60 protein-coding genes (2 of these 60 running past the window's edge) are annotated in these 57,671 nt (G+C 33.3%); 4 read left to right on the forward strand and 56 right to left on the reverse strand.

Annotated features, from left to right (window positions below):
• The 19 genes from NSA47_RS03790 to dprA form a co-directional block, all read right to left on the reverse strand.
• On the reverse strand, nucleotides 1-110 hold the start of the coding sequence (locus tag NSA47_RS03790) for a L7Ae/L30e/S12e/Gadd45 family ribosomal protein (RefSeq protein ID WP_306811091.1). Its footprint begins 211 nt before the window's first position; only the first 110 of its 321 coding nucleotides appear in the window; its start codon is at nucleotides 108-110; its stop codon lies off the left edge, out of view.
• Nucleotides 91-357, reverse strand: coding sequence for an RNase P modulator RnpM (gene rnpM / locus NSA47_RS03795; RefSeq protein ID WP_257529695.1), 267 nt, complete (start codon nucleotides 355-357; stop codon nucleotides 91-93). Before rnpM ends, NSA47_RS03790 begins: the two co-directional genes overlap by 20 nt.
• A gap of 18 nt (nucleotides 358-375) precedes the next feature.
• Nucleotides 376-1,440, reverse strand: a complete 1,065-nt coding sequence (gene nusA / locus NSA47_RS03800; protein ID WP_257529564.1) for a transcription termination factor NusA — start codon at nucleotides 1,438-1,440, stop codon at nucleotides 376-378.
• An 18-nt stretch (nucleotides 1,441-1,458) separates the two neighbouring features.
• On the reverse strand, nucleotides 1,459-1,923 hold the full coding sequence (gene rimP / locus NSA47_RS03805; RefSeq protein WP_257529565.1) for a ribosome maturation factor RimP: 465 nt from the start codon (nucleotides 1,921-1,923) through the stop codon (nucleotides 1,459-1,461).
• 194 nt (nucleotides 1,924-2,117) lie between these two features.
• A complete protein-coding gene (locus tag NSA47_RS03810) occupies nucleotides 2,118-6,431 on the reverse strand; it encodes a PolC-type DNA polymerase III (RefSeq protein ID WP_257529566.1) in 4,314 nt (1,437 codons plus the stop codon).
• Nucleotides 6,432-6,447: 16 nt separating this feature from the next.
• On the reverse strand, nucleotides 6,448-7,116 hold the full coding sequence (locus tag NSA47_RS03815; protein ID WP_257529567.1) for an MgtC/SapB family protein: 669 nt from the start codon (nucleotides 7,114-7,116) through the stop codon (nucleotides 6,448-6,450).
• A gap of 17 nt (nucleotides 7,117-7,133) precedes the next feature.
• The gene (locus NSA47_RS03820; RefSeq protein ID WP_257529568.1) at nucleotides 7,134-7,763 is read right to left on the reverse strand and encodes a glycosyltransferase family 2 protein; all 630 of its coding nucleotides are present in this window, start codon (nucleotides 7,761-7,763) and stop codon (nucleotides 7,134-7,136) included.
• A 107-nt stretch (nucleotides 7,764-7,870) separates the two neighbouring features.
• Nucleotides 7,871-8,881 carry an RIP metalloprotease RseP gene (rseP, locus tag NSA47_RS03825; protein ID WP_257529569.1) on the reverse strand — a complete coding sequence of 337 codons (1,011 nt, stop codon included), beginning with the start codon at nucleotides 8,879-8,881 and terminating at the stop codon, nucleotides 7,871-7,873.
• Nucleotides 8,882-9,075: 194 nt separating this feature from the next.
• A complete protein-coding gene (locus tag NSA47_RS03830; protein WP_257529570.1) occupies nucleotides 9,076-10,107 on the reverse strand; it encodes an AI-2E family transporter in 1,032 nt (343 codons plus the stop codon).
• A 14-nt stretch (nucleotides 10,108-10,121) separates the two neighbouring features.
• Nucleotides 10,122-10,916: a phosphatidate cytidylyltransferase gene (locus NSA47_RS03835; protein WP_257529571.1), complete on the reverse strand. Its 795-nt coding sequence runs from the start codon at nucleotides 10,914-10,916 to the stop codon at nucleotides 10,122-10,124.
• A 20-nt stretch (nucleotides 10,917-10,936) separates the two neighbouring features.
• Complete coding sequence (uppS, locus tag NSA47_RS03840; RefSeq protein ID WP_257529572.1) at nucleotides 10,937-11,698, reverse strand: undecaprenyl pyrophosphate synthase; 762 nt, start codon at nucleotides 11,696-11,698, stop codon at nucleotides 10,937-10,939.
• A 55-nt stretch (nucleotides 11,699-11,753) separates the two neighbouring features.
• A complete protein-coding gene (locus NSA47_RS03845; RefSeq protein WP_257529573.1) occupies nucleotides 11,754-11,957 on the reverse strand; it encodes a hypothetical protein in 204 nt (67 codons plus the stop codon).
• A 3-nt stretch (nucleotides 11,958-11,960) separates the two neighbouring features.
• A complete protein-coding gene (gene frr, locus NSA47_RS03850; RefSeq protein ID WP_257529574.1) occupies nucleotides 11,961-12,518 on the reverse strand; it encodes a ribosome recycling factor in 558 nt (185 codons plus the stop codon).
• Nucleotides 12,512-13,234: a UMP kinase gene (gene pyrH, locus NSA47_RS03855; RefSeq protein WP_257529575.1), complete on the reverse strand. Its 723-nt coding sequence runs from the start codon at nucleotides 13,232-13,234 to the stop codon at nucleotides 12,512-12,514. Before pyrH ends, frr begins: the two co-directional genes overlap by 7 nt.
• Before the next feature lie 115 nt (nucleotides 13,235-13,349).
• Nucleotides 13,350-13,994, reverse strand: coding sequence for a translation elongation factor Ts (gene tsf, locus NSA47_RS03860; protein ID WP_257529576.1), 645 nt, complete (start codon nucleotides 13,992-13,994; stop codon nucleotides 13,350-13,352).
• 109 nt (nucleotides 13,995-14,103) lie between these two features.
• Nucleotides 14,104-14,847: a 30S ribosomal protein S2 gene (gene rpsB, locus NSA47_RS03865; RefSeq protein WP_257529577.1), complete on the reverse strand. Its 744-nt coding sequence runs from the start codon at nucleotides 14,845-14,847 to the stop codon at nucleotides 14,104-14,106.
• A gap of 180 nt (nucleotides 14,848-15,027) precedes the next feature.
• Nucleotides 15,028-15,819 carry a GTP-sensing pleiotropic transcriptional regulator CodY gene (gene codY, locus NSA47_RS03870; protein WP_257529578.1) on the reverse strand — a complete coding sequence of 264 codons (792 nt, stop codon included), beginning with the start codon at nucleotides 15,817-15,819 and terminating at the stop codon, nucleotides 15,028-15,030.
• 272 nt (nucleotides 15,820-16,091) lie between these two features.
• On the reverse strand, nucleotides 16,092-18,167 hold the full coding sequence (gene topA, locus NSA47_RS03875; RefSeq protein WP_257529579.1) for a type I DNA topoisomerase: 2,076 nt from the start codon (nucleotides 18,165-18,167) through the stop codon (nucleotides 16,092-16,094).
• Nucleotides 18,168-18,424: 257 nt separating this feature from the next.
• Nucleotides 18,425-19,528 (reverse strand): DNA-processing protein DprA, encoded by a 1,104-nt coding sequence (dprA, locus tag NSA47_RS03880; protein WP_257529580.1) that lies wholly within the window; start codon nucleotides 19,526-19,528, stop codon nucleotides 18,425-18,427.
• Nucleotides 19,529-19,681: 153 nt separating this feature from the next.
• Here dprA and NSA47_RS03885 point away from each other — a divergent pair, with 153 nt between their 5' ends.
• Complete coding sequence (locus tag NSA47_RS03885) at nucleotides 19,682-21,214, forward strand: YifB family Mg chelatase-like AAA ATPase (RefSeq protein ID WP_257529581.1); 1,533 nt, start codon at nucleotides 19,682-19,684, stop codon at nucleotides 21,212-21,214.
• Between the two features lie 47 nt (nucleotides 21,215-21,261).
• Here the strand turns inward: NSA47_RS03885 and NSA47_RS03890 are convergent, their stop codons facing one another.
• The 25 genes from NSA47_RS03890 to NSA47_RS04010 form a co-directional block, all read right to left on the reverse strand.
• Nucleotides 21,262-21,627, reverse strand: a complete 366-nt coding sequence (locus NSA47_RS03890) for a YraN family protein (protein ID WP_257529582.1) — start codon at nucleotides 21,625-21,627, stop codon at nucleotides 21,262-21,264.
• A gap of 14 nt (nucleotides 21,628-21,641) precedes the next feature.
• Nucleotides 21,642-22,415 (reverse strand): ribonuclease HII, encoded by a 774-nt coding sequence (gene rnhB / locus NSA47_RS03895; RefSeq protein ID WP_257529583.1) that lies wholly within the window; start codon nucleotides 22,413-22,415, stop codon nucleotides 21,642-21,644.
• A 46-nt stretch (nucleotides 22,416-22,461) separates the two neighbouring features.
• The gene (gene ylqF, locus NSA47_RS03900) at nucleotides 22,462-23,319 is read right to left on the reverse strand and encodes a ribosome biogenesis GTPase YlqF (protein WP_257529584.1); all 858 of its coding nucleotides are present in this window, start codon (nucleotides 23,317-23,319) and stop codon (nucleotides 22,462-22,464) included.
• A gap of 15 nt (nucleotides 23,320-23,334) precedes the next feature.
• Entirely contained in the window at nucleotides 23,335-23,862 is a 528-nt protein-coding gene (gene lepB / locus NSA47_RS03905) for a signal peptidase I (RefSeq protein WP_257529585.1), read from the reverse strand.
• Between the two features lie 154 nt (nucleotides 23,863-24,016).
• Entirely contained in the window at nucleotides 24,017-24,358 is a 342-nt protein-coding gene (rplS, locus tag NSA47_RS03910) for a 50S ribosomal protein L19 (protein WP_257529586.1), read from the reverse strand.
• A gap of 110 nt (nucleotides 24,359-24,468) precedes the next feature.
• Complete coding sequence (trmD, locus tag NSA47_RS03915; protein ID WP_257529587.1) at nucleotides 24,469-25,194, reverse strand: tRNA (guanosine(37)-N1)-methyltransferase TrmD; 726 nt, start codon at nucleotides 25,192-25,194, stop codon at nucleotides 24,469-24,471.
• A complete protein-coding gene (gene rimM / locus NSA47_RS03920; protein ID WP_257529588.1) occupies nucleotides 25,191-25,700 on the reverse strand; it encodes a ribosome maturation factor RimM in 510 nt (169 codons plus the stop codon). The genes trmD and rimM overlap by 4 nt, the downstream gene beginning before the upstream one ends.
• Before the next feature lie 112 nt (nucleotides 25,701-25,812).
• The gene (locus NSA47_RS03925) at nucleotides 25,813-26,040 is read right to left on the reverse strand and encodes a KH domain-containing protein (RefSeq protein ID WP_257529589.1); all 228 of its coding nucleotides are present in this window, start codon (nucleotides 26,038-26,040) and stop codon (nucleotides 25,813-25,815) included.
• A gap of 29 nt (nucleotides 26,041-26,069) precedes the next feature.
• Nucleotides 26,070-26,318, reverse strand: coding sequence for a 30S ribosomal protein S16 (gene rpsP / locus NSA47_RS03930; RefSeq protein WP_257529590.1), 249 nt, complete (start codon nucleotides 26,316-26,318; stop codon nucleotides 26,070-26,072).
• A 33-nt stretch (nucleotides 26,319-26,351) separates the two neighbouring features.
• Nucleotides 26,352-27,689 carry a signal recognition particle protein gene (gene ffh, locus NSA47_RS03935; protein WP_257529593.1) on the reverse strand — a complete coding sequence of 446 codons (1,338 nt, stop codon included), beginning with the start codon at nucleotides 27,687-27,689 and terminating at the stop codon, nucleotides 26,352-26,354.
• A 14-nt stretch (nucleotides 27,690-27,703) separates the two neighbouring features.
• Nucleotides 27,704-28,066 carry a putative DNA-binding protein gene (locus NSA47_RS03940; RefSeq protein WP_257529594.1) on the reverse strand — a complete coding sequence of 121 codons (363 nt, stop codon included), beginning with the start codon at nucleotides 28,064-28,066 and terminating at the stop codon, nucleotides 27,704-27,706.
• A 128-nt stretch (nucleotides 28,067-28,194) separates the two neighbouring features.
• Nucleotides 28,195-29,115 (reverse strand): signal recognition particle-docking protein FtsY, encoded by a 921-nt coding sequence (gene ftsY / locus NSA47_RS03945; protein ID WP_257529696.1) that lies wholly within the window; start codon nucleotides 29,113-29,115, stop codon nucleotides 28,195-28,197.
• 105 nt (nucleotides 29,116-29,220) lie between these two features.
• Nucleotides 29,221-32,790 (reverse strand): chromosome segregation protein SMC, encoded by a 3,570-nt coding sequence (gene smc / locus NSA47_RS03950; RefSeq protein WP_257529595.1) that lies wholly within the window; start codon nucleotides 32,788-32,790, stop codon nucleotides 29,221-29,223.
• 196 nt (nucleotides 32,791-32,986) lie between these two features.
• Entirely contained in the window at nucleotides 32,987-33,691 is a 705-nt protein-coding gene (rnc, locus tag NSA47_RS03955) for a ribonuclease III (protein ID WP_257529596.1), read from the reverse strand.
• An 89-nt stretch (nucleotides 33,692-33,780) separates the two neighbouring features.
• Complete coding sequence (gene fabF / locus NSA47_RS03960) at nucleotides 33,781-35,013, reverse strand: beta-ketoacyl-ACP synthase II (protein WP_257529598.1); 1,233 nt, start codon at nucleotides 35,011-35,013, stop codon at nucleotides 33,781-33,783.
• Between the two features lie 98 nt (nucleotides 35,014-35,111).
• Nucleotides 35,112-35,339 (reverse strand): acyl carrier protein, encoded by a 228-nt coding sequence (locus NSA47_RS03965; protein ID WP_257529599.1) that lies wholly within the window; start codon nucleotides 35,337-35,339, stop codon nucleotides 35,112-35,114.
• Nucleotides 35,340-35,402: 63 nt separating this feature from the next.
• Nucleotides 35,403-36,146: a 3-oxoacyl-[acyl-carrier-protein] reductase gene (gene fabG, locus NSA47_RS03970; RefSeq protein WP_257529600.1), complete on the reverse strand. Its 744-nt coding sequence runs from the start codon at nucleotides 36,144-36,146 to the stop codon at nucleotides 35,403-35,405.
• Entirely contained in the window at nucleotides 36,130-37,086 is a 957-nt protein-coding gene (gene fabD / locus NSA47_RS03975) for an ACP S-malonyltransferase (protein WP_257529601.1), read from the reverse strand. Before fabD ends, fabG begins: the two co-directional genes overlap by 17 nt.
• Before the next feature lie 22 nt (nucleotides 37,087-37,108).
• Nucleotides 37,109-38,059 carry an enoyl-[acyl-carrier-protein] reductase FabK gene (gene fabK, locus NSA47_RS03980; protein ID WP_257529602.1) on the reverse strand — a complete coding sequence of 317 codons (951 nt, stop codon included), beginning with the start codon at nucleotides 38,057-38,059 and terminating at the stop codon, nucleotides 37,109-37,111.
• Nucleotides 38,060-38,084: 25 nt separating this feature from the next.
• The gene (locus tag NSA47_RS03985) at nucleotides 38,085-39,062 is read right to left on the reverse strand and encodes a beta-ketoacyl-ACP synthase III (RefSeq protein ID WP_257529603.1); all 978 of its coding nucleotides are present in this window, start codon (nucleotides 39,060-39,062) and stop codon (nucleotides 38,085-38,087) included.
• Between the two features lie 4 nt (nucleotides 39,063-39,066).
• Complete coding sequence (gene plsX, locus NSA47_RS03990; RefSeq protein ID WP_257529604.1) at nucleotides 39,067-40,077, reverse strand: phosphate acyltransferase PlsX; 1,011 nt, start codon at nucleotides 40,075-40,077, stop codon at nucleotides 39,067-39,069.
• Nucleotides 40,074-40,649 (reverse strand): transcription factor FapR, encoded by a 576-nt coding sequence (fapR, locus tag NSA47_RS03995; protein WP_257529605.1) that lies wholly within the window; start codon nucleotides 40,647-40,649, stop codon nucleotides 40,074-40,076. The genes plsX and fapR overlap by 4 nt, the downstream gene beginning before the upstream one ends.
• Before the next feature lie 136 nt (nucleotides 40,650-40,785).
• A complete protein-coding gene (gene rpmF / locus NSA47_RS04000; RefSeq protein WP_257529606.1) occupies nucleotides 40,786-40,962 on the reverse strand; it encodes a 50S ribosomal protein L32 in 177 nt (58 codons plus the stop codon).
• 13 nt (nucleotides 40,963-40,975) lie between these two features.
• The gene (locus NSA47_RS04005) at nucleotides 40,976-41,461 is read right to left on the reverse strand and encodes a YceD family protein (protein WP_257529607.1); all 486 of its coding nucleotides are present in this window, start codon (nucleotides 41,459-41,461) and stop codon (nucleotides 40,976-40,978) included.
• Between the two features lie 84 nt (nucleotides 41,462-41,545).
• Complete coding sequence (locus tag NSA47_RS04010; RefSeq protein ID WP_257529608.1) at nucleotides 41,546-42,745, reverse strand: acetate kinase; 1,200 nt, start codon at nucleotides 42,743-42,745, stop codon at nucleotides 41,546-41,548.
• A 164-nt stretch (nucleotides 42,746-42,909) separates the two neighbouring features.
• Here NSA47_RS04010 and NSA47_RS04015 point away from each other — a divergent pair, with 164 nt between their 5' ends.
• Nucleotides 42,910-44,157, forward strand: a complete 1,248-nt coding sequence (locus tag NSA47_RS04015) for a nucleotidyltransferase (RefSeq protein ID WP_257529609.1) — start codon at nucleotides 42,910-42,912, stop codon at nucleotides 44,155-44,157.
• Between the two features lie 85 nt (nucleotides 44,158-44,242).
• Here NSA47_RS04015 and murG read toward each other — a convergent pair whose 3' ends face one another.
• Nucleotides 44,243-45,319 carry an undecaprenyldiphospho-muramoylpentapeptide beta-N-acetylglucosaminyltransferase gene (murG, locus tag NSA47_RS04020; protein ID WP_373370303.1) on the reverse strand — a complete coding sequence of 359 codons (1,077 nt, stop codon included), beginning with the start codon at nucleotides 45,317-45,319 and terminating at the stop codon, nucleotides 44,243-44,245.
• 104 nt (nucleotides 45,320-45,423) lie between these two features.
• Entirely contained in the window at nucleotides 45,424-46,374 is a 951-nt protein-coding gene (locus NSA47_RS04025) for a prenyltransferase (protein ID WP_257529611.1), read from the reverse strand.
• Between the two features lie 211 nt (nucleotides 46,375-46,585).
• Here NSA47_RS04025 and spoVV point away from each other — a divergent pair, with 211 nt between their 5' ends.
• A complete protein-coding gene (gene spoVV, locus NSA47_RS04030) occupies nucleotides 46,586-47,806 on the forward strand; it encodes a dipicolinic acid transporter SpoVV (protein ID WP_257529612.1) in 1,221 nt (406 codons plus the stop codon).
• A 16-nt stretch (nucleotides 47,807-47,822) separates the two neighbouring features.
• Here spoVV and NSA47_RS04035 read toward each other — a convergent pair whose 3' ends face one another.
• The 7 genes from NSA47_RS04035 to NSA47_RS04065 form a co-directional block, all read right to left on the reverse strand.
• Complete coding sequence (locus NSA47_RS04035) at nucleotides 47,823-48,263, reverse strand: ATPase (RefSeq protein ID WP_257529613.1); 441 nt, start codon at nucleotides 48,261-48,263, stop codon at nucleotides 47,823-47,825.
• A 26-nt stretch (nucleotides 48,264-48,289) separates the two neighbouring features.
• A complete protein-coding gene (coaD, locus tag NSA47_RS04040) occupies nucleotides 48,290-48,769 on the reverse strand; it encodes a pantetheine-phosphate adenylyltransferase (protein ID WP_257529614.1) in 480 nt (159 codons plus the stop codon).
• The gene (gene rsmD, locus NSA47_RS04045) at nucleotides 48,766-49,329 is read right to left on the reverse strand and encodes a 16S rRNA (guanine(966)-N(2))-methyltransferase RsmD (RefSeq protein WP_257529615.1); all 564 of its coding nucleotides are present in this window, start codon (nucleotides 49,327-49,329) and stop codon (nucleotides 48,766-48,768) included. The genes coaD and rsmD overlap by 4 nt, the downstream gene beginning before the upstream one ends.
• Before the next feature lie 204 nt (nucleotides 49,330-49,533).
• The gene (locus NSA47_RS04050; RefSeq protein ID WP_257529616.1) at nucleotides 49,534-49,752 is read right to left on the reverse strand and encodes an alpha/beta-type small acid-soluble spore protein; all 219 of its coding nucleotides are present in this window, start codon (nucleotides 49,750-49,752) and stop codon (nucleotides 49,534-49,536) included.
• Between the two features lie 104 nt (nucleotides 49,753-49,856).
• Entirely contained in the window at nucleotides 49,857-51,902 is a 2,046-nt protein-coding gene (recG, locus tag NSA47_RS04055) for an ATP-dependent DNA helicase RecG (protein ID WP_257529617.1), read from the reverse strand.
• Between the two features lie 47 nt (nucleotides 51,903-51,949).
• Nucleotides 51,950-53,581, reverse strand: coding sequence for a DAK2 domain-containing protein (gene fakA / locus NSA47_RS04060; RefSeq protein ID WP_306811095.1), 1,632 nt, complete (start codon nucleotides 53,579-53,581; stop codon nucleotides 51,950-51,952).
• Nucleotides 53,582-53,604: 23 nt separating this feature from the next.
• Entirely contained in the window at nucleotides 53,605-53,955 is a 351-nt protein-coding gene (locus NSA47_RS04065; protein ID WP_257529618.1) for an Asp23/Gls24 family envelope stress response protein, read from the reverse strand.
• 214 nt (nucleotides 53,956-54,169) lie between these two features.
• On the opposite strand from NSA47_RS04065, the gene rpmB reads away from it, so the two are divergent.
• Nucleotides 54,170-54,361: a 50S ribosomal protein L28 gene (gene rpmB, locus NSA47_RS04070; RefSeq protein WP_257529619.1), complete on the forward strand. Its 192-nt coding sequence runs from the start codon at nucleotides 54,170-54,172 to the stop codon at nucleotides 54,359-54,361.
• Between the two features lie 750 nt (nucleotides 54,362-55,111).
• Here the strand turns inward: rpmB and NSA47_RS04075 are convergent.
• The 3 genes in view from NSA47_RS04075 to pknB are tightly spaced (at most 30 nt apart) and all read right to left on the reverse strand, a layout consistent with a single transcriptional unit that may run on beyond the window.
• Nucleotides 55,112-55,753 (reverse strand): thiamine diphosphokinase, encoded by a 642-nt coding sequence (locus tag NSA47_RS04075; protein WP_257529620.1) that lies wholly within the window; start codon nucleotides 55,751-55,753, stop codon nucleotides 55,112-55,114.
• Between the two features lie 30 nt (nucleotides 55,754-55,783).
• Nucleotides 55,784-56,659: a ribosome small subunit-dependent GTPase A gene (gene rsgA, locus NSA47_RS04080; RefSeq protein ID WP_257529621.1), complete on the reverse strand. Its 876-nt coding sequence runs from the start codon at nucleotides 56,657-56,659 to the stop codon at nucleotides 55,784-55,786.
• Nucleotides 56,660-56,674: 15 nt separating this feature from the next.
• Nucleotides 56,675-57,671, reverse strand: the 3' portion of a protein-coding gene (gene pknB / locus NSA47_RS04085) for a Stk1 family PASTA domain-containing Ser/Thr kinase (RefSeq protein ID WP_257529622.1). 938 nt of this gene lie beyond the right edge of the window; only the last 997 of its 1,935 coding nucleotides appear in the window; its start codon lies beyond the right edge, outside the window; its stop codon occupies nucleotides 56,675-56,677.

The following is a 57,671-nucleotide window of genomic DNA, read 5'->3' on the forward strand; positions in this document are numbered from 1 at the left end:
CTTTTTTTCAGATTAGTACTCACGCCGACCTCTCCTGAAACAACTTTCCCGGCTCTTTGACATAATCCTAAAAAAGAATAAATCTTTTGCCTATTCATTAAATATCTCATCTCTTAATCTATTTTTTATAGTTTCGTCTATCCCTTTATTAAAAGCTTTCTCTATTTTCTTGTTTTTTATAGCAGCGTCAAAACAATCAATATTTTTGCAAATATACGCACCCCTACCATTAGCCTTACCTGTGGAGTCATAAAAAACTTCTCCTTCTTTATTTCTTACTATCCGTATTAATTGTTTTTTATCTTTTGCTTCTTGACATCCGATACATATTCTTTGAGGAATCTTTCTTTTCAACACTTTTCCTCCTCTCATATTTTAGGATAAATTACTCTCCTTATTGGTGTCCTCATCCATTGCTGATTTGCTTTTTATATCAATTTTCCATCCAGTCAATTTAGCAGCCAAACGTGCATTTTGGCCTTCTTTCCCTATTGCTAGAGATAATTGATAGTCATCCACTATGACCTTTGCCGATTTTTCCTCTTCGCAAACCTCTACTGATAAAACTTTTGCAGGACTCAATGCACTAGCAATATATTCTTTAGAATCCTCACTCCACTTAATAATATCTATTTTTTCACCCTTTAGTTCATCTACAATCTGTTGTACTCTAGAGCCTTTATGTCCTACACAAGCTCCTACAGCGTCTACATTCTCATTAGAAGAGTATACTGCCATTTTTGTTCTTGATCCCGCTTCCCTTGAAATAGATCGAATTTCCACAACCCCATCATATATCTCAGGTACTTCTAATTCAAACAATCGTTTTACTAGTCCAGGATGTGTTCTTGATACCAATATTTGTGGACCCTTTGTTGTTTTTTTAACCTCTACGATATACAGTTTAATCCTATCTCCATGGTTATAACTTTCTCCCAGCATTTGTTCGCTTGGACTTAAAACAGCTTCTGTTCTTCCCAAGTCAATAAATACATTATTTCTTTCTTTTCGTTGAACCATTCCTGTTATAATTTCATCTTCTCTATTATAATATAAATCATAAATAATTCCCCTCTCTGCCTCTCTTATTCTTTGAACAACTACTTGCTTTGCAGTCTGGGCGGCAATTCTACCAAAGTTTTTGGGCTTTACTAGTTCTTCTACTACGTCTCCTACTTCATAGTTGGGCTCAATAGCTCTTGCCTCTTTCAAACTTATTTCTAACAGTTCGGATTCAACCACGTCCACTACATTTTTCAAAGAAAATACTTTCACTTCCCCCGATTGTCGATCAATGGTTATTTTGATATTTTGAGCTGAACCAAAATTTCTTTTATAAGCCGATGTAATCGCCGCTTCGATGGCATCTAACAATACTTCTTTATTAATCCCTTTTTCTTTTTCAATTTGATCCAATGCCTCTATAAACTCAATATTCATTTTTCACCCTCCAATATATTAAAATTCAACATATAAGCGCACCGATGAGGCTGTTTCTAATGGTATCTCATATTGGCCCTGATTTTCAGTATCTAAAATTATATGATTGTTTTCTAGTCCTATTAAGGTACCAACAAATTTCTTGTTGCCCTTAAAAGGTGCATAAAGCTTAATTTCTATTTTATGATTTTTAAATTTCTCGTAATCTTCGGGCTTTTTTAGTGGACGATCAATACCTGGGGATGAAACTTCTAAATAATAACTCTGCTCAATGGGATCTGTTTCATCTAATAGATCGCTAAGCTGTTCGCTAACCAATTGACAGTCATCTATGGAAATTCCTCCAGGTTTATCAATGTATAGACGTAAATACCAGCTAGGTCCTTCTTTTTTAAATTCAATATCTACCAATTCGAATTTATAATCGCTAAGCATAGGATGTGCTAATTCTTCTACAATATCTTCAACTTTTCTTTTAGACATATTTCTCCTCCTTTGGTCTTATATAGTTATTGTTGCTTTTTTTGTTCTACTTATGTATATAAAGGCCTACAAAAGGAAAGAGCGGGTTTTCCCCACTCTTTTGCCAGTGTTTTATTCAGTATTTAGAATAATTATAACACTTATTTCCTTACGGCGCAAGGTGTTGACTTTTTCACCCTTTTACTCAACTTTTCTTAGAATAATGAGAGTTGATTACTATCAGGCAATCCTTCTAATGAACCATGCTGATCCAATATTTCAATCACTGTTTTACTAATTCTACTTCTTTCCCTAAGATCTTCTTTAGAAATAAATTTCCCTTCTTCTCTTGATTGCATAATACTATAGGCAGCTTTTATTCCTAAGCCCTGTAATGAATTAAAAGGGGCTAATAATGCATCATCATGAAGGATAAACTTGTCTGCATGGGATTTATATAAATCAACAGGCAACACTTTAAAACCTCTACAATACATCTCTAGAGCAATCTCTAAAACAGTTAATAGGCCTCTTTCTTTAACAGTCAAAGCATTTCCCTTGCCTTCTAGTTCTTTAATTTTTTCGTTGATGGTATCCCTTCCCTTTATAATTAAATCGGCATCAAAATCATCTGCCCTTACTGAAAAATAGGTAGCATAAAAAGCAAGGGGAAAATGAACTTTAAAATATGCGATTCTAAATGCCATCATAACATAGGCTGAAGCATGGGCCTTTGGGAACATATATTTGATTTTTTTACAAGATTCAATATACCATTGAGGGACTCCGTTCTTTTCCATTTCTGCTTGATCTTCTTCCCCTAATCCTCTACCTTTTCTAACACTTTCCATAATCTTAAAAGCATATTTGGGCTTTAAACCCTTATAAATTAAATACACCATAATATCATCTCTAGTAGAAATAACCTCTTTAATGGAGCATGTATTATTTCTTACAAGTTCTTGAGCATTATTCAGCCAGACATCTGTACCATGGGATAAACCTGAAATACGAATAAGATCAGCAAAGGCTGTCGGTTTGGTGTCCTCCAACATCTGTCTTACAAACCGCGTACCAAATTCTGGAATCCCAAATGTACCTACTGTACTGCCGATATCTTCATTACTCACATTCAATGCCTCTGGACTGGTAAAAATGCTCATGGTTTTCTCATCATCCAAAGGGATTTTTGTAGCGTCCATCCCTGTTAAATCCTCTAACATACGTATAACAGTCGGATCATCATGACCCAATATATCTAATTTTAATAGACGGCCACTTAAAGAATGATAGTCAAAATGTGTGGTAATAATATCAGTTTCTTGATCATCGGCTGGTCTCTGAATAGGGGAAAAGTCATATATTTCTTTGTCAGCAGGGACTACCATAATCCCCCCAGGGTGCTGCCCTGTTGATCTTTTTATTCCCGTGCAACCTCTTACAAGGCGGTTCATCTCCGCATTATGAAGAACCTTCTCTTTCTCATCTACATAGTTCTTTACAAAGCCGTATGCCGTTTTGTCCGCAATGGTCCCAATTGTCCCTGCTCTAAATACTTGACCTTTTCCGAATAATTCCTCTGTATATCTATGGGCAACAGGTTGGTATTCTCCAGAGAAATTTAAATCGATATCGGGTTCCTTATCCCCTTCAAATCCTAGAAAAACCTCAAAGGGTATATCAAATCCATCTTTTTTATATGGACTATTGCATACAGGACAATTTGCATCTGGTAAATCTGGCCCCACCCCTACAACATTGCTATCAAAAAACTGTGAATGCTTACATTTAGGACATATATAATGCGGGGGCAGAGGATTTACCTCGGTAATGTCCGTAAACGTAGCTACAAGAGATGAACCCACCGAACCCCTTGAACCTACAAGATAACCATCCTGTAGAGATTTTGCAACCAATTTGTGAGCAATTAAATATAAAACGGCATATCCATTGCTAATAATAGAATTCAACTCTTTATCTAATCGTTTTTGTACAACCTCTGGTAAGTCTTCTCCATATATTTTATGGGCTGTTGTCATAGTCATATTATATATATCATCTTCCGCTCCATCTATCTTAGGAGGGAAAGTTTCCTGTGGTATAGGAAGAATCTCTTCAATTTGTTCTGCAATCAAATTTGTATTTTTAATAACAACTTCCTGACATTTTTTCTCTCCTAAGTATTCAAATTCCATTAACATTTCATCGGTGGTGCGAAGGTAAAGTGGAGGTTGGTTGTTGGCGTCACTAAACCCTTGCCCAGTCATTAATATTTCTCTAAAGATTTTATCGTGCTCCTGTAGAAAATGAACATCGCAAGTAGCTACTACAGGTTTATTATATTTCTCTCCCAATTCTACTATTTTTTTATTAATTTCCTTTAGTCCATCACTATTTTCAACAATTCCCTTTTCTATTAAGAACTTATTATTCTCAATAGGCTGTATTTCCAAGTAATCGTAAAAGGATATAAGTTTCTTCAATTCACTTTCTTCAGCTTTTCTCAATAAAGCTCGATACAATTCTCCTGCTTCACATGCGGTACCGATAATCAGTCCCTCTCCTAACTCTGTTAGGAGACTTTTAGGTATGCGTGGTCTTCTGTAAAAATAATCTATATGAGACATTGACACAATCTTATATAAATTTTTCAAGCCAATTTGATTTTTTACTAAGATAATCACGTGAAAAGTATCCATTTTTTTAATAGCGTTCTTATCGGTAAAGATAAAATTTAAATCCTTTAGTTTATTTGCTCCCTTGTCTTTAGCCATATTGATTAAATTCATAAATATTTCAGCCGTTGCTTCGGCATCATCAACAGCTCTATGATGATTAAGAAGTTTAACGTCAAAATATTTTGCTAGATTATTTAGACGATGTCTTTTAAGTTGAGGTAAACTCATTCTTGCTAGAGCAAGAGTATCCAATATGGTATTGTTAACTTGTCTTCCCATTTCAAAGGCTTTGTTTTTTATAAAGGATATATCGAATTTAGCATTATGTGCAACGAGTACTGCATCGTCACAGAACTCTAAAAAGGTAGGCAATACTTCACTGATTTTTGGTTGGTTTTCAACCATCTCATCTGTTATACCTGTTAATTCTGTGATTTTTAGTGGAATTGGACATTCAGGATTTATTAATGTACTAAATCTATCAATCACCTGTTGATTTTTTATTTTTACAGCACCGATTTCAGTAATTTGATTTTTATCTGGTGATAATCCTGTGGTTTCAATGTCAAAGACGATAAAGGTTTGATCTAGCTCCCCCTGATTTTCCCCCCACACTACGGCGTCATCATCATCAACCAAGTAACCTTCTACCCCATAGATCACTTTAATATTATTCTTTTTACCCGCATTCATCGCATCTGGATAAGCTTGTAGTACTCCATGATCTGTTACTGCTATGGCCTGATGTCCCCATCTCGCTGCTTGCTCTATAATACTTTTAATATTAGAAATACCATCCATGGCACTAAACTGTGAATGAACATGCAACTCAACTCTTTTTTCCTCACAGGTATCTATTTTTTCCTGATGATTATAGAGTTGGACATCTTTGGCCATTACCACTATCTCTCTACTATATTTGTCAAATTGCACCTCCCCTTTTACTCTCACATAAGGGTTTTCAGTTAAGTCCTCCTGCATCGACTCTAATGCATCTTTTTTATCAAAGGCTTTGACGGTAATGGAATTAGAATAATCTGTTATATTAAAAGTTATAATTCCTTTATTATTGTTGAACAATCGACATTCCAAATCAAATACATGACCCTGAATAATTATGGTTCCTGACTCTAAGCTAACTTTCTCTATATGAGTAGGAATGCCAGTAATGTTTTTCCCTTTAATTACACGACGGGTAAAGCTTTTTTCTTGCCTATGATTTTCATTATTCGCTGTTTTAACTATGCTATCATCTTGCTGAACTACAGTCTTTTCAATAATCTTCCTAAGCTCTTTTTCCTTTAAATTGTGAAATTCACCCTTGTCTACATTATCCTGTCTGATGATGAATTCCACTTTAAAAGGTTGGATGACTTTTTTTGATAGTTTTTCCCGAATAAATGCAGGTATGTTTCTATTATGAATTGATTCTAATGCAATTTGAGAATCTGCCTTTATTATAAGAATATTATTATCTATCTTCCAATCTTCAAGGGGAATGGAAGATATAATGGAGGGGTAATCTTTTTTTACCCATAAAAATAATTCCTTCCTACCTTCTGTATACCAGTCTTGTATGGAATTATACTTTCTATCCTCCGCAGACAAGGAGGTAATTTCTCTATAGGTAATATGAATATCCTTTACAAAAGGATAGTAAGTTAAACAATAATTTTCTAATTCTTTAATTAAAATATTTTCAATCTTAAAAGGACCTTCTAAAATTATTTCCCAGCTATTCAGGTCCTTGTTTACTTTTACTTTTTTTATTTGACAATTATTTAGAAATGTAAATTGATTGTTCTGAATTATTTTATCGAAAAATTTGTTTTTTTTCTCTATTGAATGCAATATATTTTCCTCCTTGTTAATACAGCAACTTAACAGAAAGAACCTCCTCTAAAGCTGAAATTTCCTGTACGAATTCTTCTCCGCTAACAGAAGAGGGTAACTTTAATAAAAAGTCGAACTTAATGTTGTCTTTCTCTGATGTAATCATCTCAATATTATTTACCTTTATATTTAGGGAGTTTATCTTATCACTAATTTTTTGTAGTTGCCCAGATTCATTTACAGTAATTACCACCACATGCTGAAAGCGTTTTTTTGAAATATAGAGTAATTCAGCCTTATTAAATACGACTAGAGCTAGAAATACAAAAAATGTAGAAAGTAAACTTAAAATATATAGCCCTGCACCAATGGATAATCCTATACACCCGATTGTCCAGATACTAGCGGCTGTTGTTAAACCCTTTACACTATCTCCTTCTCTAATAATGGTTCCAACTCCTAAGAAACCAATTCCGCTAATAACCTGTGCTCCTAAACGTGTTGGATCTAACCTCGGTGATAGCTGATATAATTCGTACATTCTAATGGATATCATCATGACTATAGTAGCTCCTGTGCAAACTAAAATGTGAGTTCTAAAACCCGCGGGTTTATTGGTATACTCTCTTTCATAGCCAATAAGACCACTTAAAAGCAGGGCCAATAATAATCTCTTAAACATCTCCAAATTAGATAACTCCAATGATATCACTCCATAAATTATGAGATTTTAATAATTTTAATAATTTCCCAATACATTTTTAATCTTGCTGAAAAACCCTTAAACAAGCCTAGTTTTTCTTCTTTCATAACATGGGTCATATTTGCCATTGGCACCCCTACGGAGGGAATATTGTTTTTTCTGACATATCTTGTTAAAGCAACTTCCATACCAAAACGTGATATCTCCAAATGTGCCAGTTGTTGAAAAATTTCTCTTTTCACTACTCTTTGCCCAGTTAAAAATGGTGCTACTTTCTGAGCAAAGTCGGTAGCTAACCTACCATCAGAAAATAGTCCATAGGTCATTTGAACATCGGTACCAAGAATAGGTTCAATAAGATCAGTAATATGTTCAGGAGTCAATCCTATCAAGTCGGCGTCAAGTAGAACTAAAGTATCTGCATCGGTGCTATGAACCCCTTTCATAATCGCTCCACCTTTGCCTTGGTTTTTTTCCAAACGGATTGCCTTAATGCCATTTTTAACAGCAACATGATAGGTATTATCTTCAGAACCATCGTCCACTACAATGATCTCATCGATTATTTCAACTTTTTTCACCGCATTTAATACGTTTTCTATTCTACTTTCTTCATTGAAAGCAGGTATAATGGCTGCAATCTTCATGGGTTTCCTCCGTTATTCTATATTTTTTTCGTTTTTTATTCTGAGATTTTTTATCACATTCTGGAAAGCTTTCTTGTGTTTAGGCTACGAATATTTCTACGGTTTTTCTAAAAAAGGTTGGTAAATCTTGTAATATCTCTATATCCAATAAATACAGCTAGTATCATTAATAGTACAAATCCTACAAAATGAAACATTCCCTCTTTTTCTGGCTTTACAGGTTTGCCCCTTATACCCTCAATAGCAAGAAAAAATAATCGGCTACCATCTAAGGCTGGAATTGGCAGCAAATTAAACACGGCTAAGTTTAAACTGATCATGGCTGCCAAATGAATTACAGGTAATAAACCACTCTTAGCTGCTTCATTAACAATAGCCACAACACCAACTGGACCGACTAAACCACTTGTATCACCCTTTCCTATAATCAGCTGTCCTAGATAGTTCAACATTGTCCCAGTAAGAAAAATTATTTGATGTATTGATGAAGTAACTGCATTCATTATGGAACTTTCTGAACGGGGGACAATCCCAATTCTATATCTTGCTAAATCCTTGTCAAATTTAGGATGAATATTTAGCTCTTCAAGGGTACTGTTTCTATTCACAATAACATTTAACTGTCCATCTTTATTCGTGGTTATAATATTCTCAATCTGTGTATAATTTTTGATAGACTGACCATTTATCTCAACGATTTGATCTCCGGGTCTTAGCCCAGCTTCATAAGCCGGATATTCTTTATCCACTTCTTTAATGGTCGTAGTAGGGGTACCTACTGAATAGAAAACTATGGTGAGCAAGATAATTGCTAAAATGATATTCATAAAAGAACCTGCTGCAAATACAGCCGCTCTTCCTAACTTGCTTTGATTACTAAGACTTTTTACATCATGAGAATCTTCATCCTCTCCTAGCATCTTGCAAAAACCACCTAGAGGCAATGCCCTTAAACTATATACTGTTTCCCCTTTTTTAAATCCAAAAATCTTTGGCCCCATACCTACGGCAAACTCTTCCACTTTTACTCCAATCAACTTCGCCACACTATAGTGACCAAATTCATGAAATATAACGAGAATACCAAATATAATTAAAGAAAAAATTATTGTACTCACTCCATCACCGTCCTTAATATTGATTAGGTCTATTTCTAGAATTTATATTATTTTTCTCTAAATAAGAGTATTTTCTTTATTGATATCTACCATATTTTACCCCAAAAATCTCTTTTCAAGCCACAAGTCCTATCTATTTTAAATTTTTCTTTTGTAATCGATAAATCGGGTATAGTATTTTCTCTATTCTTATCCTAGATTTTGCGCTTATTATAATGATATATGAAGTTTTTTAACATAACTAAAATAATAGGACCGATGAATATTCCTGCAATCCCTATTAATTTATATCCTACATAAATAGCAAATATAATAAAAAGAGAATGGATTTCAAACTCTTTATTCACTAATTTCATTTGCAATATTTGCCGATTTATATTAATGATAATAAACAATATTAATAAACCCAAGCTTAAATAATAATTTTTTATAATAAGACAATAAAGAATTCCTGGTAAAAAGACAATACCTGGACCGATTATAGGCAAAATATCCGCTATGCCTGCTAATATCCCAATTGAAAAAGGAAAGGGTATTCCTAGTATATATAGCCCTAATATTATTTGTATAGTGGTTACCAAAATAATTTGTATATATATGAATATCATCTTTTTCCCAAGAGATAAAAGGTCAATAATATATTCTTTAGTAGATATATAGAGGGAAGAGGGAAGTATTTTCTTTAATATTTTTAAGAAATATTTTTTATCCTTTGAAATAAAATAAGCACTGATCATGCTAATAATACAAAATAAAATACTTGAAGAAAAGTTTTCAAAAGCATTAATAAATCCCTGTCTAATGGTATCTAGGTTTTTTGTTATAGTTAGTATGCTATTATAAGCTATATTTTCAAAATTTGCTTCCCATTGTTTTATAATCCCCATTGTACTCAACCATTTATGAAGGTATAGCATGATTTTATTAATAAATGTATAAATCCTTGACCATTGATTAAGCATTATGCCTAATTCATTTAAAATTATTCCTAGAATCAAAAATATTGTGGTTGCAATTAAAAATAAAATAAATACCATACTAATTAAGGTGCCTATATTTCTTTTCATATAAAATGTTTTTTCCATAAATTTTACTATAGGCTCTATTAGTATGGCAATAAATATCCCTAATACAAAAGGTCCTAACACGGAAAAAAATATTGTAGTTAATATTACAATACCTAAACTAATGATAAAATACCCATTTCTTTTTATTTCTTTTTTCAATTCACTCACCCATATTATAATATAAAAATGCTTATATAATAATATACGACAGGTGCAGTGAAAAGTATGCTATCAAATCTATCTAATACGCCTCCATGTCCAGGAAAAATATTTCCAAAATCCTTAATGCCATAAGTTCTTTTAATAGAGGAAGCTGTTAAATCACCAAGTTGAGAGATGACACTGGTAATTCCTCCTAAGACTACAAAATGTACCAAGGACATTGAAATATCATAGGCTTTTAAAATATATAATCCAAATAATAGGCTCACGAATAAGCTCCCTATTATTCCTCCTATGGCTCCTTCTATTGTTTTTTTAGGACTGATGGAGGGGCATAATTTGTTTTTACCCAAAAATATTCCTGTAAAATATGCAAACGTATCGGTTGAAAAAGCAATAAGAAATACTAACCAAATCAAATATTTCCCATAGGGAATATTTGAAAAAAGTAAAATATGTCCAAATAAAAAACTAATATAAAATATTCCACCGAAACTCAATAACGCCATCTTAAAAGAGGGTTCTTTCGTAAATAATTGATACACTAAATGAAAGATAAATAGAAAAACCAGGTATGGAATAATATATTTTGGAAAGCTTGACATAAGAATGAGTAAGCCTATATTGAATATTATCTCAATGATAATATTTATCTTTATATCTTGGCTTTCCATAGCTTTATACAATTCCCAAAGACCTATAGATGTTAAAATAATTGTGCCCACCAATAATGGTAGATTTCCTAGTAATATAACAAGTATTAGTAAGGGGATTCCTAAAATTGCTGTAACTATTCTTTTAAACATCGATATACCCCCATCCTTTATCATATTCCTCCATACCTACGATCTCTTACTTGATAAGATATAATTGCTTCCATTAAATTTTCTTTTTTAAAGTCAGGCCATAATATATCCGTAAAGCAAAATTCTGTATATGCTAATTGCCATAATAAAAAATTACTTATTCTCATTTCTCCTCCAGGTCTTATCAATAAATCTGGATCAGGTAAATTTGCTGTATATAAATAGTTTTCTACAGTGTTCTCATTGATATTTTCTATTTTTAAATTACCTTTTTGCACCGCATTTAACATATCCTTAAATCCATGTATTAGCTCATCTCGTCCCCCATAATTTAGAGCAACGTTTACTATTAATCCTGTATTTTCTCCAGTTAAGGTCATGGCATCTAGAATAGCTTTCTTTGATTTCTCTGGTAAAGTATCAATCTCACCTATGGCATTTATCTTAATATTATTCCTATGTAGTTCATCTACTTCTTTATTCAGGTACTCGACTAGAAGATTCATTAGAGCATCTACTTCATTTTTAGGTCTTTTCCAGTTTTCAGTTGAAAATGCATACAGCGTCAAAACTTCAATTCCAATATCCGAACTTGTTCTTATTACTTCTCTAAGGGTTTCTACTCCAGCACGATGTCCAGCCATACGTGGTAAACCTCTTTTTTTAGCCCATCGTCCATTACCATCCATGATAATCGCAATATGTTTAGGCAGTTTTTCTTTATCTATATTATGCTCTTGACTTTGGATATCTTTTCTCTTTTTGTTCTTTAAAAAAAACATGACGTTAAAAACCTCCTAGTGAAATAAAAACCCCCCTAAGTAAAAGGGGGCTGAACTAAAAAAATGAAATCAATAATTCAATACAATTAATATCTGTTTCCCTTATTCTCAGTATATAGGGATCCTTTAAATGCTCATCAAAGGAAACATTGGAGTTATTGTTTGGAATTGTTTTAAGAACTTTTACTTGTTTTCCCTGTCGCTCAAAAAAATTCTGACCAACCTCTAAAGGTAATCCAAGGAAATCTTGGATATTCATCTACTAAACCTCCATTATCTCCTGGGTTTTAATTTCAATTAAATTATCCACTTTATCTATATATTTATCAGTGATTTTTTGTATTTCATCTTGGGCTACTCTTAAATCATCTTCAGAGATTATGCTATCTTTTTCTGCCTTTTTCAGCTCATCATTGGAGCTTCTTCTGATATTTCGAATAGCTACCTTTGCATCCTCACCATATTTTCTAACTAGCTTGGATAACTCTTTTCTTCTTTCTTCTGTTAATTGTGGAATGACTAGTCTTATAATTTTCCCATCATTACTAGGATTTAAACCTAAATCAGATTTGATAATCGCCTTTTCTATATCTCCTATAATCTTACCATCCCATGGCTGTATAACCAACATTCTAGGTTCAGGAGTACTAATGTTGGAAAGCTGACTCAATGGCGTGGGAGTGCCATAATACTCCACACTAATCCTATCTAAAATGCTAGGATTAGCCCTTCCTGCTCGCAATGTACCAAACTCATTTTTAAGACTTTCAATACCTTTTTCCATTTTTTCTGTTGCTTCTTTTTTGACTTGATTTAACATTTTCTATCCTCCTTTACATATGTGCCAATGTCCTCACCCAAAACAACTCTTTTTATGTTTTCGGGATCTTGCAGCCCAAATACAATGATTGGAATACCGTTATCCATACATAGAGAAGTAGCCGTAGAATCCATAACCTTTAAACCTTTTTGCAACACATCAATGTAGGTTAGGCTATCAAATTTTTTCGCATCATTATTTGTTATCGGATCACTATCATATACTCCATCAACTTTTTTAGCCAGCAAAATAACATCAGCTTCTATTTCTGCGGCTCTTAAAGCTGCAGTAGTATCTGTTGAAAAGAATGGATTACCGGTACCTGATGCAAATATAACGACTCGTCCTTTCTCTAGATGACGCACTGCCCTTCTTCTAATATAGGGTTCTGCTATTTGACGCATTTCTATTGCTGTTTGAACTCTTACGGGTATGTCGTAATTTTCTAAAGCATCCTGTAGGGCTAAAGCATTAATTACTGTTGCTAGCATGCCCATGTGATCAGCAGTTGTACGGTCCATACCTTTTCCGCTTCTTCCTCGCCAAATATTACCTCCACCTACAACAATCGCAACTTCTACGCCTAAATCCCTTATCTCTTTAATATATTCACTAATAGATGCAATTATATCGGTATCTAATCCAAATCCCCGATCTCCTGCTAAAGCTTCTCCACTCAATTTTAAAATAACTCTTTTATATTTAGGCCTGTGCATTATTTTCCTCCAATCCCTTGAATATATTTTTCTACAAATATATAAAAAACCCTTCTATTTTCAAAAAAAAGGAACACTTTTGTGTGTTCCTTTTCAGTTTTATTCTTCTATAGGATTAAGCCATTTGTCTTTTAACTTCGTCTGCGAAATTTTCTTCTCTTTTTTCTAAGCCTTCTCCCATCTGGTATCTAGTAAATCTTCTAATTTTAACATTTTCCCCTATTTTGGAGATTTGTTCTTTTACCATATCTCCTACTACTTTATCAGGATCTTTAACAAAAGGTTGTTCAAGAAGGCATATTTCTTTAAAATACTTTTTCATTCTTCCTTCTATCATTTTGTCTACAATATGTTCAGGTTTTCCCTCATTTAATGCTTGGGCTTTTAATATGGATTTTTCTTTTTCTATCATTTCTTGTGGAACTTCTTCAGCTTCTAGATAAAGTGGATTTGCTGCTGCTATGTGCATGGCTATATCACGTACGAAGGCTTTAAAATCTTCATTTTTAGCCACAAAATCAGTTTCACAATTCACTTCTACAAGTACGCCTATCTTTCCTCCAAGATGTATGTAAGATTCAACAATTCCTTCAGCCGCTATTCTGCCTGATTTTTTAGCTGCCGCTGATAATCCCTTTTCTCTTAGTAGCTCAATAGCCTTTTCCATATTTCCATTTGTTTCTTCTAAAGCCTTTTTACAATTTAACATTCCCGCTCCAGTAGTTTCTCTTAATTCTTTGATCATAGCACTGGTAACCATCCAAATAACCTCCTTATTTATAATGAATAATTTTCGTTATTTACCACACATTTAAACATATGGGAGAAAGTAAAGGGACAATCCCTTATGCTTTCTCCCATTAATTAATCTATTCTTGTACTTCTTCTACTGTTTCTTCGGTCTCTGCTGTTTCAACATCTTCAAACTGCTCTCCCTGTCTACCTTCGAGAATAGCATCTGCCATTTTGCCGGTAAGAAGTTTTACAGCTCGAATAGCATCATCATTACCTGGGATTACATAGTCTACTTCATCTGGATCACAATTGGTATCTACAATTGCAACAATTGGAATACCTAAGTTTTTAGCTTCAGCAATAGCTATTCTTTCCTTACGGGGATCAACTATAAATAAAGCCCCTGGTATCCTCTTCATATTCTTTATTCCACCTAGAAACTTTTCCAGTTTGTCTCTTTCGGCTTTCAACTTGATAACTTCTTTTTTAGGAAGAACATCGAATGTACCGTCTTCTTCCATTTTCTCTAGATTATGAAGTTTTTCAATACTCTTACTGATTGTTTTAAAGTTTGTTAGAGTACCACCAAGCCATCTTTGATTTACATAAAACATATTGGCTCTTTTCGCTTCACTTTCTACTGACTCTTGAGCTTGTTTTTTGGTTCCTACAAATAATATATCTTTACCCTCTTCTGATATCTCTCTTAAAAAGTTGTAAGCCTGTTCAACTTTTTTAGATGTTTTTTGAAGGTCGATAATATAAATTCCATTTCTTTCAGTAAAGATATACTCTGCCATTTTGGGGTTCCATCTTCTAGTTTGATGACCAAAATGTACACCTGCTTCTAATAATTGTTTCATTGAAATTAATGACATTTCATGTGCACCTCCTTGGTTATTCCGCCATTTTCATCATATTTAAAATGAACCTAGTTGTTTCAGGCACCTCATTTTAAATCAGAAAATGTGTGTGATTTTATCACTTTAAAAAGTTTAACATAGTTCATTACATTAATCAATACAAATTTCAACATATTTCATGCGAAAGGGTGTTTATTATCTTTTATGCAACTTTTCAAGCTCATCTATCAATTTGTCATTCAATATTTTAATAAATGTTCCTTTCATTCCTAATGATCTAGATTCTATTACGCCTGCACTTTCAAACTTTCTGAGGGCATTAACAATAACGGATCTAGTTATCCCTACACGGTCGGCAATTTTACTTGCCACCAGCAACCCTTCATTCCCATCTAGTTCTTTAAAAATATGTTCTACCGCCTCTAACTCTGAATAGGATAATGTGCCAATAGCCATCTGAACAATGGCTTTCTTACGGGCCTCTTCCTCTAACTCTTCACTTTTTGATCGTAGGATTTCCATTCCAACTACTGTAGCACTATATTCAGCTAGAACGATATCTTCCTCCGTAAAGGCATAGTTAAAACGAGCTAAAACTAAAGTTCCCAGACGCTCTCCTCCACTGTTAATAGGTACAATTGTGGTATATCGATTATCATATTTACAAGCTTCATGTTTATATACGCACAATGGGCTTTCTTCTGTCATATTCGCATTTGTTTCTCTTACATTTAATAATGTATCATTATACTCTTTTGGAAATTTAGCTTCTTCGTCTCCATCACTGATCATCTCGTCACTAATTTCACATTCATAATTAGTAGCAAAAGCATAACCTAAAAGTTTTCCTCTTCTACTAGCAATGTAAACGTTGGCATCCAATACCTCACTGAGTATCTTGCCTAAATCAATAAATGAAATGGCTTGATGACCTGATAATTGTAAAACTTTATTTATCTTTCTTGTTTTTTCAAGTAGGGTTAGCATTTATTTTCCTCCTTATATTATCTCCTATTTCAATTTTTATACTTATTAATAGGAAAATCTCCATTGTATTTTAAAAATATAGACAGTATGCTTTATTATCCTATAAAATCCTATACAGTTTGAATACTTCTATGGGATTTTTATCATAAAATAATAACTATAGCCTTAGAGATTTTACCATATATTAAAGGGTTAATCAATAAAAATGTCTTAATTTTCATTATATTAACAAAATTGTCAATATATCTTACTGCTCATGAATTTATCCTATATTAGTCTTGTTGAAAGGTACAGTTTTCATTTAGGCAATAGACTGTCTCTTTTTTACCTTTACCTTTTTTAGCTAAATTATTGCTGCATTCTGGACATTTCTCTTTAATGGGTTGGTCCCAAGTCATAAAATCACATTGAGGATAATTGCTACACCCATAAAAAATTCTTCTCTTTTTACTTTTCTTTACTACAATATCTCCCTGACATTTAGGGCATATTGCACCAGTCTTTTCTAAAATTGGTTTTGTATTTTTACAATCAGGAAATCCAGGGCAGGCTAAAAACTTTCCGAATCTTCCATGTTTTATAACCATATTTCTTCCGCATTTATCACAGATTTCATCTGTTTCTTCGTCTTTTATTTCTATTTCCCCTATATCTTCCTCAGCATGTTTTAAAGTTTTTTCAAAGGGATCATAAAAATCTGCTAAAATTTTTCGCCAATCCTCTTGTCCTTCTTCTACTAAATCTAATTGTTTCTCTAAATCCACTGTAAAATCTACATCTACTATATCCGCAAAATATTCCTTCATTAGATCTGTGACTATAACTCCCAAATCTGTTGGCATCAGTTGTTTTCCGTCTTTTTCCACGTAACCCCTTGTTAAAATGGTGGATATGGTCGGGGCATATGTACTTGGACGTCCAATCCCTTGTTCTTCTAAGGTTTTTACTAATGTAGCCTCAGTAAATCTTGGTGGTGGTGAGGTGAAATGTTGCTTATCTATTAGTTTGTTTACCTTTAACTCTTCGCCTTCTTCTAAGGAAGGTAATAAGGTCTCTTTTTCTTCAGTTTCCTCATCCTTACCCTCTATATATATGGACATAAAACCTGGAAATTTTAATTGGGAACCACTGGAGGTAAAAGTGTACTCTCCCGCTTGGATATTAACCGATACTGTATTGTAGATAGCCTGACTCATTTGACTCGCTACAAACCTATCCCATATCAATTTATATAACCTATATTGATCCCTTGATAAGGATTCTTTAATTTCATTTGGAACTCTATATGTGGAAGTCGGACGAATGGCTTCATGAGCATCCTGCACTTTTTTACCTTTATTTTGTTTTTTGTTCTTGCTTCCTAAATACTCTTGTCCATACTCCTTATTAATATATTTCGCACATTCATCTATGGCTTCTGTTGAAATCCTAGGGGAATCGGTACGAATATAAGTTATTAATCCTACATCACCTTCACCCTTAATATTTATCCCCTCATAAAGTTGCTGAGCGATACTCATAGTTTTTTTAGCGGTGAAGTTTAATTTTCTTGAAGCTTCTTGTTGAAGACTGCTAGTGGTAAAAGGTAGAGAAGGGTTTCTTTTTTTTATTCCTTTTTTTATTTTATTAATAATGTAGCGCTGATCGGATAATTCTTTTAAAATATCCTTAACTTCTTTTTCATTATTTAATTCTAACTTCTTCCCCTGTTTTCCATAGAATTTCCCTTCAAAAGGATTATTACTATTCATCTTGCTAAACAAAGCCGTTATGGACCAATATTCTTTTGGTATAAATTTCTCTATTTCCTCTTCTCTATCCACAATTATTCGTGTAGCTACTGACTGAACACGACCAGCACTTAAACCTTTTCTAATTTTTTTCCATAGTAGAGGACTAATCTTATACCCCACAAGCCTATCTAATGTTCTACGAGCTTGCTGAGAATCCACCAAATTTTGATTTATTTTTCTGGCATTTTTCAAAGAGTTTTTAACTGCATTTTTTGTAATTTCATTAAATTCAATTCTACATTTTTCTTCACTGTTAATATTTAATTGTTTAGCCAAATGCCAAGATATGGCCTCTCCTTCTCGATCAGGGTCAGTAGCCAACAACACTCGATTTACTTTATTGCTTTCTTTTTTCAATTTATTTACTATGGGGCCCTTTCCACGAATTGTAATATATTTTGGCTGAAAGTTTTCCTCAACATCTATACCCAGTTGGCTTTTAGGTAAATCTCTAACATGTCCCATAGTGGCTTCAACTTTATAGCCTTTGCCCAAAAACTTGCCAATGGTTTTGGCCTTTGCGGGAGATTCAACAATTACTAGAGTTTTAGCCATAATTACACCTCCATTATTTACAAATAATCATTATAGCAGAAAATAGAACATTATCAAAATAAACAATTATCAGTATTTTAATTTAATTATTATTTACGTTGGATAATGGCCAGCTGATATTCATCATTTTTCTATCTCTTCTTTCCCTTATGTCTATAAATTTCTTATATCTCAACTTCAACCCTTATTTTCTTATCCTATAGCCATTCTTATGAATAAGAATGGCTATAGGATAAGAAAAAAGTAAATATATAATGCTATTTTAAATAATAGCCATCAATATATTTTATTATAATTCCTTTTAATTCTAACATGGTAAGACAGGCATTTACAGTTGATGTAGGATATCCACATTCCCTGATGATATCATCTATAGTATTAAAACCATTTTTGATTTTCATTAGTATAATTTTCTCTTCCTCTGTTACTTGTTCATATTGTTTTGCAGAATGGTCTTGGGTCCTGTTTGATAATAGGTCTATCTTTGAATGAAGATAGGGAAAAATATCCTCTATTATATCCTCCACCTTAGTTACTACTTTTGCCCCTTCTTTAATTAAGTTATTTGTTCCTTTACTTGTGGTTGTATCTATGTTTCCAGGGATAGCATAGACTTCTCTTCCTTGCTCTAAAGCAAATTCAGCAGTAATTAAAGAACCGCTTTTTTCTCCTGCCTCAATAATAATTGTACCTAAGGATAATCCGCTTATTATCCTGTTCCTTGCAGGAAAAAAATTTGGTTTCGGTAGTATTGAAAGTGGATATTCTGAAATTACTGATCCTTTTAATTCTATTTCTTGCATTAATTCTTTATTTTCCACAGGATATATAACATCAACCCCACAACCTAAAACAGCAACAGTTTTACCTTTGGCTTGTAATGCACCTTTATGGGCATAAGTATCGATGCCCCGAGCCATTCCACTAACAATAGTAATTCCCATTGAAGCAAGTTCAAAGGCTAATTTTTCAGCCATTTTCAATCCATAATAGCTAGCCTTTCTAGAGCCCACAATACTTATTGCTACTTCATCGATGACGGTAGAACCCTTGCAGTATAAAACCGGTGGAGGATCATATATTTGTTTCAATAGTTTAGGATATTCCTCATCCTCCAAGAGCAATGTATCTACCTTCTGTTTTTCCAATTTTTTTGCATACTCCAATGTATCTTTCAAGTTCTTATGGTTTAGTATTGAATCAATGGCAACTTTATTTAGATTAGGAACCATAGAAAGTTCTTCCTTATTAGCATAATAAACTTCCTCTATATTCTGAAAATATTCATATATACTTAAAAATCTTTTCGTTCCTATATTCGGAATCCTACTAAGCCATAACCAGAAACATTTCCTTTCCATATCATTTTTCTCCTTATAAGTATAATTTTAATCTACTTCTATGTTTAATAATCAAATACCTTTTTTTACTATATACTTTTTGAAATTATGCAGGAAAGCCGTTCTCCTATGTCGTAATAGAATAATATGGAAATAAATAACGGAGGTTATTAAATGTTAGCTAAAATAAACAGTTGTGCATTAGTAGGTATTGATGGGGAAATTGTAGAGGTAGAGGTGGATATATCAAATGGATTGCCATCCTTTTCACTGGTTGGCCTGCCCGATATCGCCGTTAAAGAATCTAAAGAAAGAGTATATTCTGCTCTTAAGAATAATGGATATGAATATCCAATGAAACATATTACAATAAATCTTGCTCCTGCTGATTTAAAAAAAGAAGGACCATCTTATGACTTGTCTATTGCTATTGGTGTTTTATTAGCTTCTCAACAAATTAAAGCCTGTTCAGTAACTGAAGTAGCCTTTCTAGGTGAATTGTCTTTAAATGGAGATATACGTCCTATAAAAGGTGTTCTTTCTATGTGCATGGCTTTGTATAATAAGGGAATAAAATCCCTCATTCTTCCTGAAGAAAACGCTTTAGAAGCTTCATTAATAGAAGGATTGAATATATTGCCTGCAAGTCATCTCTCCCAGGTGATTAAACATCTTACGGCAGAAGAGCTTATCTCACCTTTTCCTTGTAAAATCAATTCTTATTTTCATGAAACTATAGACCCTGGTATGGATCTAAGTGAGGTAAAAGGTCAAGAAAGTGTAAAGAGGGCATTAGAGGTTGCCGCTGCTGGCGGACACAATCTAATTATGATAGGACCACCGGGTTCTGGGAAAACAATGATTGCCAAAAGATTGCCCACCATTTTACCCACAATGACCTTAGAAGAATCTCTACAGATAACCAAAATATATAGTGTTGCTGGCCTTTTGCCCCCTTCCACTCCCCTTATTATTAAAAGACCTTTTAGATCTCCCCATCATACGATATCTTCTGTTTCACTCGTAGGAGGAGGAAGAATCCCTAAACCAGGTGAGATTTCTCTTTCCCACTTGGGAGTATTATTTTTAGACGAGTTACCCGAATTCCAAAAAAACGCTCTTGAAGTTTTAAGACAACCCTTGGAAGAAAAAAATGTAACCATCTCTAGAATTAATGCCACGCTTAGTTATCCAGCTGATTTTATGTTAATAGCTAGTATGAATCCCTGTCCTTGCGGATATTATGGAGATGATGAACGGGAATGCAATTGTTCTCCAAGACAAATTAATAATTATTTAAGTAAAATATCAGGGCCATTATTGGACAGGATTGATATACATGTGGAGGTTAAGGCTACAAAATATGAACATCTAAAAGGAAGTTCTTCCAGTGAAACATCTGAAACCATAAGAAAAAGAGTGAATAGGGCTAGAGAAATACAATTAGAACGATATAGAGGAAGCAAGGTTCTGTTTAATTCTCATTTAAATCCTAGGAACATTGAAAAATTTTGCAGCTTAGGCCCCCAGGAAAACCAATTAATGCAAAGGGCATTTGAAAACCTAAAGCTTAGCGCCAGAGCATATCACCGTATACTAAAAGTCGCAAGGACTATTGCCGATTTAGAACCATCAGAGAAAATAAATATCTATCATCTCAGTGAGGCAATCCAGTACCGTAATCTAGATAGAAAATTTTGGGGGTAAAAAATAGAGTGGCGATATTATTCCACTCTATTTTTAGTAGGCTTATTTTATGTCATTAGAAATGCATTAGGAATAATATTCACATCCTGTACAATTCCATTGGAGAACCATACTTCTATTACGTCAAAACGTATATTCTTACTAAATTCATTATGAATTTTTAAATAATATAATGCAGTTTTGATTATTTTCATTTGCTTACTTTTATTTACCGCTTGAGCAGGTGTACCAAATAGATTATTTTTTCTTGTTTTGACTTCTACAAATACTATGGTATCCTCCTGTTTAGCTATAATGTCAATTTCCCCAAGTTTACATCTGAAATTTTGCTCTATAATTTTATAACCTTTTTTACTCAAAAATTTCCTGGCTTCTTTTTCTCCAATTATCCCCACTTCAATATTTCTAGCCAAATGGCTCAGCCCCATTAAATAATGTTTTTTAAAAATGTTTGTCTATGTATATTGGTAATGCCCCTCTTTGAAATTCCTTCTCTATGTTCCAGTGTACCATAGCCTTTATTTTTATCAAAGGCATAATAAGGCAGCTCTTTGTGATATTCATTCATCATTTCATCTCTAGTAACCTTGGCAATTATACTAGCAGCCGCTATAGAAAGAGACTTGCTATCCCCTTTATTAATAGGTAATTGACTAATAGGAATATTATCACATTTCATGGCATCAATAAGTAAAAAATCTGGTTTTATTCTTAAGTCTTTTACAGCTAAGGCCATGCTTACTTTAGTTGCTTGATAAATATTAATTTCATCGATTACATTAGCGTCTACAATTCCAATCCCTATATCCAATGCCTCTTCCTTAATCTGATGATAAAGTTTTTCTCTCTTTTTAATAGACAACTTCTTAGAATCATTAATAAATAAGATATTACAATCCTTAGGTAAAATTACGGCTGCACTTACCACTGGCCCTGCCAAAGGCCCTCTTCCCACCTCATCTATGCCAGCTACTAGCTCATATCCCTGGGAATAACATTCTTGCTCAAACATCTTCATTTTTTCTATACGTGCCAATTCATCATGATACCCAAGGAGTTCTTTGTTAAGCTTCTCCGCTAATTGTCGAACAGTTTTACGTTTATCATGCCTTAGGACACTGATTAAGCTTAAATAATTATCCAAAGGAATGGATTGGATATAGGCTCTAATCTCCGACAAACTCATAGATTCAAATTTCAATGTAATATTCTCCTTAAATATTTATTTTATCAAATGAAGTAAAATTCTATATTTCTACAGGATCAGGCATTTCTAAGGAAATTTTTCCTATCTTCCCCTTGCGAAATTCCTCTAACAACATTTCGGCTGTTCTAGTATAATCAGGTTCTCCACCCTTTACTATATTTCCTCTTTTTGTAGCGATATCTGTAAAAACCTCTAGAGCCTCTTTATGCTTTATTTGGATTTTATATCTATCCTCTAGTAATTTGGGATACTGTTCTGTTAAAAACTTTATTAGATTAAAAGCTAGTTCTTCCTGATCTAGTATATCATCTTTTATAGAGCCTATCCAAGCTAGCTTAAGACCTATCTTTGGATCTTCGAATTTAGGCCAAAGTATTCCCGGCGTATCTAATAAATCTATTTTTTCACTTATTTTAATCCATTGCTTCCCTTGCGTCACACCTGGTCTATTTCCGGTTTTTGCACTTGCTCTCCCTACAACTTTATTAATAAAAGTAGATTTCCCCACATTAGGAATACCAATAATCATACAACGTATTGGTCTATTTTTCCTTCCTTTTTGCACTAATCTATCGAGCTTTTCTTGCATTATCTTTTCTATTTTTTTTAGGACTTGATTTATTCCCTGACCGGATATGGAATTAATAAAAATATTATCTGCTTTATGCTCCTCCAAAAATGTTTGCCATTGCTTGTTTATTATTGGATCAGATAAATCAGCTTTATTTAATACCATTAATTTTGGTTTACTACCAATTAATTCATCAACATCTGGGTTTCTACTACTAATAGGTACCCTTGCATCTATAATCTCAATAACGACATCTACTAAAGTAAGGTTATCTTTTATTAATCTTTTGGCTTTAGCCATATGTCCTGGATACCACTGTATGTTCATAGATTTCACCTACTCTTATTCAATAATTTTCATAGCCTTTAATGGCCAGATTTTCACTATAGCTTTCCCAATAATATTTTCTTTAGTTAAGAATCCTACATCTCTGTATCGGCTATCCCGACTATTATTTCTATTATCCCCTAACACGAAATAACTATTATTGGGAACCTTTGTCTTAGGAAAATTCTCAATTTTATTTGAAGGAATATAGGGTTCTACTACTTCCTTATCATTAATATATACAACATTATTCTTTATTTCAACTGTATCCCCATCTTTTGCGACAATTCGCTTAATGAAACTTAGGCTCAGGTCAGCAGGATACTTAAATACTATGATATCTCCATAATCTGGTTCATGGATGAGATATTCTATCTTATTAATAACTAATCTATCTTTATTTGCCAAAGTTGGGTACATTGAACTTCCCCTCACCTCAAAAGGCTCAAATAAAAAAGATTTTATAATCATAGCTATAATTCCAGCTATAATGATCGTCCTAAGCCACTCTATCCATTCATTTTTTTCAGACTTGGTTTTCACTTTTCTTCCCCCTTTACAGGACATATAAAAACCAAATTTTAATATATAAATAAGAAAACGGCTAACGCCGTATTTGTAAAATAGGAAAGTTTAGTCTCTTTTTACTAAGACCAACTTTCCTATATCAAAATAAGAAGGGACTGTAGAACAGTCCCTATTTTCTCTCTTTAACTTTTGCAGCTTTTCCTACACGATCACGTAAGTAGTTAAGCTTAGCTCTTCTTACTTTTCCTTTTCTTGTTACTTCAATCTTATCAATTCTAGGAGAATGTAGTGGGAAAGTTCTTTCAACACCTACACCATAGGAAATCTTTCTTACAGTAAAGGTTTCTCTAATTCCACCATTTTGTCTCTTTAAAACAATACCTTCAAAAACTTGGATTCTCTCTCTTTTGCCTTCCACAACTTTCGCATGAACTCGTACTGTGTCACCTGCATTAAATTCTGGAATGTCATTTCTTATTTGCTGTTGTTCTATTGATTTAATGATATTCATTCGTGTACCTCCTTCCTTACTAGACGTTCTTATTCGACTATGAATAGAGGACCGCCCGGGATAACATTGAAATTATATCATAGATATTATAGTAATTCAATAAATTTAATCTATTTATTGTACTTTGATAATAATATTCGATCTTCCTTATTTAAATTTAATTTATTAAATAAATCTGGTCGACGCATTTTTGTTTTTAACAGAGCTTCTCCTCTTCGCCATTTCCGTATTTCTTCATGATTGCCTGAAAGTAATACCTCAGGCACCTTTTGATCTAAAAATTCATAAGGTCTTGTATATTGTGGAAATTCAAGCAACCCACTGGATATAGAGTCCTCAGTGGCACTATTCTCATTTCCTAGCATCCCTGGTAATAATCTAGAAAGACAGTCAATTATAACCATGGCAGGTAGTTCTCCTCCAGTTAGAACATAATCTCCTAGGGATACCTCATGGGTTACAATTTTATCTATTATTCTTTGATCTACCCCTTCATAGTGTCCACATAAAAAAATCACTTGAGGATATTGAGATAATTCCTCCGCTAGATTTTGATTGAAATGCTCCCCTTGGGGAGTCAAATAAATACATGGGGCTTTTATATCTATCTTTTCAATACTTTGATATGCATCATATATAGGCTGAGGAGTCATAACCATTCCAGGCCCTCCCCCGTAGGGATAATCATCTGCTTTTTTATGTTTATCCCTTGAAAAGTTCCTAATATTGACAACATTTATATCAATGATATTCTTTTGTATTCCCCTTTTCATAATGCTCGTTCCTATAAAATCATTAAACATTTCCGGGAATATTGTCAAAATATCTATTTTCATAATTCCATCAAATCCTTTGGAATATCTGCCCTAGCAATTTTACCTACTATATCAATTTCTTTAAAAATTTCTTTCCGTGCAGGTACTAAGATTTCCTTACTGTTTCCCTTAATAACATATATATCTGTCGGCCCTGTTTGAAGTATATCTGTGATTGTTCCTATTCTTTCATTAGTTAGGGAATAAACTTCTACTCCTATTAAGTCCCTAATGAAATATTGGTCTTTTGCTAAGGCTATAGCATCCTTTCTTTCTATAGATATAAAATATCCTTTTAACTCCTCGGCTTGATTTCGATCGGTTATTTCATTAAGCGAGGCTAGAATATGATTCTTATGAATACGCACCTTAGAAATTGTCAAAGGATACCGTGCATCTTTTTTTTCGATATATACTTTATTAAGAGAATAAAATCTCTCTGGATCATCCGTTAACGGTAAAATTTTCACTTCTCCCTTTATACCATGGACATTTATAATCTTACCTACATGTAAAAAATCCTCCACTTTTTCACCTCTATTTTCAACTTCACATTTATAAGATGTTTATCTTATGGATTAATATTCTTATAAGAACTTTATTATATTCAAAAAGTTAGGCCAAAGCCTAACTCTTTTATTAAATAATCTCAACAATAACTCTTTTATTTTCTTTTGTCGCAGCTGCTTTTACAACGGTACGAATAGCTTTGGCTATTCTCCCCTGCTTTCCTATGACCTTGCCCATATCTTCTGGTGCTACTTTCAACTCTAGGATTATGGACTGTTCACCCTGTACTTCATTTACAACTACAGCCTCTGGTTGGTCAACTAATGCCTTTACAATCACTTCTACTAAGTTACGCATAGGTTATCCTCCCTGAATCATTGTTGTTATTATCCATTTATAATCCCGTTTTTCTTTAATAGGGATTTCACAGTATCAGATGGTTGCGCTCCATTGTTTAACCATTTAAGTGCTTTTTCACCATCTATTTTTATTTCAACTGGTTCGGAAATGGGGTTATAATATCCTATTTCCTCTATGAATTTTCCATCTCTTGGTGCACGGGAGTCTGCAACAACAATTCTGTAGAAAGGTCTTTTTTTAGCTCCCATTCTTCTCAATCTCATTTTCACTGCCATATTTCTCACCTCCTTTAACTATTTATATCTACATTACATAAATGGAAATTTAAATCTACCCTTTTTGGATCCTTTTTCCATATTAGTAAATTGTTTCATGAGTTTCCTACTTTGTTCAAAGTTTTTAATCAATTTATTTACATCTTGAACTTTAGTGCCACTGCCTGCAGCTATTCTTTTTCTTCTACTAGCATTAATAATACTCGGGTTGTTTCTTTCTATTTTTGTCATGGAATTTATAATAGCTTCAGCCTGTACCAGTTGATTATCATCAAATTCCAAGCCTTTTAATTTTTTATTATTCATACCAGGAACCATCCCCAAGATATCCCCAATGGGTCCCATGTTTTTAACTTGTTGTAACTGCTCTAAAAAATCCTCAAAAGTAAATTCTTGCGTTCTTAATCGTTTTTCTAACTCCATTGCTTTTTTTTCATCAAAATTACTTTGGGCTTTTTCTATAAGACTGAGAATATCTCCCATGCCCAATATTCTAGAAGCCATTCTATCGGGGTAAAAAGGTTCCAAGTCCGTTAGCTTCTCTCCCATTCCCACAAACTTTATAGGTTTTCCCGTAACCGCTCTAACGGATAAAGCTGCACCTCCACGAGTATCCCCATCTAATTTTGTAAGCACTACACCATCTAAACCTAATTGCTCATTGAAACTTTCCGCTACTGTCACAGCATCTTGTCCAGTCATAGCATCTACAATTAACAAGATTTCTGTAGGCTGCACAGAAGACTTTATATTCTTTAACTCATCCATTAGTTCCTCATCAATATGCAAACGCCCAGCAGTATCAATGATGACGACATCCTTTTGGTTGGCTTTTGCATATTCAACTCCTGCTTTAGCTATGTCCACAGGGGAATGATGATTGCCCATGGAGTAAACAGGAATATTTAAACTTTCTCCTACAACATGGAGCTGATCAATGGCTGCTGGTCTATAGACATCACAAGCGACTAAAAGGGGATTTTTCCCTTGTTTGGCTAGTAGTCCTCCTAATTTCCCTGAGGTTGTGGTCTTACCTGCTCCTTGTAATCCTGTCATCATTATTACTGTTGGAGGCTTACTGGAAAAAATGATTTTACTTTGGGTGCCTCCCATTAGATTGGTCATTTCTTCATTGACAATTTTTATAACTTGTTGTCCTGGCGTTAAACTTTCCATAACTTCCTGCCCTACTGCTCGTTCTTTTATTTTTGCAATAAAATCCTTAACAACCTTATAGTTTACATCGGCTTCCAATAGGGCTAATCTAACTTCTCGTAGCGCTTCCTTTAGATCCTTTTCGTTTATCTTGCCTTTTCCTTTTAACTTTTTAAAAGTTTCCTGTAATTTCTCCGCTAATCCTTCAAAGGCCATTATAACCCTCCTGATCAATCAATTAGTAGATCATTCAATACATCTTCAATACTGTTTAAAAACTTCTTTAAACTTTCCTCTTCAAAGCTTATATTTCTATTTTTATGTTCCATGATTTTATCTTTTATTTCTAAAATTTTCTTCTTTTGATTTAAAAACTTTTCCACTAATCCAAGTTTTTTCTCATAATGATTTAGTAATTTTTCTGACCTTTTTATATTATCGTAGACGGCTTGCCTAGTTATAGATAATTCTTCTGCAATTTCTCCTAGAGATAAATCCTGATTATAATATAAATCCAAAACTTTTTTCTGTTTTTCTGTTAGAAGTTCGCCATAAAAATCATATAGTAAAGATATTTTTACTAACTCAATCATGTAAATCATCCTATTTTTATGTTGTAAAGGCTTTTTACTTTACAGAAGTATTTTAATTGATTCTATATTATTTGTCAACCTAATAATTTTAAAAATGAGTATCTCTAAATCCAAAGATAAATTGACTATTAGAACAGTGCATCTACAAACTGTTCTGCATTAAAAATCTGCAAGTCCTTCACTCCCTCTCCAACTCCTACAAATCGGACGGGTATATTTAGTTGAGATTTAATAGCCAATATCACTCCCCCTTTTGATGTTCCATCTAATTTGGTAAGTATGAGCCCATTTACATCGCATATCTCACTAAAAAGTTTTGCTTGACTTATGGCATTTTGTCCTGTTGTAGCATCCAATACTAAAAAAGTATGACGATTACTTTCTGGAAATTCTTTACTAATGATTCTATTAATCTTTTCTAATTCATTCATTAAATTCTTTTTATTATGAAGTCTTCCCGCCGTATCGCATATCAGTATATCTGTATTTCGTGCTTTTGCTGCTTGAATAGCATCGTAAATCACTGCTGCGGGGTCTGAACCCTGTTTATGTTTAATAATATCTACGCCTACCCTATTGGCCCAAATATCTAATTGTTCCACTGCCGCAGCCCTAAATGTATCCCCAGCAGCTAATAGGACGCTCTTGCCTTGGGACTTATATTGAGCAGCGAGTTTTCCAATGGATGTAGTTTTTCCTACCCCATTGACCCCTATAATAAGAATGACACAGGGATCTTCAATAGGAAATTCTTCATCCTCTTTAAGAATTTCATATAGCACTTCTTTTAATAAACTTCTTAATTCTTGGGGATCACTTATTTTATTTTTACGAACACGGGTCTTTAAATTGTCTATTATTTGGATTGTGGTTTCCATTCCTATATCTGCTGTGATAAGCACTTCTTCGATTTCCTCGTATAATTCTTCGTCAATCCCTTGGTATTGGCTAATAATTTGATCTACCTTTTCAGTAATTCCTTGCTTTGTTTTAGATAACCCCTCTTTTAATCTCGTAAAAAAGTTTGAAGGGGTTTCTTTCTCCTTCATCTCTTCACCATCTACTGCTTTTTCTTCTACTATCTTCTCTTTTTCTTTTTCATTCTTTTTAAAATTGTTTTTAGAAAAAAACTTTTTCATTGTATAATCTCCTTTCTAGCTTGCTATATCTGTCAATTTAACAGATATAAGTTTTGATACGCCCTGTTCTTCCATAGTAACACCATATAATATATCCGCTGATTCCATTGTTCCCTTTCTATGGGTTACTGCTATAAATTGAGTTTCCTGAGAAAAATCCTTTAAGAAACTTGCATACCTATTTACATTTGCATCATCTAAAGCCGCTTCAATCTCATCTAATATGCAAAAAGGTGTTGGCTTTATTTTTAGTATAGCGAATAATAATGCTATGGCTGTAAGTGCTCTTTCTCCTCCAGATAATAAAGATAAGCTTTGAAGTTTTTTACCAGGAGGTTGTACTTCAATTTCTATTCCGCTCGTTAAAATATTACTAGGATCCACTAGATAAACCTTAGCATAGCCGCCTTTAAACAACTTTTGAAAAACCTCATTAAACTTTACTTTGATAATATCAAATTGTTCAATAAATTGTTTTTCCATACTTATAAGAATGTCTTTTATTACACCATTTAAGCTTTCCTTAGCCTCGTGAAGATCTGTTCTCTGTTTTCTCAGAAAAGAAAGTCTTTTGGAAACTTTTTTATATTCCTCAATAGAATCAATATTTACATTGCCCAAATTTTTAATTTGATCTTTGCAGTCTTCAATTGCTTTTAAAACCTGTGGTTCATTGTGTGTTTCCTTTTTAAATCCTAAAGCCAAATCATAGGTAAGATGATATTCTTCAGATATTCTATTTTGTAGATTCTCCATTTCCATTTCAATTTTACTCAACTGAATTTCTATTTTATGCAAAGCATTCGCAGACACCATGGATTGTTTATTATACTCTTTTAATCTGCTTTCAATTTTCTCTATCTTCTCATCATAATTTTTTCTATCTGAGATCAGGTGTTCAATTTGCAAATCCCTATCCAATTTAAGCTTTGTTAGAGCATCTATTTCTTCCTTTAATTCTTTTATTTTCTGATGACTTTGATGAATATCTTCTCTATAATGGCCTGATTCTAAATCTTTTTGTGTAATTTCACTCCTGCATTTTTTAATATCCTCTATTGTTTGCAATAATTGATTGTCGCTATCCATTTTTCGCTGTTTTAATTGTGCAATACTGATTTCTAGCTGAGTAATTTGGTTATTTAAAACATCTAATTTTTCTTTGTCCCCTTGGTTGTTATCCTGGGATGTATTTATTTCATTATTAATTTCTTCAATTTTATGATTTATTTCTAAGATACTCTTTTCCATTTGCTTTTCTTTGATTTTTAGCTCATTATTTTCTGTTTTAAATATTTTTATTTGTGCCAATATATTTTTAATTTCATTTTGAATTGTTTCCTGTTCAGCACTTATTTGGTCATAACGATTTTCTATAGATATAATTTTTATTTCAATGTCCTTAATAAATTCCCCTTGTTCATCTATATGACCATTTATTTCTTTTTTTCTCTTCTCCATATCTTGGATATCCTGATTCAAGCTATTGTGAATATGATCTAGTTTCTCTAATTCCTTTTGGGCCATTTTAATTTCATTGCCTCTACTTAATATCCCTGTATTGGCTTTGTATTTACTCCCTCCAACAATAGAACCCCCAGGATTAAAAACCTCACCCTCTAGTGTGACTATTTTAAATTTATGATTTAACTTTCTAGATAGATAAATTCCATCTTTCATCTTCTGAACTACGATCACTCTTCCTAGTAACTGATGAATGATTGGAGAAAAAATAGCATCATAATGGATTAGGTCTGAAGCCACACCTACGAAGCCTTCGTGTTTCTTTAAAATATCTAATTCCTTTTGAATCTTGACTCCCTTAATAACTTCTAAGGGCAAAAAAGTAGCCCTCCCCCATTGTTTTTCATTTAATATTTCAATACATTGCTGAGCAACAAACTCATTTTTAACAACAATATGCTGCAAAGCAGAACCTAGGGCTGTTTCTATAGAATGAATATATTGTGGCGGTACATTAATGAGCTCAGCAACTACACCATAAATATTTTCATTAAGCGATGTATTTTTCTTTTTTTCCTTCATGAGATTTTTTACACTTTTATAATATCCGTCATACTCTTTTTCCATATCCGTCAATATTTTAATTCTAGATTGCTTGATCTGCATTTGTTTTATCAGGGCTTGAAACTTATATTGTAGTTTCTCTAACCTAATTGTAATTTGTTCTAACTCCACTTCTGCAGCCTTCTTTGTTTCTTTTATAGAGATTATTTCTTCATCCTTAGTAGACTTCTTATTCTGTAGTTCTTTTAAAACTGCAAGTTTTTCATTTAAATTGCTTTCTAACTGATTCAGTTGTCTATTCATTTGTATAATCTGATTTTCTACATTATTACTCATAATATGTACACCATTTAGGTTGCTTTTAAAATCAGATAGGGTATTCATTAATTTAAACTTTTCTTGAGTTTTTTGTTCTATATTTATTTCCTTATCTCTAGAAGTTCTTCTAAGTTCATCATATTCATTCTTTGCCTCTTTGAGGATGTTTGCTTGTTTGCCTATCATGGAATGGGTGTTTTGAATTTCACACTCTATAATGCTTTGCTTTTCTTCATTTTTAATAAGATATTCTTGTAAGTCTATGATTTCCTTTGCTATTCTAGTTTTATTTTCAACTAAATTTTTAATTTTATTTTCCAATACATTTATTTCGGATAAACCCTTTTCAATATTGGTTTTAATTTGATAAAGATGCTCCTGGTTGTCATTAATTTGTTCATCTATTTGCTTTGATTGATTTCTAAGTTCATTATGTCTTTTATCCTCTATTTTAATTTTATTTTCTTCATCTTTTATTTGACATAATTGATCAGATTTATTTTTTTCAAATGCATATTGTTTTTCCTTTAAATAGTCCATTTTATGAATAAACATAGATAGCTCTAATTCCTTTAATCTATCCTTAACTTCTAGATATTCCTTTGCTTTTTGGGATTGTCTTAAAAGCGGTTCTTCCTGCTGTTCCAGTTCATTAATAATATCTACAATTCTTATTAAATTTTGTTCAGTCTTGTCCAACTTTTTCTCAGCTTCATTTTTTCTAGTTTTATATTTTACAATACCAGCTGCCTCTTCAAATATATATCGTCGATCTTGAAGACTTGCATTTAATATTTCATCAATTTTTCCCTGTCCAACTATAGAATAACCTTCTTTCCCTAGTCCAGTATCCATAAATAGTTGATGAATGTCCTTTAATCGACAAGAGGATTTATTTATGTAAAATTCACTTTCCCCGGAACGGAAAACTCTTCTAGTAATTCTGACTTCATTATAATCTATGGGGAGTTTTCCCGATTGGTTGTCAATGACTAAAGATACTTCAGCATATCCTAAGGGCTTTCGTTTTTGGGTTCCTGAAAAGATAACATCTTCCATTTTGCTCCCTCTAAGACTTTTCACACTTTGTTCACCTAGAACCCATCGAACCGCATCAGCAATATTGCTTTTGCCACTACCATTAGGACCCACAACAGCAGTGATCCCATCTTTAAACTCTAATTCAACTTTATTGGCAAAGGATTTAAAGCCATAAATCTCTATTTTCTTTAAATACACATCTTACACCTCTTTATATGAAATCTCCAATGACATAGGTTGTTTTAGACAGCTTTAAACCAGCGTCTCCATTCTTTATAAGACATTTTATATGTTTTTTCTTCTTTATTCAATTGTCCCATATCGATTATTGGAGATTGTTGACTAAAAAACCAATATTTTAGCTATTTCCATGGCAATATCAGAGTGGGAAATATTAATTCCCTTTATTAATGATTTTTAAAGCTTGCTTTGCTGCTTCCTGTTCTGCCTCTTTTTTATTATGACCTTCTCCAATTCCAATCATTTTTCCGTTAAGCAATACTTCTACACAGAAAACTTTGTTATGGTCAGGCCCTTGTTCTCTTATTAAATGATATTGTAACACTTGTTCTTTCTTTCTTTGTACTATTTCCTGAAGTAAAGTCTTATAATCCCGATTCATATTCCCTTTTTCTACTGCTTTTATCGTTGTTCTTAATTGATTAAAAATAAATTTTTTGGCTTCTTCCAAACCTCCATCAAGGTAAACCGCTCCAATAATGGCTTCCATAGTGTCGGCTAAAATTGATTTTCTACTTCTCCCTCCACTCATTATTTCTCCCTTGCCCATCTTCATCATCTTACCTAATTGTAAATTTATAGCACTTTCTGCTAGGGAATCGGTACATACAATATTGGCTCTCATTTTGGTTAATTCTCCCTCTGGCTGATGGGGAAAATGGATATATAGATATTCGCTGATCACTAATTCTAATGTAGCATCCCCTAAAAACTCTAGTCTTTCATTATGATCATAATTTCCCATTTTGTTCTCGTTAATATAAGAACTATGGGTTAAGGCACAAAGTAATAGCTCTTTGTTTGCAAAAACATATTCTATTGCTCTTTCTATTTTAAAATATTTACTCTGATTATCCATATTTCACCTTACCTCTCTTTCCTTAATATTTTACCATAAAAAGCAAAAAAGTAAGATAGAGGTTTTTTCTACCTTACTTATCTTACTCTCTAATATTTTTTCAATATCAATGTAGCGTTATGTCCACCAAAACCCAATGAATTTGATAAGGCATAATTTATGTTCTTCATTCTGCCTTTGTTGGGTATATAATCTAGATCACACTCCTGGTCAGGGGTGTCATAATGCATAGTTGGGGGAAGAAATCCCTCTTGCAGTGCAAAAGCACAGGCGATAGCCTCTACCGCTCCTGCGGCGCCTAATAAGTGACCCGTCATTGATTTAGTGGAACTAATAGGTAGATCATAGGCATAATCGCCAAAAACATTTTTAATAGCCTTTGTTTCATACAAATCATTGTAGTAGGTAGAAGTGCCATGAGCATTAATATATCCGATTTCTTCTTCTTTAATACTTGCATCTTTTATCGCCGCTTTCATAGAACGTGCAGCACCCTCTCCATCAGGAGCTGGTGATGTGATATGAAATGCATCTCCAGTTGATCCATAACCAACAACTTCAGCAATAATACAGGCCTTCCTTTTTAATGCATGTTCCAATTCTTCTAGAATCAAGATTCCTGCCCCTTCTCCCATAATAAATCCGTCTCTGTTTTTATCAAATGGACGACTAGCTTTTAAAGGATCTTTTTCAGTCGACATTGCCTTCATAGAGCAAAATCCAGCAAATCCTAAAGGTGTAATCGCGGCCTCACTACCTCCAGCGATCATAATATCAGCGTCCCCTCTTTGGATGACCTTAAAAGCATCTCCTATTGCATTAGTAGACGTAGCACACGCGGTTACTACAGTTTCATTAAAGCCTTTTGCACCGAAATAAATAGATACTTGTCCAGCAGCCATATTTGATATCATCATAGGAATAAAAAAGGGGCTTATCCTATTGGGGCCTTTTTCTATTAAAGTCTTATATTGGTTTTCAAAGGTTTCCAAACCTCCAATACCTGAGCCAATAATAACACCCATTCGTTGGGCATCAATTTCTTCTACGGATATAGCTGCATCATCTATAGCCATTTTACTTGCCGCAATAGCAAACTGGGTAAAACGGTCCATTCTACGGGCTTCTTTTTTTTCTATATAATCATTAGCATGAAAATCATTAACCTCTGCCGCTAATTTGCTGGAATATGAATCTACATCGAATTTGGTGATATGTCCTATTCCACTTCTACCATTTTTTAAAGCTTCCCAAAAATTATTTTTCCCTGCACCTATTGGTGAGATAACACCCATTCCTGTTATAACGACTCTTTTATTCATCTATTTACCTCCCAAGGTTTGCTTTAAAATCTATATGAAAGTTTTATTATATTTGTAAGTTTTATTTATAAAGTCCCGATTTTTATCGGGACTTTATATTATTGATGGTTCTTTAAGTATTCCACTACATCATTTACTGTTTTAATTTTTTCGGCTTCCTCGTCAGGGATTTCTAAATCAAATTCCTCTTCAAAAGCCATTATTAATTCCACAATGTCTAAAGAATCTGCTCCTAAATCATCAATAAATGATGCATTTAAAACCACTTCTTCTTCTTCAACACCTAATTGATCAATCACAATTTCTTTTACCTTATCAAATAGCATCTACTTCACCTCCTTTCACTCCATCTATATTAAATGAATGCATAAAATTATACAAGAATATTATTACATATACATACCACCATCTACATGTATTACTTGCCCAGTTATATAGTCAGATAGATCTGCACTTAAAAAACCTACCATGGAAGCTATATCCTCTGGATCACCAAATCTTTTCGCTGGAATATTATTTAACAGTTGCTCTTTTACATTTTCAGGTAATACCTCTGTCATATCAGTCTGGATAAAGCCTGGTGCAATAGCATTTACTTGTATGCCTCTAGGAGCTACTTCTTTTGCAATAGATTTTGTAAAACCAATTAGGCCTGCTTTAGCTGCAGAATAATTGGATTGCCCTGCATTTCCTGTAGAGCCTACAATAGAGGAAATATTAATTATTTTTCCTTTTCTTTTTTTCATCATTGCACGTATCACTGCTTTAGTCATTAAAAAAGCGCCCTTTAAATTGGTATTTAATACATCGTCCCAATCATTTTCTTTCATTCTTGCCAACAAATTATCCCTAGTAATACCCGCATTATTCACTAGGATGTCTATGCTTCCATACTCCTTTAAGACCTTATCGATAAATAATTGAACTTCTTCATTTTTACTTACATCCGCTTTAAAGGCGATTGCTTTTCTCCCCATTAACTCTATCTCTTGGACAACGGCGCTGGCAGCTTTATCATTATTATTATAATTTATAGCTACATTTGCTCCAAGTTTAGCTAAATATATGGCAATCGCTCTACCTATGCCCCGAGAACCTCCGGATATTACAGCAGTTTTATTTTCCAGTCTCAACTTCCCATCCCTCCAATGCTTTTAATGTCTCTTTTAAAGTTTTAACATCTTCTACTCTTAAACAGGTAATTTCTTTACTAATTTTTTTTGCAAAAGAAGTTAATGTCTTGCCTGGTCCTACTTCGATAAAGGTATTCATTCCTTCTGCAATCATTTTGTTCATGCTTTCTTCCCAAAGCACAGAAGAACTTACTTGTTTTATAAGATTATTTTTTATGGTCGAAACATCTCCTATTATAGATGCATCCACATTAGATATTACTGGCATTTTAGTTTCTTTAAATTTTATTTTATCTAACTCATTTTTTAATTTAGTGCCTGCTGAACTCAACAAGCTTGAGTGAAATGGAGCGCTTACAGGTAATATTTTTGTTCTTTTGGAGCCCATATCCTTGGCTATCTCACAAGCCTTATTTATTGCCTTGATTTCACCAGCTATAACGATTTGCCCTGGACAGTTAAAATTTGCCACCTCTACAATGCCATAGTCTGCAGCCAAATCACATACCTCGATCATCTGGCTTTTACTTAAACCCATGACCGCTGCCATTGCCCCTACACCAATAGGCACAGCTTCCTGCATAAATTTACCCCTTTTCTGCACTAATGGAATAACCTCTTCTATTGCTATACTATCGGCAGTTGAAAAAGCAGCATATTCTCCTAAACTTAACCCCGCTACCATATGAGGAATAATTCCTTGATTCTTTAATATAGCGGCTATAGCTAAACTTGTGGTTAAAATAGCAGGTTGGGTATTTTCTGTTATATTTAGTTGCTCCTCTGGTCCATCAAAGCATAACTTTTTAATATCTATATTAAGGACCTCATTAGCCTGATCAAATACTTCCATAGCCTCAGGATATAGGCAAGCAAGTTCTTTTCCCATCCCACTATACTGTGCACCCTGTCCTGGAAATATAAAAGCGATTTTCTTCATAGATACTCCTCCGCTCTTTGCATTATTCTGATTTATTCATTATTTTTAATCTTTGAGTTATTTCCTGGGATTGTTTTATTATTTCATCAATGATTTCCTTGGCCGGTTGTACTTTCGTAACCAATCCTGAAATTTGCCCCGCCATTACTGAACCATTTTGGATATCTCCATCTATGACTGCATCTCTTAATTTTCCACTGCCTAATGCCTGAATTTCTTCAATGGTAGCTCCCTGCTTCTCTAATTTATCAAACTCTTTACTTAGCTTGTTTTTAAGGACCCTCACAGGATGCCCAGTACTCCTACCTGAAACAACTGCATCTCTATCCTTTGCATCTATGACATACTGTTTGTATTTGGTATGAGCTATACATTCTGTAGCACAAATAAATCTTGTACCTATTTGCACTCCTGATGCTCCTAGTGCCATAGCCGCTACTACACCTCTACCGTCTCCTATACCTCCAGCGGCAATTACAGGTATGTTTATAGAATCTACAATCTGTGGCACCAATGTCATGGTTGTTAATTCTCCAATATGACCACCAGCTTCAGTGCCTTCAACGATAACTGCATCGGCATTATTTTTCTCCATTCTTTTTGCAAGGGCCACTGATGCTACTACAGGAATTACTTTAATCCCTTGGGCATGTAATTGCGAAATGAATTTTCCAGGATTTCCTGCACCAGTGGTTACAACAGCAATCTTCTCCTCTATAATTACCTCCATCACTTCATCAGCAAAGGGCGACATTAACATAACATTTACTCCAAAGGGTTTATTGGTAAGAGACTTTGCCTTTTTTATTTCATTTCTTACAATCTCTGCTGGAGCATTGCCAGCGCCTATTAAACCTAGACCTCCTGCCTCAGAAACGGCTACTGCTAATTCAGCTGTGGCCACCCAGGCCATGCCCCCTTGTATAATTGGATAGCTTATATTCAACATTCTACACAGTTTATTTGCTAGCATTTTATCGCTCCTTTATTATCTCTGATTACCATCGTATTGCCGCCGCACCCCAAGTAAGTCCACCACCAAAACCAACAATAATTATATTATCTCCTTTTTTTATATGAGAATTTCTTACGGCTTCGTCCAAAGCTACAGGTATAGAAGCAGCAGACATATTGCCATATTTATCAAGATTAGTAAATATCTTATCCTTAGAAATATTTAAGCGTTTAGATGCTGCTTCTATGATTCGTATATTGGCCTGGTGTGGAATAATAAAATCAATATCCTCTACGGTTAAATTAGCCTTTTCTATTACTTCTAATGCACTAGATGACATTTTTCTTGTGGCAAATTTAAAAACCTCGTTACCTTCCATTTTTATATAGTGCATACTATTTTCAATAGTAAAAACACTTGCAGGATTTAATGATCCACCACCAGGTTGATGAAGCAATTTTCCTCCTGAGCCATCTGCTCCTAATTTAGCGGATAGGATACCCCTGTTTTCTTCACTTTTTTCAACAATCACTGCCCCTGCACCATCTCCAAATAATATGCAAGTGTTTCTATCGCTATAATCGGTTATTTTAGATAAAGTATCTGCACCTATAACTAATACTTTAGAATAAAAATCATTTTGTATAAATTGATTGGCAATGGTTATTCCATATATAAATCCCGTACAAGCCGCTTCAATATCAAAGGCTGCCGCATTTCTAGCACCAATTTGCTCTTGAACGATACAAGCTACAGAGGGGAAGGCCATATCAGGGGTAACCGTTGCTACAATAATACAATCCAGCTCTTCTGGAGAAACTCCAGCTGACTCAAGAGCTCTATTAGCGGCCTGTATAGCTAAATGGGATGTAGCTTCTCCTTTTCCGGCTATTCTTCTTTCCCTGATACCAGTTCTTGTCGTTATCCATTCATCTGATGTATCCACTAATTGTTCTAATTCTTTATTGGTTAGAATTTTTTCTGGTACATAATGACCTGTTCCGGATATGATTGCACCCATAACTTTAGTCTTCCTCCCTATTTGCGTATAAATTTTTTATCTCCTCTTCAATATGTGTAGCAACATCCTGTTGTAAATATACAATTCCTTGTCTAATTGCATTTTTTATTGCATTGGCATCTGAACTTCCATGGGCTTTTATTAGTCCTCCCTTAACCCCTAAAAATGGTGCCCCCCCATGTTCACTATAATCAAATTGATCCTTAAAACTTTGGAGAGATGGTTTTAAAAAATAGCCCCCTATTTTTCCCCGAGCACTTTTGAAAATCTCTTCTTTCAAAGAATGTAAAATAAATGTAGCTAAACCTTCTGTCAACTTTAAAATTACATTTCCCGTAAAGCCATCACATACAAGAACATCGGCTACTCCATAGGGAATATCCCGAGCTTCTACATTTCCTATAAAATTTATATTTGTATTTTGTAATAATTCATAGGTGTTTTTGGTAAGTTCATTTCCTTTTTGAGCTTCAGCACCAATGTTTACAAGACCTACCCGGGGTAATTCAATCCCTATTACCTTATTCATATAGATAGAACCCATTAAAGCAAATTGTTGTAGATTTTGGGGCTTACAGTCTGCATTTGCTCCCGCATCGATCAATAAGGATACTCCCATTTTTGTGGGAATGACTGGCGCTAAGGCGGGTCTTAATATGCCCTTAATCCTTCCAATTCTCAACAATCCCCCCGCCAGTAAGGCTCCAGTATTTCCTGCAGAAATTAAAACGGATTGATTATTTTCCTTCACCAAGGCCATGCCTTTTACCATAGAAGAATCCTTCTTCCTTCTAATGGCCAAAGCAGGCTCATCATCATTGGTAATAATTTCTGAGGCATTAACAATATTAATTTTATTTTTATCATATTGATATTTCCATAATTCTTTTTGTAGTTCTTCCTGTTTCCCGATTAAGGTGATAGAAACATCATATTCTTCAGCAGCTAATACACAACCCTTAACAATTTCAAAAGGAGCATGATCTCCACCCATACCATCAACATATATTTTCAATGTATTTCACCTTCACTTTCTTGGTCAGAAAAAGATACTAATATAAATTTCCCGCGAAAAACTTCTTCTGATTTTACTCTGATTTTAACCCATACAAAATATTTATCTTCTCCTCTTTGTCGAATAACCTCCGCCCGAGCAACTAACTTTTGTCCAGAATAAACTGGTTTTTTATATTTAATATTAGCTACACCTATTAATGCAACCTGGGCATCAATAACCGCAATAGCTAAAGATTCAGCTAAGGAATAAATATGATGTCCTTTGACAATCCTAGTTTTTTCAAAAGCATGTTGATTTAATGTTTCAAAAATAGAAATGGCACTTTTCCCTAAATTCATTTCAACTAGTTCACCAATAATTTCACTTTTCTTTAAGGATTTCACCTTATCTATACTGTTCTCGGCCATACTTTTGACTCTCTCTCTCAGTTCGGGAATTCCCAACTCCAGCCTATCCAATCTTATGGTTTGAATACTTATGGCAAAGATTTCACTGAGTTCTTCGTCAGTTAGAAAAGGATCTTCCTGCAGCCTAGCCACCAATTGCTTTTGCCTTTCAGCTTTATTCATTCTTTTCAATAATATCACCTCTATCATCACTTAACTATAATACCAGGTGCTAATAGTATATTATAATTTAATTTATAAATCAAGAAAATAAAAAAAGATAGCAAACTTTCATTTACTATCTTTTCACCATTTCATATTATTCTACATCAATAACTTCCATTTTTTTATATGTTCCACAGGATTTACAAACTCTATGGGGTAATTTAGCTTCCCCACATTTTGGACATGTGCTTAAGCCAGGTAATGATAATTTCCAATTTGCTCTTCTTTTATCTCTTCTTGCTTTGGATACTTTTCTTTTTGGCACTGCCATTCTCTACACCTCCTTATTCCTCATCAAATAAGTCCTTTAATAAAACCAGGCGGGGGTCAATATCTTCATCTTCACAATAACATTTTTCAATATTCAAATTCTTCCCGCATTTAGGACATATACCCTTGCATTCTTCACTACATATTGCTTGTAAAGGAAGATTTAAAATAATATTTTCCCATAATATACTAGAAAAGTCAATCTTACCACTTGTTATGAAGAAAGATTTATCACTGACTGAAATTTTTTCTTCAAAGGAAAATTCCAATGGATATATAAATTTCTCTAAACATCTTCCACAGGATAATTCAACTTTACTCTCTGCATTTCCTTGCAAAACTAAGGTATCTTCCTCCAAATAACCCTCACCAACAACTTCTAGCGGTGACACAAAGATTATGTTTTCATTTTTATCGGAAATTTCTTTCACTTCAACTTGATCTTTAAAGTTAATGTGTCTTTCTTCTTCCTTAATTAGTTTGGAAAAATCGATGATCAACTTTATTCACCTCAAAGTCTGTGCCTGAATTATTATATAAATTTAATGATGGTTTGTCAAGCATAAAACCTTTACAGCTAAATATTATTCTAATCCTACAATTCTCTTTGTATCTCTTGCGATCATAAGTTCTTCATTAGTGGGGATGACCATTATTTTCACTTTAGAATTTTCCTGTGAAACAATAGCTTCTTTTCCTCTAATATTATTTTTTTCTTCATCTATTTCAGCACCAAAAAATTCTAAGCCTTTACAAATCTCTTGTCTATTTGATGCAGAATTTTCACCTAGGCCTGCTGTGAATACAATAACATCTACACCACCCATTGCTGCAGCATAAGCTCCTATAGTTGTTCTCACTCTATAATTAAAAACATCCAAGGCTAATTGTGCTCTTTTATTTCCTTCCTCGGCAGCTCCTTCTATATCTCTAAAATCACTGCTCACTCCAGAAATACCCAAAACACCAGATTTCTTATTTAAAATATCATTGACCTCTTGGCTGGTCATTCCCTCTTTTTCCATCAAAAAGGTTACTATTGCTGGGTCTATATCACCGGATCTTGTCCCCATAGCCAAACCTTCTAGAGGCGTGAAGCCCATACTAGTCTCTATTGATTTTCCATCTTTAATTGCTGCAATACTGGCACCATTGCCTAAATGACAGGTAATTATTTTTAGGGTTTCAATAGGCTTGTCTAATATTTCTGCAGCTCTTTGAGAAACAAATTTATGAGAGGTACCATGAAAACCATATTTTCTAACTTTATATTTATCATAATATTCGTAAGGTATTGGATAGATATAGGCCTCTTCTGGCATGCTTTGATGAAAGGCTGTATCAAATACCCCTACCATAGGAACATTCGGTAGTATTTCTTGACAGGCTTCTACACCCATAATATTTGGTGGATTATGTAAAGGTGCTAAATCAATACACTCTTTTAACGCATTCATTACTTCATCTGTAATAAGAACAGATGAGGCAAATTTTTCACCTGCATGAACCACTCTATGCCCTACTGCAGAAATTTCATCCATTGAGTCTATTACTCCATGTTCCTCATCTACTAACATTCCCAATAGGATTTCTAAGGCTACCTTATGATCTTTCATAGGCTTTTGTATGACTACTTTATCTTTTCCCTCAGGTTGATGGGTTAACACTGAACCCTCTATTCCTATTCTTTCTCCTAATCCTTTGGCTAGTACTTGCTCATTTGTCATATTAATTAATTGATATTTTAATGATGAGCTGCCACAATTAATAATTAATACATTCATTGTATGTCCTCCTTTGTATACATTGTTAATAATACTATTTTAACACAACTTAATAAAAATTCTATTTTTCTTTCAAAATTCCTTCTTTTTCTTTGTTTTTTTTATTAAATATTGTACTATTGGTATAGATTGTACAAATTAATAGGATAAGGGAGTTGTTCCTAATGGGTATAACCGGATTAATTGTTGAATATAATCCCTTTCACAATGGGCATCAATACCATTTGTCCCATTCTAGGGAAGTCACTAAAAATGAATATACTATTGCTATAATGAGTGGTCATTTTTTACAAAGAGGCGAACCTGCACTATTTAATAAGTGGATTAGAACAAAAATGGCTCTTTATGCCGGGGTTGATATTGTCATTGAATTACCCGTTGTTTTTAGTTGTCAGAGTGCAGAGCTTTTTGCCTTTGGATCTGTACAGTGTTTAGAAAAATTAAATGTTGTTACTCATCTAGTATTTGGAAGTGAATATGAGAATTTTCATTCCATAGAGAGTATAGCTAAGATTTTAGCCCACGAACCAGAATTATTTAAAACTCTACTGAAAAATCAATTAAAAACCGGTGTATCCTTTCCTCAAGCGAGAATGACAGCTCTAGAAAAGTATATCTCCCATAGTGGACATCAAGATAAGAATATATCTTCTATTTTGAGCCAGCCCAATAATATATTAGCAGTGGAATATACTAAGTGGTTACACCGTTTTAAAAGTTCCATTCAACCTAGAAGCATTAAAAGAATTGGCTCAGGTTATCATGATTCTAATATTAACACAGATATTTCTAGTGCAACGGCCATTAGAAATCTTTTAATAACCAAAGAATATCCTTTTGAAATATTGGAAAACCTAGTGCCTCCCTGTACCTTTTCTCTTATCCAAGAAGCCTTAAACACTCATTTTCTTGGACAATTAAATACGTTATCTCCTAGTATTTTATCCCTGATCACAAAAAGTAATGCCCTGGATCTTAAAAATTTTATGGATGTCACTGAAGGACTAAATAATCGATTTAAAAAGCTTTTAAAGACTAATTCTATTGATCAATATATTGATTTAATTAAGACAAAAAGATATACCCAAACGAGGATCCAAAGAATTTTATGTCAAATGCTTTTAGGGATTACTGATGAGGACTTTAAACTATTTATGAAAAATGATGGAGTACAATATATTCGAGTTTTAGGTTTTAATAAGAAAGGGATGGAAGTTTTACCCCAAATCAAAAGGAATTGTTCCCTACCTATTATTACTAATCTTGCAAAATCCTATAGATCTTTAAACCCTATTCAAAAGAAAATGATGGATTATGATATTCTTGCAACCAACTTATATAATCTACATTTTACAAAAGATCAGTACTTTCAACAAAATATGGACTTTTATTGTTCTCCTATTATAGTCTAATAAATAAGAAGGTTTACTAAACCTTCTTATTTATTAGACTATATTATAAAATAGAACAGTTGATCTTGTTTTCATGCTTTTGATCCTACTTAGCTGTATCTTTTACATTATGGCATATAACTTCCATCACCTTTTCTATGGCATTAGTCATTGCACTAGCTTCCATTTTTGCTATATATTCTTTTTCTTTACTACTCACATGATTTATTGCATTAATCAAGGTTTCCTCATTTAGGGTTTCTTCCTCCACAACATAGCTAAAACCTTGTTTTTTATAGGACTCTGCATTAAGTATCTGATCTCCTCTACTGGCCTGCCTAGATAGTGGAATGAGGATATTGGGTTTTTTTAAGGCTAATATCTCATTTAATGTTGTGGCACCTGCCCGGGAGACAACGATATTTGCCATGGCAAATATATGGGGAAGTTCATCTGAAATATATTCAAATTGCTTATAGCCTGGAATATTGTTTAAATTTTTTTCTATATTTCCTTGCCCACATATATGACATATGTGATGATTTTCTAATAAAGTATCTAGAGATTGTCTTATGGTTTTGTTTAATATTTGTGAACCCAAACTTCCTCCAATGATAACAATAATGGGTTTTTTATCATGAAAAGAACAAAGCTTCCTTCCAAAAACTTCATTCCCTGTAAAAAGTGTTTCTCTAACAGGAATACCTGTAAGTTTACTTTTATCCTTTGGTAGGAATTTTATTGTCTCAGGAAAGGAATAGCATATATTTTTTGCAAAAGGTAAAGCAATTTTATTGGCTAATCCTGGGGTAATATCGGACTCATGAAGAACCACTGGAATTCTTTTACTCCATGCGGCCCAAACCAAAGGAGAGGAAACAAAACCTCCCTTACTAAAAAGTATATCTGGTTTTAATTTGTTCAATATAGCCAATGATTGCATAAACCCTTGAGATATTTTTGCTATATCTGTAATATTTTTCACATCCAGATATCTTCTAAGTTTACCAGCTTTAATAGTATAATAAGGAATATTTTCCTTTTCAATCAACTGCCTTTCTATCCCATCTTTCGTGCCTACATAATAAACACTAAAACCTTCTTTTCTCAATGAAGATAGTAAAGCAATGTTAGGAGTTACATGCCCTGCAGTACCCCCTCCGGTCATTATAATCTTTTTCATCATAACACGCTCCAAATTTTTTCATTCTATCTCGCCCATGTTAAACCATTAGGCTAATTGATTTTGATTTATAACTTTGCATTTAACTCGTACTAGATATCTTCCTATAGATTTATAATACTCGCTACAATCAAGGTTATAACTCTGATGAAATTTATCAAAATAAAATTTTTAACTGCTAGAATAAAAGTATCCTTTTTATCTTGTCTTTTCAAAAATGTTTGAATATTTTTTCTAACGGGCAAAGCTGTAATCAAGACGATTAACGAAAGAATCGACTCAACTTTTAGAACAACTAACAATATTATATCAAGATAAAGAAATGCATATGAAAATGCAAAAAGTTTTAAGGATAAATCTTTGCCTATGTATATAGGTAAAGTATATCGCGCATTTTGTATATCTTCCTCCATATCACATATATTATTTGCAAACATTATATTTGCGATACCTATTACAGCTGGCAAAGATACAAGAAATATATAGAATACTTCTACTATATCTATATGAAATGTGAGTACATGACCTCTTAAAATGAGCGTTAATATCTCTTGATTAAAAACATGTATATAGATAGATATAAAGGGAATGACAAAGCCCATAAAAAGCCCTGAAAAAATTTCCCCTAAGGGCATTCTGGATATGGGTATAGGACCAAAGGAATAACAAATCCCCACGAAAAAAGATATCGCTCCTAATAATAAAATAACCACATTGGTATTTAAAAATAAAAATATTCCAGAAATTAAAGCAATGCCTACTAAAATAAATATAGCCAATAAAACTGAAAACTCACTTAAATTATCTCGTACAATGGCATTATGTAGTTCATAGCCATACCCTTCTTTTTTAATAGCTTTTTTATAGTCTATATAATTATTTATCGCCGTAGTGGCCATATCAAAAGTAAGTAAAGAAACAAGCATGAAAATAAAGTTTTTTAAATTAAAATGATGGAAATGATATACCGCATAGATTGTCCCTAAAGATAAAGGAATTACACTTGCAACCTTAGTTTGAATTTCTACCAGCTTGAAAAAACTAGCAATCGACACCTACTTGTCCTCCTATTCTATTGTAAACAATACTTAACCCACATTATTATAACATAAAAACATATGAATTTTGATATGGCATAATATCATTTTATTCAAATATATTTAGATATAAGGATATAGTCAAATTAAAATTTTAAAAGTATGTACTTTTAAATGTGATCATACCATTTTACAATGACTTTATAAAATTTATTCTAGGAGGTGGCTCATGAGAAAAAAAAATTCGGGACTTTTCGCTCCTTTTATTTTTTTGATCATCTTAATATTAATGGTGTGCTTCCCTAATACCTCTTACAACGCAGCCAAGAGAGGGGTAGATATTTGGTTTAACAATGTATTTCCTGCTCTCCTTCCATTTTTTATTGGTACTGAAATATTAACTGGTTTAGGTATAGTGCACTTTTTAGGGGCACTTTTGGAACCTATAATGTATCCTATTTTTAACATACCAGGAGTCGGCTCTTTTGCATACGCTATGAGCATTACTTCTGGATATCCTATGGGGGCTAAGATTACCGCTGAGTTAAGAGATAAAGGATTGTGCTCTAGAGAAGAAGGTCAACGTCTTCTTGCCCTATGTAGCACCTCTGGCCCTTTATTTATGATTGGAGCTGTGGCTATAGGAATGTTTAATGATGCCACATTAGGTATAATGATTATGCTTTCTCACTATATAGGCTCTATATTTACAGGCATTATTTTTAGAAACTATGGAAGTAAAAAAAATCTTTCTTCATACAATAAAAAAACTTCTAACCTCTTTGATTCTATTCGCGTGGCTAGAAAGGAGGATGGAAGAAAACTTGGTGAGTTACTAGGAGATGCGGTAAAAAATTCTATTAACACTTTATTAATTATCGGGGGCTTTATTATCCTCTTTTCTGTTATTATTGAATTATCCTTAACCATTAAACTACTTGATTTTTTGGCTCTAGCCATATCTCCATTGTTTCATTTTGCAAATGCCTCCAGTTTGATTATAAAGGGTTTGTTAAGTGGCCTTGTAGAAATTACAAACGGTGTCAATATTATTAGTCAGACTACTGATTCCATCATGTTACAAGGGGTATTAACATCTTTTATTATTGCATGGGGTGGTCTTTCTATCCATGCCCAAGCCATTAGCTTAATTAGTAAAACAGATTTAAAGGTTCTTCCCTATTTGGTATCTAAAATACTTCATGGCCTTTTTTCCGGTATTTCTTGTTATTATTTAATGCGTAGTCTCTTCCCTTACTTTCAGAAAAGAACTGTGCCTACATTCTTAGGGAATAATGCCCATTACTTTCCACAATTGACTTGGTATAACAAGCTTTTACTTAGCTTGAATTTCTGCATATCTATACTTTCAATCTTAATACTTGTGGGATTTTCAATATATGTATATCTAAAATTTAAATACAAAATTAAGAAGATTAAAAAAAGCTAAATAAATTTAGCTTTTTTTATCTTCGTAATTCTTTTCTATTTTCATCAATAGTTGAAAGAATATCTTGAAGCTGACTTTGAACCTTTAGCAGGATGCTGTCGGCATATTCCTTAGTCCCCAATCTTATTTCCTTTGCATTATCTTGGGCTTTCTGGATAATTTCTTCTGCGAGCTCATAGGCATTTTTTGTTATTTCATTTTCATCTACCATTTTCTTTATATAGTTTTCTGTTTCCTCTACAATCGTTTCTGCTTCTTTTTGAGCCTCCACTAATATTTTTTTTCGCTCCTCTTTAATCCACTGAGACTGCTTTATCTCATCAGGTAAATTAATACGAATATCCTGTATAATGGCAATGACTTCTTCTACATTGACTAATGTTTTATTTGAAAATGGAAGAGTTGCTCCATTTTCAATGATGTCTTCCAATTGATCTAATAAATACATAATCTGCATATAAACTCCCCCTTTCTTTATGAAATTTACCTATTTAATTTCTCTTTAATCGCTTTCTCAACACTTTCTGGTACTAATCCTTTTATACAACCATTGAAGCTGGAGACTTCTTTAATAATACTTGAACTCAAATAGGAATATTGACTATTGGTCATCATAAAAACAGTTTCCACATCTGGGGCTAATTTTCTATTCATTAAAGCCATTTGAAATTCATATTCAAAATCCGAAACAGCTCTTAGACCCTTTACAATCACCTTAGCGTTTTTAGCTTTCATAAAGTCAATTAATAGTCCTGAAAAGGTATCAATTTCCACATTATCGAAATGTTGTGTCGTGCTTTTTAATAGTTCTATTTTTTCTTCTACTAAAAAAAATGGATTTTTATTTGGATTTTTTAATACCGCTACAATTACCTTGTCAAAAATATTGGCAGCTCTTTCAATAATATCCAAATGACCATTGGTAACTGGATCAAAGCTCCCAGGATAAACTCCTATATTCACTCTGTTGTTCCTCCTTTTTTGTAAAATGAAAGAGTAGTATTTCCATAGGTTTGTTGTCTAAAGCATACTAGTCCACTAATTTCCTCTTGGTGTATTTCTGTCTTATCATGTTCGAAAATTATCCAACTATCGGAGTGTAAAATATTATTTTTTACAATTGCCTCTAATGAAGAAGTAATAAGTCCCTTGAGATAGGGAGGATCTAAAAAAATTATATCTACCTTTTCAACGTGCATAGCTACTGTTTTAATGGCACTTTGAATATCTTTATGGATAATTTCTGCTTTATCTATCAAATTTGTCTTATGTAAATTCTTAGTAATCATATCAATGCTTTCTTTATGATTATCGATAAAAAAACACTTGTCCGCCCCTCTGCTTAATGCCTCTATACCCATACTACCAATTCCCGCAAAACCATCTACAAAGATTGCCTCTCTGGTCCTACCACCTAGTATACTAAATAGTGCCTCCTTAATACGATCTGCAGTTGGCCTAATTCTATCACCTTTTGGCGTAAACAAATGTGTTCCTCTCGCACTTCCTGTAATTACTCTCATATATTCCCTCCTAAAACTCATATTTATTGTAGCACAGTTCCTTAGACTTAAAAAGTATTTTTAATATTTGTGTTATCTAAGTAGATAAGGCTTAAGAAAGACTAATGGTTAAAGCCCTATTCTGGGACATTATGACCACAAGTTTTACTAAATAGAAAGAACAACAAAGGGGCAGCATCACCACCCCTTTGTTGTTCTTTCTATTTATTTTCCTGTCATATTTCTTTGAACTTGCTCAATCATTTTCTTTACCATATATCCACCTACATAGCCATTTTGTCTAGAAGACAAATTGCCTTTATCTTGACCATCATAATTTGCTATTCCCAATTCATTAGCTACTTCTAATTTAAATTGATCTAAGCTTTTTCTAGCTTCAGGCACTAGTACTCTATTTCTTCCACTATTGTTTTGATTCGCCATTTTTTCACCTCCTAAGGGTTGTATAATATTAATGTAACCAGAGGATGAAAAATTAGTCTAGAAAATACATACAACTCTTCATAATAGTGGAAGTACTCTCCTTTTCAATTTAAAGCAATCTTATGAATTTTCTCTTGAAGATTTTCCAATACAAATTTGCTCATTTCTGAGTATTCTCCCTCTTGGAAGATTTCCTTTAAAACATCCTGAGACATTTTAAGAATCCCTACATCTTCTATTAGATTTGCAATCTTCAGCTCAGGTAGACCATGTTGACGCAAACCTAAGAATTCACCTGGCCCCCTTAAAGCTAAGTCTTTTTCCGCTATGATAAAACCATCATCTGTACCCACTAATGTTTTCATTCGTTCTTCTATTAATTTCCCTTCGTGGTTTGTAATGAGAATACAATAGGATTGATGTTCTCCCCTTCCTATTCTTCCTCTTAATTGATGCAATTGCGCCAACCCAAACCTTTCAGCATTATGAACTAACATAATGGTTGCATTGGGTACATTGACTCCCACCTCAATTACTGTGGTAGAAATTAAAATGTCTATTTCTCCATCCTTAAACCGCTGCATAACGACATCTTTTTCTTGGTTTTGCATTTTTCCATGAAGTAAGGATATTTTTTCATCTCTAAAAATATTATTTTTAAGATGTTCTGTTAGGGTAATCACCGACTGGGCATCTATACTTTCAGAATCTTCTACCAAGGGACATACAATATAGGCTTGTCTTCCTAGCTTTATTTGTTTTTTTATAAAGTTATATATTCGAGTTTCATACCTTTCATTTACATGATATGTCTCCACCTTTTTCCGTCCTGGAGGTAGTTCATCAATAATAGAAATATCAAGATCTCCATATAATATGAATGCTAATGTTCTAGGTATTGGAGTCGCTGTCATTACAAGTACATGGGGATTCTCTCCCTTATTATTCAATAACGCTCTTTGTTTAACCCCAAAACGATGTTGTTCATCGGTTATTACTAATCCTATTTTATTAAATTTCACATTATCCTGTATTAGAGCATGGGTTCCTATGACAATATCTATTTCTCCACTTTGAATTTTTTCAGTGATATTTTTTTTGTCTTTTGCTTTTAGGCTACCTATTAATAGGCCTATTTTAATATTAAATTTTTTAAATAAGCTATTGAGGGTTTCATAATGTTGCTTAGCTAGTATTTCTGTAGGTACCATCATAACTCCTTGATAACCATTTAGATAAGCCATAAGAAGAGCAATAGCCCCAATTATTGTTTTCCCTGATCCTACATCGCCCTGAATTAATCTATTAATAATCTTCCCCGTAGAAAGATCTTCCTCTAATTCTTTAATTACCTTTTTTTGAGCATTCGTAAGCTGAAAGGGTAGCTCTTCAATAAATTTTTCCACTCTTGAATCTATATTAAAAGTTATTCCACTGATATTTTTAGTGTTTTGTGCTTTAATAAGATGTAATCCCATTTGCAACAAAAAAAATTCATCAAAAATCAATCTTTTTTTTCCTATCTCATAATTCTTTAAATTTGTAGGAAAATGGATATTTTCCAATGCAAAATTTATCTCACATAGCTTATACTTTTTTCTTAAATCCATAGGTAGGTATTCTTCCCATTGTCCCTTCACAGCACTTATAGCCTCTATCATAAACTTTCTTATATCTTTCTGGGTTAACCTTGTAGATAATGGATATACTGGCAAAATTCCTTGGCCTTTATAAGATAGATCATCTATGATTTTATAGTCTGGAGTGATTATCTGAATTTTCCCATATCCTCTTTTTATTTTTCCATATAAATAATATAAGCCACCTATTTTAAATGTGTTTTTCATAAAGGAAGTATTATACCATATGGCTTCCCCTACTACACCTTTATCTTCTATGGGTATCTTAATAATGCGTAATTTTCTTCCCCTTAATAATTCCTCCATACCTCTTCCAGTGATTTTAACTACAATACCAGTATATTCTTGATCCTTACATTGGGATAGGGGGGTTATCTTTCGTCTATCCTCATAATCTCTTGGGAAAAAATAGACTAAATCTTCTATAGTCTCTACTCCTATTTTTTTAAATTGCTCATATTTTTTTGGCCCTATTCCCTTTAAATTTTTTATTGAATCTTTAACGTTCATTTTTATCACCTTATCCTATAAGAAAAAAAGAGTATATTATACTCTTTTTATTCTACCGAAATAATATAGTAATATAAAGGCTGACCGCCATATAGGTTTTCTATATCAATATCTTGAAATCTTTCTTCAATTTTATTTAACAAATTAGAACTTTGGTCTTTTGAAACATCTTCACCTGTAAAAATGGTTACTAGCTCATCCTCTTCTTCAACCATTTTATCAAGTAATTGTAGAGCAACTTTCTCAATATCTTTACCAACTACAACAATATCTCCATCCAATAAACCAATAATATCCTCTTTATGAATTTCCATTCCATTGACTTGAGTATCCCTAACGGCAAAGGTTATTTGACCTGTTTTTACTTCATTTATGGTTTTTTCCATACTATTATAATTATCTTCTACTGACTGTTCTGGGTTGAAGGCCAATAATGCAGCTATTCCTTGGGGTATAGTTCTAGTTGGGAGAACATGAACACTTTTATCGGAAATCTGTTTTGCTTGATCAGCAGCTAAAAAGATATTACTATTATTGGGCAATATAAATATATTTTTAGCCTGTAATTTCTCAAGTTCGATTAAAAAGTCTTCGGTACTAGGGTTCATTGTTTGCCCACCCTTGATTATACTCTCAACTCCTAAGTCTTCAAATACTTTGACAATTCCTTCTCCTGCAGAAACAGCTATAAAAGCATAATCTTTTAACTCAATATTTTCAACTTTCTGGGTTTCTAAATTGAGTTGGCTTCTGTGTTGTTCTTTCATATTGTCAATTTTTATATTGGTTACTTCACCCATTTGCAAAGCATATTCTAAGGCTTTTCCAGGATGATTGGTATGTACATGAACTTTTATTCTTTCCTCATCTCCAACCACCAATAAAGAATCTCCTAATTGTGATAACTCTGTTTTAAAGGAATTAATTGAGGGGTTTTTACTCAATACAATAAATTCAGTACAGTAGGCAAATTGAATATCCGCAGTAGATATATGACTTTTTCCTGGGGCATGAGTTTTATCATGCTTTTCAGGGCTACTCTTTATATCTACTTCTAAATCATTCCCAAATAAAGCTTTGTAAGCACCTTCAAAAATATATATCAGTCCCTTACCTCCTGCATCAACGACTCCAGCTTCTTTCAGTACAGGTAACATATTAGGAGTCTTGTCTAAGGTGATATTGGCCCATTCTATGATTTTTTCTATAAATACATCCAATGTTTTGAAATTTTTAGTATTGTGCATAGCATAACTTGCACTTTCTCTAGCAACAGTTAAAATCGTACCCTCTGTTGGTTTCATTACAGCTTTATAAGCCATATCTGAGCCTGATTTTAATGCCATACTAAAATCATGAATATCTAAAACTTCCTTGTCTTTACATGCTTTGGCAAATCCTCTGAAAAGCTGAGAAAGGATAACTCCTGAATTTCCTCTCGCACCCATAAGTGAGCCCCTTGATGCAGCATCTGCAATTTTTTCCAAGCTATTAGTGGCTACTTCGGATACTTCCTTTGCAGCAAATTGTATGGTTAAGGACATATTTGTTCCTGTATCCCCATCCGGCACTGGAAAAACATTTAGATCATTTACTATGTCTTTATTATTTTCTAAATTATTGGCTGCAAATATAATCATCTTTTTCAATAGGGCACCATCGATATGTTTGATTTTCAACACAAGTACCTCCTTACAAACTATTAAACTCTGACACTTTCTACGTTTACATTTACTTTTTCTACTTTTAATCCTGTTAAATGTTCCAGTGAATATTTTACCTTATCAATAATATTGTCTGCAACTACTGATATCTTGATTCCAAATTCAATAATGACAAATAAGTCAATAGTTAGCCTACCATTATTTTCTACAACTTTTACACCCTTACTTAGATGTTCTCTTTTTAATAATTCGACTATGCCATCTTTTCCTCTTTTGGATGCCATTCCTACTAATCCATAGCATTCCATTGCGGCTAGTCCGGCAATATTCGCAAGTAAATCTTCAGAAATATATATGTTTCCTAATTCATTACTAATTTTTGCAGGCAAAATAGAAACCTCCTCTATTTATTATTTTATTATTTATATTCTATCCTATTAGACAGTATTCTTCAACAGTAGCTTTATTCGAGCAAATGTTTCTTTTAGAATTTATTAAATTTCTCTCTTTTATTGCACTATCTATAATTATTATGATACAATATATTTGTTTTATATGCATATTATAATAATTATCGTACCTTTGATAAAGGAGGTGGAATTCATGGCAAGACATTGTAGCGTTTGTAAAAAAGGAACTATTTCAGGTAATCAAATTAGCCACTCCACTAGACATACAAAAAGAGCTTGGAATCCGAATTTGAAAAAAGTAAGAGCAATTGTAAATGGTGCACCAAGAAGAATTTATGTATGCACTAGATGTTTGCGTTCCGGCAAAGTAGAGAGAGCAATTTAGTAAAAAACGTGCGTGTGAAATTAGATTCACAGCACGTTTCTTATTTTGATACAAGAAAATTCGTCTTGCTAGCAAAAGGTCAATCTTTCTTATATCACTAGAGCGGCCATAGCCGCTTTCTTGTTATTATGTTCTTTATTATTCATCATCTATCGAGAGAATTTCTTCAAAAAGTTTCTTATGAATTTTGGAAGCTTGATAAACATAATCCTCATTACAATCCCCCTATTCCCTAATTATTTCCTTAATATGCTAATGCCAGCAATTATTAACCCGATGGCCCCTATGACTAACCATGCTTTTCGGGGAAGAAATATCAACAGCAAAATAACCATTAGAAATATCATTATTATAGGAATACATAAATGTTTTCTATATCTTAACCAAATTCTCCACTTCACCACATCACATCCTTATTTGCAGCGCCAACAAAAGAATAGAAAAATTAGGTACAGTAAAATCAATATGCAAATGCACAATAAAACATATAAAATCCATGTAGGAAAAATAATAATCAATATAATAAATCCAATTATACTTAAAACAAGACCTAGCAATTTCCTGTGTAAATATCTCATTTTACCACCTTTTATACATTATGATACCTCCCCCAAACAAGAAAGCGGCTATGGCCGCTCTTGTGAAATAGAAAAGGTTGGTCTATTACGAGCAAGATAAACTTTCCTATTTCAAAATAAAAGGCTTATAATAATATATTATTATAAGCCTTCAAATATGTTACAATATCTATTAATCCTGTGCCAAAATAACCAATAAAATACCCTTGTTAATGGTTATTTTAACCTTTCCACCTTTTACAACATTGCTTATACCATAGGGATTATCCTTGGTCATAACAGCATCCTTCAAACTGTAATGCAAACCCTCTGTTGTAATACCATCCACTCTATCTGTAAAAGGAAGCAATGAGAGAGTCTCTCCTTTTCTTCCTTTTAATTCTATGCTTTTATCCATAAGATATATGCGATTATGTTCATTAACAATAGAGGCTTTAAGTCCTTTATCTAGCAAAGATTTTAAAAGATAAACATTGGCAAGGGTATGATCCATCCTACTGCCTAACATACCCACCAAAATTACCTCCTTAATGGGTAAAGACATCACATATTGAATAGCTAGTTGAGTGTCGGTTTCATCTTTTTCTATATCATATTTTATAATCTCTATGGATTTTTCTTTATAAAATTCCAATTCCGCCATTGGTATAGAGTCTAAATCTCCTATAATGGTAGTAGGAACAATCCCAAGCCTTCTTAGATGTTTTGCCCCTCCATCAGCACATATAATATATTGGGGGTTCTCCTGATGAAACAATTCCTTATAAAAATTATCATTATTTACTTCTCCATTGGATATTACAATAGCCTTCATATAAATCCCTCATTGTTTTAATACTTTTTGTCAATATTTTGGTATGTTTTTTATTTCCTCTAGCAGATATTGATAACTTTCATAGCGATGGGAAGAAATTTTATTTAGGCCGATAGCTTCTTTAATCGCACATTTGGGTTCTTGCATATGAAGACAAGAATTAAATTTACATTGCCCCAAATAAGGCCTAAATTCTGGAAAATAGTTCATTAAATCAATTGGTTCTATATTTTCTACCCCCAAGGAGCTAAAGCCAGGGGTATCCACTACATATCCATTTTCTCCATAATGAAATAATTCTACATGGCGCGTGGTATGCCTTCCTCTACCTATTTTTTTGCTGACCTTCCCGGTTTCCAATTGATAGTCTTGATTAATTTTGTTTAATAATGAGGATTTCCCCACTCCTGAGGGACCGGCAAACACAGTGATATGATCATTTAAATAGTGCTTTAGATCCTCAATCCCTTTTTCATCTTTTACGCTGGTAAATATCACTGGATATTCTATGTTTTCGTATATATTTTTTATCTTTTCTTTTATATCTTCCATCTCTAAATCTACTTTGTTTATACAAATAACTATGGATAGTCCTTGCTGTTCGGCCATGATTAAAAAACGATCTAATAATTGTAAGTTTGGATTGGGATTAGAAAGGGCAAAGACAATAATTACTTGGTCAATATTCGCTACCGGAGGTCTGACTAGCTGATTTTTCCTCGGTAATATGGTTTCGATAATGCCTTTCCCCTCTTTATCGGTGCTGATTTCCACATAATCCCCCACCATTGGTGTTATATTATCTTTTCTGAACTTTCCCCTTGCTTTGCTTTCTACGATTTCAGAAACCGATGTTCTGACATAATAAAAGCCACCAATCCCTTTAATAATAACACCTTTTTCCATTCATTCAACTCCTTATTAAAATGAGATAAAGCCTTCAGCAAATTTCTGATTATCAATCTTTACTGTATATATTTGAAAGCCTGTTCCTTTAACCGGTATTTGCAATACACCTTCTTTTATTGCGTGTTTCTTTTCGTAAACAACCTTTGAAGTATTGTCCTGGTAATCCAATAATTCAATGGTAATGACAACATCATTTTCCTGCTCACCATTTTCCTTTTCATATTCATTTAAGTTCACTTCAATATTTTTTGTTGAAGTTTTTCCTCTACTCAATGTAATATTTACAAAAGAATTTTTTGCAACTTCTCCATTGGCTTCTGGACTCTGCTGTATCACATAGTCGGTCTTATATTTTTCATCATCCTTATAATCGATTTCCCCGACATTTAATCCTTGAGCAGACAAGGCTTTTTTTGCATCTTCCAAATGCATTCCAACTACAGAGGGTACAACAATGGTTTCTTTTCCCTTGCTGATATACAGATCCACCTTCGATCCTTCCCTCACATCAACATTATCTTTAGGACTTTGATCATAAACAATACCCCTGTCAAATTTATCATTAAATTCGTAATTTATTTCCCCAACATCTAAACCTAAATTCTCCAAGCGACTTATGGCCTCTGCCTCAGATTTACCCTGTAGATTAGGAGCTGGAATAAATTTCACACCTTCACTGACTATAAGCCCTACGGTTTGGTTTTCCTTGATTTTTTTTCCTGCCTGAGGGTTTTGACTAATTACATTATCTTTTTCTACTTCATTATCATATTTTCTTTCAACTATTTCAGATTTCAAACCCTCTTGGGATAATATTTCCATAGCTTCATCAATATTTTTGCCTTCTACATTTGGAACTTCTATTTCCTTAACCATGAAATAATCCCCTAGGGAAACTGCTAAGGCTCCTAGAATACTAGCTAGAACAAAGAAAGCAACCAGAGAAAAAATGATTATCCATTTGCGTTTTCTTTTATTCTTTCTATTTTTTTCTTCTTCTATCTCTTCA

This window comes from Irregularibacter muris, from assembly GCF_024622505.1.
In the GTDB taxonomy this organism is placed as follows: domain Bacteria; phylum Bacillota; class Clostridia; order Eubacteriales; family Garciellaceae; genus Irregularibacter; species Irregularibacter muris.

What these genes read in the sequence shown, in the direction of transcription:
- nusA (WP_257529564.1), bottom strand. Translation starts at nt 1,440, where the DNA reads ATGAATATTGAGTTTATAGAGGCATTGGATCAAATTGAAAAAGAAAAA.
- rimP (WP_257529565.1), bottom strand. Translation starts at nt 1,923, where the DNA reads ATGTCTAAAAGAAAAGTTGAAGATATTGTAGAAGAATTAGCACATCCT.
- NSA47_RS03820 (WP_257529568.1), bottom strand. Translation starts at nt 7,763, where the DNA reads ATGAAGATTGCAGCCATTATACCTGCTTTCAATGAAGAAAGTAGAATA.
- NSA47_RS03835 (WP_257529571.1), bottom strand. Translation starts at nt 10,916, where the DNA reads ATGTTTAAAAGAATAGTTACAGCAATTTTAGGAATCCCCTTACTAATA.
- uppS (WP_257529572.1), bottom strand. Translation starts at nt 11,698, where the DNA reads ATGTTTTTTTTAAAGAACAAAAAGAGAAAAGATATCCAAAGTCAAGAG.
- NSA47_RS03845 (WP_257529573.1), bottom strand. Translation starts at nt 11,957, where the DNA reads ATGAATATCCAAGATTTCCTTGGATTACCTTTAGAGGTTGGTCAGAAT.
- frr (WP_257529574.1), bottom strand. Translation starts at nt 12,518, where the DNA reads ATGTTAAATCAAGTCAAAAAAGAAGCAACAGAAAAAATGGAAAAAGGT.
- pyrH (WP_257529575.1), bottom strand. Translation starts at nt 13,234, where the DNA reads ATGCACAGGCCTAAATATAAAAGAGTTATTTTAAAATTGAGTGGAGAA.
- tsf (WP_257529576.1), bottom strand. Translation starts at nt 13,994, where the DNA reads ATGGTTACCAGTGCTATGATCAAAGAATTAAGAGAAACTACTGGAGCG.
- rpsB (WP_257529577.1), bottom strand. Translation starts at nt 14,847, where the DNA reads ATGTCATTAATTTCAATGAAACAATTATTAGAAGCAGGTGTACATTTT.
- codY (WP_257529578.1), bottom strand. Translation starts at nt 15,819, where the DNA reads ATGCTAACCCTACTTGAAAAAACAAGAAAGATAAATAAAGTTTTACAA.
- topA (WP_257529579.1), bottom strand. Translation starts at nt 18,167, where the DNA reads ATGGCTAAAACTCTAGTAATTGTTGAATCTCCCGCAAAGGCCAAAACC.
- dprA (WP_257529580.1), bottom strand. Translation starts at nt 19,528, where the DNA reads ATGGAAAGGAAATGTTTCTGGTTATGGCTTAGTAGGATTCCGAATATA.
- NSA47_RS03885 (WP_257529581.1), top strand. Translation starts at nt 19,682, where the DNA reads ATGTTAGCTAAAATAAACAGTTGTGCATTAGTAGGTATTGATGGGGAA.
- ylqF (WP_257529584.1), bottom strand. Translation starts at nt 23,319, where the DNA reads ATGAACATACAGTGGTATCCAGGACATATGGCTAAAGCCAAAAGATTA.
- rplS (WP_257529586.1), bottom strand. Translation starts at nt 24,358, where the DNA reads ATGAATATCATTAAATCAATAGAACAACAGCAAATAAGAAATGACATT.
- trmD (WP_257529587.1), bottom strand. Translation starts at nt 25,194, where the DNA reads ATGAAAATAGATATTTTGACAATATTCCCGGAAATGTTTAATGATTTT.
- NSA47_RS03925 (WP_257529589.1), bottom strand. Translation starts at nt 26,040, where the DNA reads ATGCGTAACTTAGTAGAAGTGATTGTAAAGGCATTAGTTGACCAACCA.
- rpsP (WP_257529590.1), bottom strand. Translation starts at nt 26,318, where the DNA reads ATGGCAGTGAAAATGAGATTGAGAAGAATGGGAGCTAAAAAAAGACCT.
- ffh (WP_257529593.1), bottom strand. Translation starts at nt 27,689, where the DNA reads ATGGCCTTTGAAGGATTAGCGGAGAAATTACAGGAAACTTTTAAAAAG.
- NSA47_RS03940 (WP_257529594.1), bottom strand. Translation starts at nt 28,066, where the DNA reads ATGATTGAGTTAGTAAAAATATCTTTACTATATGATTTTTATGGCGAA.
- ftsY (WP_257529696.1), bottom strand. Translation starts at nt 29,115, where the DNA reads ATGAAGGAGAAAGAAACCCCTTCAAACTTTTTTACGAGATTAAAAGAG.
- rnc (WP_257529596.1), bottom strand. Translation starts at nt 33,691, where the DNA reads ATGGATAATCAGAGTAAATATTTTAAAATAGAAAGAGCAATAGAATAT.
- fabF (WP_257529598.1), bottom strand. Translation starts at nt 35,013, where the DNA reads ATGAATAAAAGAGTCGTTATAACAGGAATGGGTGTTATCTCACCAATA.
- NSA47_RS03965 (WP_257529599.1), bottom strand. Translation starts at nt 35,339, where the DNA reads ATGCTATTTGATAAGGTAAAAGAAATTGTGATTGATCAATTAGGTGTT.
- fabD (WP_257529601.1), bottom strand. Translation starts at nt 37,086, where the DNA reads ATGAAGAAAATCGCTTTTATATTTCCAGGACAGGGTGCACAGTATAGT.
- fabK (WP_257529602.1), bottom strand. Translation starts at nt 38,059, where the DNA reads ATGCTAGCAAATAAACTGTGTAGAATGTTGAATATAAGCTATCCAATT.
- NSA47_RS03985 (WP_257529603.1), bottom strand. Translation starts at nt 39,062, where the DNA reads ATGGGTGCAATCATATCCGGAACAGGTCATTATGTACCAGAAAAAATT.
- fapR (WP_257529605.1), bottom strand. Translation starts at nt 40,649, where the DNA reads ATGAATAAAGCTGAAAGGCAAAAGCAATTGGTGGCTAGGCTGCAGGAA.
- rpmF (WP_257529606.1), bottom strand. Translation starts at nt 40,962, where the DNA reads ATGGCAGTGCCAAAAAGAAAAGTATCCAAAGCAAGAAGAGATAAAAGA.
- NSA47_RS04010 (WP_257529608.1), bottom strand. Translation starts at nt 42,745, where the DNA reads ATGAATGTATTAATTATTAATTGTGGCAGCTCATCATTAAAATATCAA.
- NSA47_RS04015 (WP_257529609.1), top strand. Translation starts at nt 42,910, where the DNA reads ATGGGTATAACCGGATTAATTGTTGAATATAATCCCTTTCACAATGGG.
- murG (WP_373370303.1), bottom strand. Translation starts at nt 45,319, where the DNA reads ATGAAAAAGATTATAATGACCGGAGGGGGTACTGCAGGGCATGTAACT.
- spoVV (WP_257529612.1), top strand. Translation starts at nt 46,586, where the DNA reads ATGAGAAAAAAAAATTCGGGACTTTTCGCTCCTTTTATTTTTTTGATC.
- NSA47_RS04035 (WP_257529613.1), bottom strand. Translation starts at nt 48,263, where the DNA reads ATGCAGATTATGTATTTATTAGATCAATTGGAAGACATCATTGAAAAT.
- rsmD (WP_257529615.1), bottom strand. Translation starts at nt 49,329, where the DNA reads ATGAGAGTAATTACAGGAAGTGCGAGAGGAACACATTTGTTTACGCCA.
- NSA47_RS04050 (WP_257529616.1), bottom strand. Translation starts at nt 49,752, where the DNA reads ATGGCGAATCAAAACAATAGTGGAAGAAATAGAGTACTAGTGCCTGAA.
- recG (WP_257529617.1), bottom strand. Translation starts at nt 51,902, where the DNA reads ATGAACGTTAAAGATTCAATAAAAAATTTAAAGGGAATAGGGCCAAAA.
- rpmB (WP_257529619.1), top strand. Translation starts at nt 54,170, where the DNA reads ATGGCAAGACATTGTAGCGTTTGTAAAAAAGGAACTATTTCAGGTAAT.
- NSA47_RS04075 (WP_257529620.1), bottom strand. Translation starts at nt 55,753, where the DNA reads ATGAAGGCTATTGTAATATCCAATGGAGAAGTAAATAATGATAATTTT.
- rsgA (WP_257529621.1), bottom strand. Translation starts at nt 56,659, where the DNA reads ATGGAAAAAGGTGTTATTATTAAAGGGATTGGTGGCTTTTATTATGTC.